Genomic DNA, 54,315 nt, shown 5'->3' on the forward strand with positions numbered 1-54,315 from the left:
TGAAGAAGACCGCCACCTGCGAGCGGTGGAGCACCCTCCCGGTGCGCGGGGCGACGACCACGAGGCGGGCACGGTCGTCCCACTTGTTGCTCGGGCGCAGGTAGACCACCTTGTCACCGACCTGGTGGACGCTCAGCGGGATGCCCGGCAGCAACTGAGACGCCGAGGCCTCGTGCGCCCACAGCTGTGTGCCGGTCCGCGGATCCAGGGCGGTGATCCGCAGTGACTGCCCGCGATGGGTGTAGAGGACAGCGACCCCGTCGACGTTCGTGACCCCGGAGACGGGGTCGAGCTTCGTGCTGTGCCACAGCGCCACAGGTGTGGGCCGGGCGGAAGGTGTGGTTGCCGTGGCCGAGCTCGCGCCCGGGGCCGACGTGCGGGCCGCCGAGGCCGACGAGGAATCGGCTCGCGCCGTGGGGCCGCTGCCGCCGGCGGCACAGCCGGTCGTCAGGAGGAGGGCCAGGAGGAGGGCTGGTAGAGCGGGCGTCAGCGTTCGTTTGCGCACGGTTGCGGACGCTAGCGCGTGAATGTGGCGCTTTCGGCGTTGTCCACAGGGCCGCTGCCGCACGCGTGGCCTCGCGCCGGGCCCTGCCGCGTCGCGCCGGGCCCTGCCGCGTCGCGCGGAACCCTGTCGGACCGGGCCGGAATCTGTCGGCGGGCCGCCGTTGCAACTCGGGCTCGGTACAGGAAGCCGGATCCGGGTTGCGATCTCTGCTGCCGGGCCCCCATTGCAACTCGGGCTCGGTGCAGGAAGCCGGATCCGGGTGGCGGTCTGTGCTGCCGGGCCCCCGTTGCAACCGGGGCCCGGTGCGGGAAGACGGGCGACGGCGGCCTCCCGTGCCCGGCGGCCTCCCGTGCCCGCCGGCCCAGCCGCAGACACAGCAGCGGGGACGACACCGCTCGCTGCTGAACGGTGTCGTCCCCGACTGATCCAGTGTGGCCGACCAGTGACCGGCCGGTAGTGCTCCGGCCGACCAGGGCGGCCGCGGGAGCCGGATCGGCGATCAGGCCTGGGCTGCGTCCTCGCCCGCGCCGGCGGTGGCCGGCACGGCCTGCACGAGCTGGATGTCGAGCGAGATCTTGATCTTCTCGCTGACGAGCATGCTGCCGCCGTCGACGGCGACGTTCCAGGTCAGGTTCCAGTCACGGCGGTTGATCTCCGTGGTCGCCTCGAAGGCCGCGCGGGTGCCGCCCCACGGGTCCGGGGTCACGCCACCGAAGTCGAGGTCGAAGACGACCGGCTTGGTGACGCCCTTGATGGTCAGGTCGCCCTCAAGGGCGTCCGCGGTGACCTTGGTGGAGACGAAGGTCATCTCCGGGTTGTTCTCGACGTCGAAGAAGTCGGCCGAGCGGAGGTGCGCGTCGCGGTCGGCGCTGCGGGTGTCCACGGATCCGAGCTGCACGGTGGCGCGCACGCTGGAGCTCTCGAACGGCTCGGCGATCTCGACCTCGGCGGAGAACTCCTGGAAGCTGCCCCGGACCTTGGTCACCATGAGGTGGCGGGCGACGAAGCCGACCTCACTGTGGGAGGGGTCGACGGTCCAGGTGCCGGGAGTCAGGTTCTGCAGCGTGGTCATGTGGTGCTCCTTGTGTCGTGTCGGGGGAGTGCCGGGGGCGGATCTGACCGGCATCACGTGGTCCAACGGTTGAACATTCAACCACATTCCCGACCCCGTAGACTTTTCTCATGGTCGTGCAGAACGTGAGGATGCTCACGCTCAGCCGAGGGGGGATGCGTTGACCGACCACCGCACCGAGCCGCGCTGGCTCGACGCCGAGGAGCAGCACGCCTGGCGCAACTACCTGCGCACCGAGCGGCTCCTCGAGACGGCGCTCGACCGGGACCTGCAGAAGCACGGCGTGCAGCTGTCGGAGTACGAGGTCCTGTCCATGCTCTCCGAGTCGCCCGAGCGGCACATGCGCATGTCCACCCTGGCCGACCTCGTGGTGCAGTCCCGCAGTCGGCTCACCCACACCGCCGCCCGGCTGGAGCGCCGGGGCTGGGTGGACCGCCGTCCCGCACCGGTCGACCGCCGCGGCGTCGAGCTCTACCTCACCGCCGACGGCCTCACGGCGCTGCAGGAGATGGCGAAGGTGCACGTCGAGAGCGTGCGGTGCAACCTCACCGATCACCTCACGCGCGAGGAGTTCCTCGCGCTCGGGCGCGCGATGCACGCGATCGGCGCCGGGATCCGCTCCGCGCCGGGAGGAGAGGACCGCGACAAGGGCGCCGACGCCTGCTGAGTCGCTGAGTTGCGGAGTTGAGACAATCGCCGGTATGACGTCCGCCCAGCCCTCCGCTCCGCAGTCGGCCCCCCTGCCCGCCTCCGACGCGCTCTTCGAGCGCGCCACCAAGGTCATCCCCGGAGGCGTGAACAGCCCCGTCCGCGCGTTCGGTTCGGTCGGCGGCACTCCGCCGTTCATGGCGAGCGCCGAGGGCGCCTGGCTGCGCGACGTCGACGGCAACGACTACGTCGACCTCATCTGCTCGTGGGGCCCGATGATCCTGGGTCACACCCACCCGGACGTCCTCGCCGCCGTGCACCAGACCGCCAGCAAGGGCTTCTCGTTCGGCACGCCCAGCGAGCACGAGGTGGCCCTCGTCGAGGAGATCGTCGCCCGGGTCGAACCGGTCGAGCAGGCGCGGCTGGTCAACAGCGGCACCGAGGCGACGATGAGCGCGATCCGTCTGGCGCGCGGCTACACCGGCCGCTCCAAGGTGCTGAAGTTCGCCGGCTGCTACCACGGCCACGTCGACGCTCTGCTCGCCTCGGCCGGCAGCGGCGTCGCGACCTTCGCGCTGCCCGACTCCGCCGGCGTGCCCGCCTCCAGCGCGGGCGAGACCATCGTCGTGCCCTACAACGACCTGGCCGCCGTCGAGGCGGCGTTCGCCGAGCACGGCGACGAGATCGCCGCGGTCATCACCGAGGCCAGCCCCGGCAACATGGGCGTCGTCCCGCCGCGACCGGGCTTCACCGCCGGCCTGCGCCGGATCACCACGGCGCAAGGAGCACTGCTCATCTCCGACGAGGTGATGACCGGGTTCCGGTGCAGCCCCGCCGGCTGGTACGGCCTCGAGGGTCCGTATGCCGAGGGCGCGCCCGACCTGTTCACCTTCGGCAAGGTCATGGGTGGCGGCTTTCCGACGGCCGCCTTCGGCGGCCGGGCCGAGGTCATGCAGCGCCTGGCGCCGAGCGGCCCGGTCTACCAGGCCGGCACGCTGTCGGGGAACCCGGTCGCCACCGCCGCCGGCCTCGCCACGCTGCGCGGCTGCACCCCGGCCGTCTACGAGCGGCTCGACGTCGCCAGCAAGGCCATCGCGCAGGCGACGACCGACGAACTGTCGCGGGCCGGCATACCGCACCGGATCCAGTGGGCGGGCAGCATGTTCAGCGTCTTCTTCCGCGAGGGCGAGGTGCGCAACTACGACGACGCCAAGGACCAGGACACGGCTGCGTTCACCGCGTTCTTCCACGGCATGCTGCGCGGTGGCGTGCACCTGCCGCCGAGCGCGTTCGAGACGTGGTTCGTCAGCGCGGCGCACGACGACGCCGCCGTCAACCGGGTGCTCGAGGCGCTCCCGGCGGCGGCCAAGGCGGTCACAGACTCGTTTGCGACAATCCGGCCATGACCGGGAACGAGGATGCTGCGACGCCCCCCGGACACGCCGGCCGGGCCGGATCCGGTGACGTTGCGGCAGACCAGCGCACCGTGGTGCACCTGTTGCGCCACGGTGAGGTGGACAACCCCTCGGGAGTGCTCTACGGGCGACTGCCGGGCTACCACCTGTCCCCGCTGGGCCGGGAGATGGCGCAGATGGTCGGCACCTACCTCGCGGACAACGACGTGGCCGTCGTCGTCTCCTCACCGCTCGAGCGGGCCCAGGAGACCGCAGCGCCGATCGCCGAGCCGCACGGGCTCGCCGTGCGCCTCGACGACCGGGTCATCGAGGGCGGCAACTACTTCGAGGGCCTGACCTTCGGCGTCGGCGACGGGTCGCTGCGCCAGCCGCGGCACTGGCCCCGGCTGACCAACCCGTTCCGGCCTTCCTGGGGAGAGCCCTACGTCGAGATCGCCGAGCGGATGCTGAGCGCGATCGCCGACGCGCGGACGGCCGCACGCGGTCACGAGGCGGTGATCGTCACCCACCAGCTGCCCGTGTGGGTCGCCCGTTGCCGGCTCGAGGGCCGCCGCCTGTGGCACGACCCGCGCCGCCGCCAGTGCTCGCTGGCCTCGCTGACCTCCCTGATCTACGTCGGCGACGAGCTCAGCTCGATCAGCTACACCGAGCCCGCCGCGCCCCTGTTGCCGCGCGCCCACGCGGGGGCAGGAGCATGACTCACCCCACGACGTCCTCCGCTCCACTTCGACGCGTCGCGCGCGTCCCGGGCACGAGAGTCGTCCGCGGTATGGCGGCCGCGGCCGTGGCGCTCTCCCTCACCCTGGGTGCCGCGGCCTGTTCGCAGGACTCCAACTCCATTGCTGCCCAAGCGAACTCAGGTGACCGCAAGGGCTACATCTCCGGAGACGGAACGATCGAGCGGGTTGCCGTGGCCGACCGCAAGCAGCCGCTGCAGCTGTCCGGGACCACGCTGCGCGGTCAGCACTGGAAGCTGTCCGACGAGCGCGGCAAGGTCGTCGTGGTCAACGTCTGGGGCTCCTGGTGCGGCCCGTGCGTCCGTGAGGCCCCCGACCTGCAGAAGGCGTGGACCCAGCTGCACAAGTCCGGCAAACCGGTGCAGTTCATGGGCATCGACTACCGCGAGAGCGCCGAGACCGGCTTGGCGTTCGTGCAGTCCAACCACATCACCTACCCCTCGCTCGCCGACGACGGCGGGCAGGCGCTGCTGGCCCTGCGCGGCAAGGCAGCGAGCACCCCGACCACCCTCGTGCTGGACAAGCAGGGCCGCATCGCCGCCCGGGTCTCCGGACCGGTCGACACCGCGACGCTCACCGGCCTCGTCCAGGACGTGCTCGGCGCCCGCGCCTAGCCCAGCAGCACCACAGCATGGCCCAGCTCGGACACCTCGCCCCGACCCTCGCGCCCGTCGCCGGTCAGCTCAGCACGGACGCCGGCAGCACCGTCACCTCCGGCGCCCTGCCGGTGGCGGTCATCGTGGCCCTCGCCGCCGGCGTGGTGTCCTTCGCGTCACCGTGCGTGCTGCCGCTGGTCCCGGGCTTCCTCGGCTACGTGACCGGCCTGTCCGGGGTGAGCCTCGACCAACGGCGCCGCGGCCGACTGGTGTTGGGGGCGCTGCTGTTCATCCTCGGCTTCAGCCTCGTCTTCATCGCGATCTTCCTCACCGCCTCGGCCGTGGGGACGCTGCTGCTGGCCCACCAGGGGCTGCTCATGCGGATCGGCGGCGCGGTCGTCATCCTCTTCGGCCTGGTCTTCCTGGGGCTCGGCGACCGGTTCGGCTGGCAGCCCCGCTGGCGGCCGACGGCCGGGCTCGCGGGCGCCCCGCTGCTCGGCGTCGTCTTCGGGCTGGGCATGTCGCCGTGCATCAGCCCGGTGCTCGGCTCGATCGTCACGATGTCCACCACGGTCTCCGGTGACGGCAACCTGGTCCGCCGAGGGCTGGTGCTCGCGATCGCCTACAGCATCGGGATGGGGCTGCCCTTCCTGCTGATCGCGGCGGGCTGGACCTGGGCCGGCACGGCAAGCCGTTGGCTGCGCGACCACCACCGAGTCATCCGGCTGATCGGGGGAGTGCTGCTCGTGGTGCTGGGCGTCCTCATGGTCACCGGGCTGTGGCAGACGGTGACGACGACCATCCAGTCCAATCTGGTCCAACGATTCACGACGGTGATCTGAGATGAGCCCCACGTCCACCGACCGGACCCGGGAGGACCTGCGCGACGGCATGGACACCCGCCCCGACGAGCGGGAGGTCACCCTCCCCAAGCTCGGGCCGGTGGGCATGCTGCGCTGGGCCTGGCGCCAGCTCACCAGCATGCGCACCGCGCTGTTCCTCCTGCTGCTGCTCGCCATCGGCGCCGTCCCCGGTTCCATCTGGCCGCAACGGGACATCAACGCCGCCCGGGTCACCAGCTACCTGGACCAGCACCAGACGATCGGCCCCTGGCTGGACCGGCTCGGCTTCTTCAACGTCTTCGCCTCGCCGTGGTTCGCCGCGATCTACCTGCTGCTGCTGATCTCGCTCGTCGGGTGCATCGTGCCGCGCTCGCGGCTGCACCTGCGCGCCATGCGGGCGCAGCCCCCGCGCGCGCCCCGGCACCTCGAGCGGCTGCCCGCGCACGGGCAGGTCACCGTCGACGGCTCGCCGGAGGAGGTCGCTGCGGCAGCGCGGGCGGTGCTGAAGGGCAAGCGGTTCCGCCTCCGGCGCCAGGAGGATCCCGAGCCCACACCACGGCGCGGCGGTGGCGGGCTCACCGTGTCGGCGGAGAGCGGCTTCCTGCGGGAGACCGGCAACCTCGTCTTCCACATCGCCCTCGTCGTGGTGATCGTCGCCGTGGCGTTCGGCCACCTGCTCGGTTGGCGCGGCGACGTGATCGTCCCCGAGGGGCAGACCTTCTCCAACACCGCCTCCTCCTACGACACGCTGGCCCCGGGACCGTGGGTCAACACCTCCGACCTCATTCCGTTCTCGGTGCGCATCGACAAGCTGGACGTGAGCTTCGAGGACCAGGCAGGCGGGGCGCAGTTCGGAGAGCCACGCAACTTCACGGCATACACCCAGACGAGTGAGCACCCCGGCGCACCGGTGCGCCGGCAGGTGCTCGACGTCAACGGCCCGCTGCGGCTGGGGGACGCCTCGGTGTTCCTGCTCGGCAACGGCTACGCGCCCGTGATCACCGTCAAGGACCAGCACGGCACGGTGCTCTACAGCCAGGCCACGCCGTTCCTGCCCGAGGACAACAACTACAAGTCGGTCGGCGCCGTCAAGGTGCCCGCGGCGCGTCCCCAGCAGCTCGGACTGTTCGGCTTCTTCCTGCCGACGGGGCGGATCGACAAGCAGCTCGGGCCGACCTCGGACTTCCCGGGACTGGAGCAGCCGCGGCTGGCGCTCGGTGCCTACAAGGGCACCCTCTTCCCCGGCGGGCAGCCCCAGTCGGTCTACACCCTCGACACCCGCAAGATGACCCAGATCAAGGGGGCCAAGGGCGACCCGCTGCGGCTGTGGCTCGCCCCCGGGCAGAGCACGAAGCTGCCGAACGGTCTCACCGTCACCTTCGACGGGGTCAAGCGCTGGGCCGGGCTGTCGATCCGGCACCAGCCCGGCAAGCAGCTGGCCCTCGTCGGGGCGCTGGCCGCGCTGGCCGGGCTCATCGCCTCGCTGCTCATCCGGCGCCGGCGCCTCTTCGTCCGCGTCAGCGAGGTCGAGGAGGACGCCGGGGGCGGGACCGGCGGGGAGAGCCGCCGACGTACGCTGGTCACCGTCGGCGGGCTCGCCAAGGGTGACGACCCACGACTCGAGGGCGCCGTGCAGGACGTCCTCACTGCCATCGAACGAAGGACAGACATGTCAGGCAAGACGGAGCCCACGGCATGACGAACGAGACCCTCGCCCTCTACTCCAACTACAGCATCTACTCGGCGATCGTCGTGCTGACGCTCGCGATGCTGGCCTTCGCGGTCGACCTCGCCGGCACCACCACACGGCGCAAGCAGGCGACAGCCCCCGTCGAGGAGAAGGTCCTCGTGGCCGCTGGCGCCGGTGGCCCCGGCGAGCCGACCGGCCCGGACACCGCCGAACGGTCGGCCGTTGGCGCGACGGGTGGCCCCGGGGCCGGCGCGTCCGGCGCCGCGGCTCCGGTGAAGCGCCAGTGGGCCGGCATGGGGATGTCGCTGACCTGGCTCGCGCTGCTGCTGATGATGGCGTGCGTCGCGCTGCGCGGGCTGTCGGTGGACCGGCCGCCGCTGGGCAACATGTACGAGTTCGCCAACGTGGGCGCCACCTTCGTACTGCTCGCGTTCTGCCTCTACAGCCTCCGGAGCGACGCGCGCTGGCTGGGCCTGTTCGTCACCGCGCCGGCGCTGCTCACCCTTGGCCTGTCGGTCGCGGTTTTCTACACGCAGGCGAGCCAGCTGCTGCCGTCGCTGCGCAGCTTCTGGCTGGTGATCCACGTGACCGTGGCCACCCTCTCGGTCGCGCTCTTCACGATCGCGTTCAGCGTCACGATCCTCTACCTGGTGCAGGCGTGGCTGGAGAAGCTCGCTACGGGCAGCGGCGACGTCGCAGGAGCCGTGAGAGGGAACACCCTGTCCGGCCTGAAGGCGAGCGTGCACGAGCTGCTGCCGTCCTCGCGCCAGCTGGACCGCACGGCATACGGCCTGCACATCGTGGCCTTCCCGCTGTGGACGTTCACCCTCATCGCCGGGGCCATCTGGGCCGAGCAGGCGTGGGGGACCTACTGGGGCTGGGACCCCAAGGAGGTCTGGACGTTCGTCATCTGGATCGTCTACGCCGCCTACCTGCACGCCCGCGCGACCAGCGGCTGGAACGAGCGCAAGGCCGCCTACATCGCGCTTGCCGGCTTCGCGTGCATCCTGATCAACTACATGGTGGTCAACGTGTACTTCGTCGGCATGCACTCGTACTCGGGGATGTGACCCGTGGTCCGCTACAGCCTGCTGCGGCTGCTGATCTTCTTCGCGTTCCTGCTGCTGCTGTGGTTCATCCCGTGGATGCGGCACAACCCGATCCCGCTCGTCATTGCCGCCGGCGCGCTGTCGATGGTCACGTCCTACTTCGCGCTCGCCCAGCAGCGCAACCAGATCGCGGGCCGGCTCGCCGAGCGGGTCGAGGCGCGGCAGTTTGCCCGTGAGGAGCGTGACCGGCTCGCCCGCACCGACGAGGATGACGAGGACGACGAGGACGAGGGCTGACTGAGCCCGTCCGTCGCTCGCGCTGCGGCCGCCCGCGGGCGTGAGGGGTGTGCGTCGTCCCCGGGATCGGGGTTGCTGTTCGCGCGCGGGCGTGAGGGGTGTGCGTCGTGCCCGGGATCGGGGTTGCTGTTCGCGGGCGGGCGTGAGCGGTGTGCATCATCCCCGAGATCGGGGCTGCGGTCCGCCCGCCGGCGCGAACGGTGTGCGTCATCCCCGAGATCGGGGCTGTGGTGCGGGCGCCGGCGTGAGGAATGTCGGCCGGCCCCCTCAGAACCGGCTGGCCAGGTAGAGCCCGAGGCCGAGCAGGAACCCGTACGCCAGCTGGAACCGGCCGGTCGAGGCGAGCACCGGCACGAGCCGCATCCCGGTGGCGCCGCCCTGCACCTCGCGCAGCGGGATCCACGCGAGCGGCAAGGCGAGCAGGCCGAGCACGGCCGTCCAGTGCACCGCTGCGCAGCCCCCCACGGCGAGCAGCGTGACCCCGAGCAGGGCGACGTAGAGCTGGCGGGTGCGGGCATCGCCGAGGCGCACGGCAAGGGTTCGCTTGCCGGCCGCGGCGTCGCCGTCGATGTCGCGCAGGTTGTTCGCCACGAGGATCGCGCAGGACCCCGCGCCGACGCCGATCGCGCCGGCGACGCTGGCGAGGTCCAGGGCGTGCGACTGGGTCCACGTCGTGGCCAGCGTGGCGACCAGGCCGAAGAAGACGAAGACGAAGACCTCACCCCAGCCGGAGTAGCCGTAGGGCTTGTTCCCGCCCGTGTAGTGCCACGCCGCCCAGATCGCGGCCGCACCCACCAGGAGCAGGAACCAGGACTCGCTGAGCCCGACCAGCGCCAGGCCGCACAGCGCCGCGAACCCGAAGCAGGCGAAGGCGGCGAGCTTGACGTTCGCCGCGGTGGCCAGCTTGCCGCCGACCAGGCGTGCCGGGCCCACCCGGTCCGCGTCCGTGCCGCGGATCCCGTCGGAGTAGTCGTTGGCGTAGTTCACGCCCACCTGCAGGCTCACCGCGACGAGCAGGGCGAGCACGCCGTAGCCGAGGTTGGCCGTGCCGATGGCGTAGGACGAGCCGGTGCCGACGATGACGGGCGCGATGGCGGCCGGGAGCGTGCGCGGGCGAGCGCCCTCGACCCACTGGTGGAAGGTGGCCATGAAGGGGAGTCTCAGTCTGCTTTCAGTGCGAAGGAGGGGGTCAGAGGCGGCGCAGGAAGTCGGGGTCGTCGTCCGGTCCCCTGGGCGCCTGGCCCCGGGTTCCGGGAGCCTGGCCGCCGCCGGTCCCGGGCGGCCCGGTCCGGTTGATCGGGGCGTTGGGCCGGCCGGCGATGAGCCAGGCGATCGGCCCCACCGGCGGGAAGAGCAGGATGACGAGCATCCACAGGATCTTGGGAAGGTGCTGCTGCTCGGCGTCGTCGGTCTGGATGCAGTCGACGAGCGTGTAGACGGTCAGTGCCAGGAGCACCAGCGGCACGAGGACGCGCACCATGGTCCACTCCCTTCCTGCCCGGACGGCCGACCGAACCGGGACGGTTCTCAGACCCCATCTTGCCAAACACTGCGCGCCCGGATGGCCTGCCGGTCCGGCTTGCCCGGCCCGCGTCGCGGAATCGCGGCCCACCTCGCCACCCGTCGGGGCAGGGCATGGTCGGGCAGTATGCCGCGCAGGGCCGCCCGCACGTCGCTCACCGTGACGTCCCGGCCGTCGGTGCAGACCACGGCGGCGCTCACCGCCTGGCCCCACTCCGGGTCCGGCGTGCCGACGACGACCGCCTCGAGGACCTGGGGAAGGTGCCGGGTGAGGGCGTCCTCCACGAGCCGGGGCGGCACCTTGAGTCCGCCGGTGTTGATGACGTCGTCGATCCGCCCCTCGACCCGCAGCTGTCCGGCCGCCTCGAGGTGGCCGAGGTCGTCGGTGCGGAACCACCTCGTCCCGCCGTCGGTGGCGAACGACGCGGCGGTCAGCGCGGGCTCGCCGAGGTAGCCGTGCGCGACCATCGGCCCTCCGAGGCTGACCCGCCCGGTCTCGTCGAACCGGACCCTGGCCCCGGACAGTGGCGTGCCGTCGTAGAAGCAGCCGCCCGCGGTCTCGCTCATCCCGTAGGTGGTCAGCACCCGAACGCCCGCGTCGGCTGCCCGCTCGAGGAGCACCGCCGGGGTGGCGGCACCGCCGGCCAGCACACCGTCATACCGCAGGAGCGCCCGGCGACCGACCTCGTCGGCGAGCAGGCGGGCCAACTGGGTGGGCACCACGGCGGTGTAGTGCCGGCCCGCGGGCACCAGCCGGTCGGTCGCGGCGGCGAAGCTCGCCGCGCTGAAGTGCGCCGTGCGGTCCAGGACGACCGGGTCCCGGCCGGCCAGGACGCTGCGGATGAGCACCTGCAGGCCGGCGATGTGGTGGGCGGGCATCGCGAGCAGCCACTGGCCGGATCCGCCGAGCCGTTCGTGCGTCGCGGCCGCCGAGACGCGCAGCGCGGCAGCGGTCAGGAGGGCGCGCTTGGGGCGGCCGGTGGAGCCGGAGGTGCCCACGGCGAGCGCCAGGCCCTCGGGCAGCTCGGCGTCGGCGGGCAGGTCCGGTGGCGGCTCGTCCGCCGCATGCGGTGCCAGGGCCGGTCCCGTCCCGTCCAGAGCGGCCCGGATCGCGGGGACCACTGCCGCGTCCAGCCCCGCGGGGACGGCGAGGGGGACGAGGCGGTCGGTCACGTGCGCACCGGGGTCATGGCGTCCAGGAGCTGCTTCTCCGCCACGTCGAAGTAGTGGCTCAGGGTCTCCTCGGCCGCGGCGACCCGTCCCTCGGCGAGGAGGTCGGAGAGCTCGCGGTTGCGCTGCAGGTAGGGCTCGTGGAAGGCCCACGGGTCGGCCATGACGTGGAACACCAGCCGCAGCTCGGCCAGCACCTGCCGCATGGTGTCCTCGAACCGGGGGCTCCGGCTGAGGCCGGCGAGCGCCTGGTGGAAGTGCATGTTGGCGGTCCCGACGGCATACCAGTCGCCGGCGGCCGCGGCGCGCTCTCCCTCCTCGACGGACTCCCGCACCGCCGCCAGCTCGGCGGGGGTGGCGTCGACGGCCGCGCGCACGGCGGCCGACTCCAGCAGGCGCCGGAAGCGGTAGAGGTCGCGCACGTCGTCCGCGCTCAGCGTCCGGACGAACACCCCGCGGTTGAACTCGTGCACCAGCAGGCGTTCGTGGGTGAGCAGGCGGAAGGCCTCGCGCAGGGTGTTGCGGGACACCCGCAGCGCGGCGCCGATGTCCTCCTCGGACAGGCGGGTGCCGGGCAGCAGCCGACCCTCGGTGATGTGCTCGCGCAGGATCTCGGCGACGCGTTCCGCGGTGCTCGAGCGGCCGACGTCAGCGCGCCGGGTGGCGAGACCGTCCAGCCAGTCCTCCATGGGTAACCCCCTGCTCCCGAGGTGTCGCGGCGACAGCACCGCTCGCTACAGAATATCCCACGAGGGTATTGCGGGATTGTTCAACAATCCTCTAGGTTGTGGCGATCGGACGGCACCTCACCGGTCAGGAGAACCCCATGAGCGAAAACGCCGTAGCCACCCGCACGACCCGCACCCGCAGCGGGCGCGGGGCCCTGCTCGGGGCCATGTTCCTCATGGCGACGAGCGCCATCGGGCCCGGCTTCATCACCCAGACCACCGTCTTCACCGCCCAGCTGGGGGCGGCCTTCGCGTTCGCCATCCTCATCTCGGTGCTGGTGGACATCGCGGTGCAGCTGAACGTGTGGCGCGTGATCGGCGTCTCCGGGCTGCGTGCCCAGGACCTGGCCAACCGGGTCGTGCCGGGCGGCGGCTACGTGCTCGCGGCGCTGGTGGTCTTCGGCGGCCTGGTCTTCAACATCGGCAACATCGGCGGCACCGCACTCGGCGCCAGTGCCATGGTGAGCGCCCCCGACAAGATCGGCGGGGCGGTGTCCGCGCTCATCGCCATCGGCATCTTCCTGAGCAAACGCGCGGGACTGGCGATGGACCGCATCGTCGTCGTCCTCGGGGCGGTGATGATCGCGATGGTCACCGTCGTGGCGATCAAGTCCGGCCCGCCGGTCGGGGACGCGTTGCACCAGACGGTCATGCCAAGCCAGATCAGTTTCCTGATCATCACGACCCTCATCGGCGGGACGGTCGGGGGCTACATCACGTATGCCGGCGCGCACCGGATGGTCGACTCCGGCCTGACGGGGCACCAGCACCTGCGCTCGATCACCCGCGGCTCGGTCACCGGCGTCATCGTCACCGGGGTCATGCGGGCGCTGCTCTTCCTCGCCGTCCTCGGCGTGGTCGCCGGCGGTGCCGCGCTCGCGAAGTCGAACCCGTCCGCGTCCGCCTTCCAGCACGCGCTCGGAGCAGTCGGACTGCACCTGTTCGGGGTGATCCTGTGGGCCGCGAGCATCACCTCGGTGATCGGCGCCTCCTACACCTCGGTGTCCTTCCTGGCCACCTTCTCCGACTGGCTGTCGCGGAACCGCAACTGGGTGGTCGTGGCGTTCATCGTCTTCTCGACGGCGGTCTTCCTCGTCGTCGGGCAGACCCCGGTCACGCTCCTCGTGCTCGCCGGCGCGCTGAACGGGCTGATCCTGCCGATCGGTCTCGGTGTGCTGATGTGGGTCGCCGCGCGGCGCGCATCGGACCTGCTGGGCGGATACCGCTACCCCGTCTGGCTGCTCGTGCTCGGCGTCGCGGCCTGGGCGCTGACCGTTTACCTTGCCTGGGAGTCGCTCGGGGGCATCGCGGCCCTCTGGAAGTGAGGTGTGGACATGCAGATCGACCTCAACGCCGACCTCGGCGAGAGCTTCGGGCACTGGACCCTCGGTGACGACGTGGCGCTGCTCGAGGTGGTGACCAGCGCCAACGTCGCCTGCGGCTTCCACGCCGGCGATCCCGGAGTGCTCCGCCGCGCCTGCGCCGACGCGGCCGAGCGCGGCGTCGCCATCGGCGCGCAGGTGGGCTACCGCGACTTGGTCGGCTTCGGCCGCCGGTTCATCGACGAGCCACCGGAGGACCTCATCGACGACGTGCTCTACCAGCTCGGCGCCCTCGAGGCCTTCGCCCGGGTGGCCGGCACGCGGGTGCAGTACGTCAAGCCGCACGGCGCGCTCTACAACGCGATCGTGCACCACGAGGAGCAGGCGGCCGCGGTGGTTGAGGCGGTCCGGCAGTATGACGTGCGCCTGCCGGTTCTCGGGTTGCCCGGCTCCGCGTTCCTGCGCCGGGCCCGCGAGGCGGGGCTCACCGCCGTGCCCGAGGCGTTCGCCGACCGGGCCTACCAGCCGGACGGCACGCTGGCCTCGCGCCGCGAGGCCGGGTCGGTGCTGCACGACGCCGCCGAGATCGCCCGGCGGTGCGTGCGGATGGTGACACAGCAGGCGGTCGAGGCGACTGACGGCAGCACCGTGCAGGTGGCCGCCCGGTCCCTGTGCCTGCACGGCGACACCCCGGGTGCCGTCGAGTCGGCCCGCTCGGTCCGCGCGGCCCTCGAGGCGGCCGGCGTGCAGGTGGCCGCCTTCAGCGGGGCCCCCGCCGAGGGCGTGGCGGGGACGTGAGGATCAACCGGTGCGGCTCGGCGGCGCTGCTGGTGGACCTCGACGACCTCGAGGAGGTCCTCGGCCTGTATGCCGCGCTGGACCAGCAGCGTCCGGAAGGGCTGGTCGACCTGGTTCCCGCCGCCCGCACCCTGCTGGTCCGGGTCGACCCGCGGTGCGCGGACCTGGCCGGTGTGGAGGCGCGCATCCGCGCAGTGCCGGTGCACGCCGGTGAGCGGCCCGACACCGGGCGCGTCGAGGTGGGGGTGCGCTACGACGGCGAGGACCTGGCCGAGGTCGGCGAGCTCACCGGGCTCGGCGAGAGGGGCGTGGTCGAGGCGCACACCGGCCAGGAGTGGACCGTGGCGTTCTGCGGGTTCTCACCCGGCTTCGGCTACCTCGTCGGCGAGGACGACCGGTTGCACGTGCCGCGGCGCAGCGACCCGCGCACCCGGGTGCCCGCCGGGGCCGTCGCCCTCGCCGGCGAGTTCACCGGGGTCTACCCCAGGGAGTCGCCCGGCGGCTGGCAGCTGATCGGCCACGCCGTGGAGCCGGTGTGGGACCTGGCCCGCACGCCGCCGGCGCTGCTGCGCGCCGGGGTGCGGGTGCGTTTCCGGGAGGCGTCGTGAGAGCGCTCGAGGTGCTCGAGGCCGGCCCGCTGTCGACCGTGCAGGACCTGGGCCGGCCCGGTCAGGCCGCGCTCGGCGTGGGCGACTCCGGCGCCATGGACCGCGGTGCGCTGCTGCTCGGCAACCGCCTGCTCGGCAACCCACCGGGGGCGGCTGCCGTCGAGGCCACCTTCGGCGGGCTCGCCGTCCGCGCTGCGGCCCCGCTCGTCGTCGTGCTCACCGGCGCGCCCTGCCCGGCGACGGTCGCCGGCACCCCGGTGGGGGCGAACGCGCCGGTGACGCTCCCAGCGGGTGCCGAGCTACGGCTGGGCACCCCAGCCGCCGGCGTCCGGACATACCTGTGTGTGCGGGGCGGCGTCGAGGTGGAGCCGGTGCTGGGATCCCGGTCCACGGACCTGCTCTCCGGGCTCGGCCCCGAGGTGCTGCGGCCGGGGACCACGCTCCCGGTCGGCGTGCCCACCGATCCTCAGCCGGGTCTGGACCAGGCGCCCGTGCCCGCACCGGAGTCCGGCGAGGTCACGCTGCGGATCATCCCCGGTCCGCGACAGGACTGGTTCGTGCCGGACGCCCTGGCGACGCTCACCGGCGCGCCCTACGCCGCGACGTCGGACAGCAACCGCGTGGGCATGCGCCTCGACGGGCCGGAGCTCAAGCGGTGCCGGGGCGAGGAGCTGCCGAGCGAGGGCATGGTGCGCGGGGCGATCCAGGTGCCGCCGTCGGGACAGCCCACCGTCTTCCTCGCCGACCACCCCGTCACCGGCGGCTACCCCGTCATCGCCGTGGTGGCGGCCACCGACCTCGACCGTGCCGCGCAGGTGCGGCCCGGCCAGACCGTTCACTTCCGGGAGGCACGATGATCGTCGACGCAGGTGTCACACGGCTCACGCCCAGCGAGGCGCGGGCCCGGTTCCGGGGAGGGCTGCGGACGCCGACCGCCGGCTGGTGCTCCGGCTGGACCCAAGCCAACCTCATCGCGGTGCCCCGCGAGCAGGCCTACGACGTCCTGCTCTTCGCCCAGCGCAACCCGGTGCCGTGCCCGGTCCTCGACGTCACGGAGCCGGGTGAGGTCAGCTGCGAGATCTTCGACGGCGACCTGCGCACGGACCTGCCCGCCTACCGCATCTACCGGGACGGTGAGCTGGTCGAGGAGACCACCGACGTCACGACTGCGTGGCGTGACGACCTCGTGGCGTTCCTCATCGGGTGCAGCTTCACCTTCGAGGCGGCCCTGCTCGACGCCGGTGTCCCGGTGCGTCACCTCGAGGCGGGCAGCAATGTGCCGATGTACCGCACCGACCGGTCCTGCCGCGACGCCGGCAGCATCGGCGGGCCGCTGGTCGTGTCGATGCGCCCGGTCCCCGCAGCGCTGGTGGCGACGGCCGTCCGGGTCACGTCGCGCTACCCCGCCGTGCACGGCGCGCCGGTGCACGTCGGCGACCCTTCGGCGCTCGGGATCGCGGACCTGTCCGCGCCGGACTTCGGCGACCCGGTGGAGATCCAGGCCGGCGAGGTGCCGGTCTTCTGGGGCTGCGGCGTGACGCCGCAGGCGGCGGTGATAGCCTCCCGGCCGCCGTTCGCGATCGCGCACGCGCCCGGCTGCATGGCGATCACCGACGCCCGCGACAGCCAGTTCGTGATCCCCTGAGCCACTCGCCTCAGAAGTACCAGGGGAACGGGCTCCAGTCCGGCTCGCGACGCTGGAGGAAGGAGTCCCGCCCCTCGACCGCCTCGTCGGTCATGTACGCGAGCCGGGTGGCCTCGCCGGCGAACACCTGCTGGCCCATGAGCCCGTCGTCGGTGAGGTTGAACGCGAACTTCAGCATCCGCTGCGCGGTGGGGCTCTTGCCGTTGACCTCGGCCGCCATCCGCAACGCCTCGGCCTCGAGCGAAGCGTGGTCGGCGACGAGGTTGACCGCACCCATCCGGTGCATCTCCTCGGCGTCGTAGGTCCGCCCGAGGAAGAAGATCTCCCGCGCCCGCTTCTGCCCGACCATCTTGGCCAGGTAGGCCGAGCCGTACCCCGCGTCGAAGGACCCCACGTCGGCGTCGGTCTGCTTGAACCGCGCGTGCTCCCGGCTGGCGATCGTCAGGTCGCACACCACGTGCAGCGAGTGCCCGCCGCCGGCGGCCCACCCGCCGACGACCGCGACGACCACCTTGGGCATGGTCCGGATCAGCCGCTGCACCTCCAGGATGTGCAGCCGTCCGCCCTCGGCCTTGACCCGCGCGGTGTCGACCGAGTCGGCGCCCTCCCCACTGGCGTACTGGTAGCCGCTCCGCCCCCGGATGCGCTGGTCCCCGCCGGAGCAGAACGCCCACCCGCCGTCCTTCGGGCTCGGCCCGTTACCGGTCAGCAGCACGCAGCCCACGTCGGGTGTCATCCGCGCGTGGTCGAGCGCCCGGTAGAGCTCGTCGACCGTGTGGGGCCGGAACGCGTTGCGCACCTCCGGCCGGTCGAACGCCACCCGTACCGTCCCGCGCTCACGCCCGGGCAGCACGCACCGGTGGTAGGTGATGTCGGTGAACTCGAACCCGGGCACCTCCTCCCAGGCGTCCGGGTCGAAGGTCTCCGAGACGTTTCTGACGGGACCGGCAGCGTCGGCGGGAGTGCTCACGTCCGCGAGGATAGGCGTATGCCGTCCGCCCCCCACCCCAGCCCGTGTCCCGCTGGCGAGCTGGCTCCGCTGGATGAGCTGCTGGCCGGTCTGCGGGTGGTCCAGATCCCGATGCGGGTGCGCTTCCGTGGGATCGACACCCGCGAGGTGGCGCTGGTCCGCGGCCCGGTCGGCTGGGGTGAGTTCGGCCCCTTCCTCGAGTACGGCCCCGCCGAGTCGTCCCGCTGGCTGGCCGCCGCGGTGGAGGCCGCCTGGCACGGCTGGCCCGAGCCCGTCCGTGGCTCGGTCCCGGTCAACGCCACCGTGCCCGCCGTCCCCGCGTCCGCCGTCCCCGACCTGCTCTCCCGGTATGCCGGGTGCACCAGTGTCAAGGTCAAGGTCGCCGAGCGTGGGCTCACGGGGGATGGCGGCGCCGACGTCCCGGGGCTGGCCGACGACCTGTCGCGGGTGGCGGCCGTGCGGGAGGTCCTCGGCCGCGGTGCGCGGATCCGGGTCGACGCCAATGGCGGCTGGTCGGTGGACCAGGCGGTCGAGGCCCTCGGCAAGCTGGCGGCCTACGAGCTGGAGTACGCCGAGCAGCCCTGCGCCAGTGTGGAGGAGCTGGCCGAGCTGCGGCAGGCCTTGGCACGGGCCGGCACCGACGTGCCCGTGGCCGCCGACGAGTCGATCCGCAAGGCCGCCGACCCGCTGCGCGTGGTGCAGCTCGAGGCCGCCGACCTCATCGTGGTGAAGGTGGCCCCGCTCGGCGGGGTGCGCGCCGCGCTGCGGGTGGTCGAGGAGTGCGGGCTGCCGGCGGTGGTGTCGAGCGCGATCGACACGTCGGTGGGGCTGCGCGCCGGCGTGGCGCTCGCCGCGGCCCTGCCCGACCTGCCGCACGCGTGCGGCCTGGGCACCCTGCACCTCATGGCCGGCGACGTCACCGCAGCCTCGCTGCTCCCCGAGCGGGGGGCCGTCCCGGTGCGGGACGTCATACCGGAGGAGGACCTGGTGCGGCGCTGGGAGGCGCCGCCGGACCGCCAGGAGTGGTGGCGCCAGCGGGTCCGGGCCGCGGCCGAGGCGCTGTCCGGCTGACCCATCCGCCGCGGCCTAGAGAATCGCCTACAGGATCTTGGCGGCCTGCATCGTGGCACCGGGGTGCTGCGCCGCGGTCACCAGCGGCTTGACGACCGCGCCGGGGTGCTTGGCGGCGGTGGCGCCGGCCTTCATGCCGGCCGTCATCCCCGCCTTCGCCGTGACGCCGGGGTGCTTGAGCGCCTGGGAGACCGCGGCCCCGGCGGCTCCCGTGCCGAGCAGGTTCAGCCGGTGGCCGAGGAGCCCGGCCACGGCGCGCTGCTGCTCGCCCTGCTGGGAGCCGAGGACGACGATCGCGCCGAGCAGCGCCGGGGTCAGCCACTGGTAGATCTTGAGGTGGCGCTGGGCACGCGCCAGCTCCGGCGAGGTGGTGGGTCCCGGCTCGGTGACGCCCGGCGCGCCCTCGTGGCTCATCCGCCCGATCTTCTTGGCGAGCTGCCCACGGTAGATGCTCAGCCCGGCGGCGACCGCGCTCAGGCTGGCCTTGGCGACGGTGTTCCAGCGTGCCTCCTGCTGCACCGCGAGCCGGCTCTTGTTGCCGAGGACCAGCCCGAGCCCGGAGGCGGCGTTGAGGGTGATCGCCGCGGCAGCCACGGGCGTCCAGCGACCCCAGCCCACCGAGGACAGCCGTAGCCGCTCCGTCGGATCCTTGGCCTGGGCCACCGCGCCGTTCAACCCCACCGCCCCCATGAGGTCGCCACCGAGCCAGGTGGCCAGGCTCAGGTCGTGGATGCTGCGCAGGATCGTGTTCCGCTCGGACATCTGCTCATCCCTTCGGGTCGACAGCGAAAGATCGACAGCAGGCACCTCGCTTACCCGGGCCGGCCGGGTCGAAAACGGCTCACAGCTCGGTGAAGGAGCGCCCCATCTGTCGCAGTGCCGTCGCGAAGGCGGCGGAGCTGCCGGCCGCGAGCAGCCCGTGCTGCCGGGTGCGCGGGTCGTAGTCCGAGCCGTCCGCTCGGCCCACCCGCCCCCCGCTCTCGGTGGCGATGAGCGAGCCGGGCGCGTGGTCCCACGGCTTCGCCCGGCGGTAGACGAGGAAGTCCACCAGCCCCGACGCGAGCCGGCCGTAGTCGATCCCGCAGCACAGGTGCGTCGGGCCCAGCGGCTCCAGCTGCCCGATCTGCGCGCCCCACAGCTTGCGGTATGACGTCGCGCCACGCAGCTGCCCGGGCTCACCTGCCGGCAGCGGCCGGCTGATCCGGACCCCGTTGCACTCGGCCCCGGCGCCGCGCTCGGCGACGTAGGCCTGCTCGTGCTGCGGCTGCCAGATCCAGCCGCGGACCACCTGTCCGCTGCGCAGCTCGGCAACCATCACGGCGTGGTCGGGGGAGCCGGCCACGAAGTTCTTCGTGCCGTCCACCGGGTCGACGGTCCACGCGTGGTCGGCGCCGTCGAGCGCGTCGAGGATGGAGGGGTCCTGGTCGACCGCCTCCTCACCCACCACCAGGGCGTCCGGGTCGTCGGCGAGCAGGGCCTTGGTGAGCAGCTCCTCGGACTCCCGGTCGGCGACGGTGACGAGGTCGCCCGGGTGCTTCTCCTCGACCTGGTCCTTGGACAGGGCCTGGAAGCGAGGGTTGATCACGGCCTCGGCGGTGTCCTTGAGCAGTTGCAGCACGGCGTCGGTGTCCACGGGGTCCAACCTGCCAGATCACGATCCGGTTGACGCGCGCGGACACCCGGCCTGCTGACGGCTACCGTGAAGATGTGCGGTTCACCATCGGCTTCGACCTCGACATGACGCTCGTCGACTCCCGCGAGGGCATCGTGGCGACCATGCGCGCAGCGCTGCGCGACCAGGGCGTCACGGTCGACGACCACCAGCTGTGGCCGCACATCGGCGAGCCCTTGGAGCAGACGCTGGGCCGCTACATCAGCGGGGAGGGCCTCGACCGGGCCTGCGCCGACTACCGCCGCGAGTACCTCCGCAGCGCGGTCCCGGTCACCACGCTGCTGCCCGGTGCCCGGGAGTCGCTGGAGGCCATCCACGACCTCGGCGGGCACGTCATCGTCGTCAGCGCGAAGGTCACCGAGGCGGTGCAGGCGGTGCTCGACCAGGTCGGGCTGGTGGCGGAGGACGTCCAGGGCGGCCTGTTCGCCGACGGCAAGGCCACCGTCCTGCGCAGGCACTGTGCCGCCGTCTACGTCGGCGACCACGTCGGGGACGTGCAGGCCGCACGGGCCGCGGACGCCACGGCCGTCGCCGTGCTCACCGGGCCCAACGACAAGGCGACGCTGGAGCGGGCGGGTGCGGACGTCATCCTCGACGGCCTGCGGGAGTTCCCCGGCTGGCTGCGGGAGTGGCACGCGACCGGGAGTTACGTGGCCGTGTGACCGGTTAGGCTGGGGGGACGGGCGCCATGCACCGCACGATGCGCTCTCCCCTGAACGACCGTTGAGACCGACTGGCGAGGAGCCCCGCAGCCCGCGGGGGTCCTCCACACGCATGGACGAGCAAGAGGTGGGCTGTGCCGACAGGCAAGGTCAGGTTCTACGACGCCGAGCGCAAGTTCGGCTTCATCACGGACGACGACGGCGGTGACGTGTACCTGCCGGCCAAGGCGCTGCCCGAGGGCGTGGAGTCCGTGCGCAGCGGCACGCGGGTCGAGTTCGGGATCATCGAGGGGCGGCGCGGTGCGCAGGCGCTCTCGGTGCACCTGCTGGACCCGGTGCCGTCCGTGGCCCGCGGGGTCGCCGCCAAGAACCGCAAGCCGGCCGACGAGATGGCGGTCGTCGTCGAGGACGTGATCAAGCTGCTCGACGACGCCTCCAACCAGCTGCGGCGGGGTCGCTACCCCGACCGCAAGCGCTCCGGTGCGCTCGCCAAGAGCCTGCGGGCCGTCGCGGACCAGTTCGAGGCAGGTGCCTGACGCCGATGCCGACCAGCAAGGACGACGCCACCCTGTTCGCCGCCGTCGAGCTCGCCCGCGAGGCCGCCGAGGGCATCGCCGAGCCGGGGACCGTCGGGGAGCACCTCGGCGCCGAGATGAACGCCGAACGGCTCGCCACGCACTACTTCGCCTGCACCGCCACCGCCTACCCGGGCTGGCGCTGGGCCATCACGCTCGCCCGCGCGCCGCGGGCGCGCAAGGCCACCGTCTGCGAGACCAACCTCGTGCCCGGCGAGGGTGCCCTCGTCGCCCCCGAGTGGGTGCCGTATGCCGAGCGCCTGGCTCCCGGTGACATCGGCGCCGGCGACGTCACCCCCTTCGTGGAGGACGACCCGCGCCTGGAGCCCGGGTTCGAGGCCACCGGCGACGAGGACGTCGACCAGATGGCGCAGTGGGAGCTCGGGCTGGGCCGGCCCCGCGTGCTGTCCGCCGAAGGGCGCGAGGACGCCGCCCAGCGCTGGTACGACGGTGACAACGGCCCCCAGGCCCCGGTCGCCCAGCAGGCGCCCGCCCCCTGCGCGACGTGCGGCTTCTTCGTCCCGATGGCAGGTGCACTGCGCTCTTTTTTCGGCGTGTGCGCCAACGCGTGGTCTCCCTCCGACGGTCGCGTCGTGAGCCTTGACCACGGCTGCGGCGCACACAGCGAGGTGGACATCGAGAAGCCCGAGCCCACACCGGCCGAGCAGCCGGTCCTCGATGAGTTGGCGGTCGACGTCCTGGTCTAGGTGAGCCGTCCGCGACGTCGTGGAGAGGAGTGAGGCACCCTGGCTCTGCTCGCCGCGTTCGGGGAGCCCCTGGGGGAGGGGTGGGTCCAGGTCGCCGAGTTGGCCCTGGCGCTGGTGCTGTCCGCAGCGATCGGCCTCGAGCGAGAGCTGCGTGGCAAGAGCGCCGGGCTGCGCACCCACGCGCTGATCGGGTTCGCCTCCGCCCTCTTCGTCCTCGTCTCGAAGTACGGCTTCACCGACGTGCTCGGGCCGCAGGTGCGCCTGGACCCCTCGCGCGTGGCCGCCGGCATCGTGTCCGGCATCGGGTTCATCGGCGGCGGCCTGATCTTCGTGCGGCGCGACGCGGTGCGTGGCCTGACCACGGCGGCGTCGGTGTGGCTGACCACGGCGGTGGGCATGGCCGCAGGTGCCGGGCTGCCGGTGCTCGCGGCCGTCACCACTGCCGGCTTCTTCGGGGTCGTCTTCGGGCTGCGGCCACTCGCGCGGCACCTGCCGGGCGCCGCACACCGGCAGCGCGAGCTGACCATCACCTACGAGGAGGGCCGCGGCCTGCTGCGCCGGATCCTCGAGATCTGCACCGAGCAGGGCTGGATCGTCGCCGAGCTGTCCACCCGCCGCCCCACCGACTCCGAACACGCCGACTCGCTGGTCAGCGTGCAGATTCGCCTCGACGGCGGCCACGAACCGGAGCGGCTGGTCGAGCAGCTCGGCGCCGTCGAGGGTGTGGTCGTGGTGCGGTCGGCCGACCCCGAGGACGAGTAGCGCCGAACGCCCTTGCGCCAGCAGGGATCAGCGCCGGACGCCGAGGAGCGTTGCGCCGTCAGGCGTCCCGTGCGTTGCCGCGTCCGCGACGGATGTAGACCCAGCCGAAGACCCCGATGCCCAGACCCGCCACACAGCACCACGGCCACCACGAGCGGGCACCGGCGTGCAGGGAGGGCAGCGCCAGGCTGACGACGAGCGCCACCAGCCACACCGCCATACCGGCCTCCACGATCCGGAGGCTGTTGACCTTCAACGGTGCCAGCTCGGTCCGGCCTTCTCCCCGATCCGCCCCACCCGGCTGCTCGTTCACGGGCCCAGCCTAGCGAGCCGGGGACGGCTGCCCACCGGACGGATTCCCGGAAACGGGCGATCTCGGCATACCCTAGAGGTCATGCCCTCCACCGCTCTTCGCGAGCGCACCCCTGTGTCCCAAGGGGGCCTCGACCGGTTCTTCAAGATCACGCAGCGCGGCTCCACCGTAGCCCGTGAGGTCCGAGGCGGGTTGGTGACGTTCGCCACCATGGCCTACATCGTCGTCCTCAACCCGATCCTCATCGGCAACAACCCGGACAGTACCGGCGCCTTCCTCGGCGGCAGCCAGGACGGCAACGCCGCCAAGATCGCCGCGGCGACCGCGCTGGTCGCCGGGATCATGACGATCCTCATGGGCGTCGTCGCGAACTACCCGCTGGCGCTCGCGACCGGGTTGGGACTCAACGTCTTCGTGGCCACCGGCATCGCCACCCTTCCGCACATGACGTGGGCCGACGCCATGGGGCTGATCGTGCTGGAGGGCCTGATCATCCTCGTGCTGGTCCTGACCGGCTTCCGCACCGCGGTCTTCCGGGCGATCCCGGCCCAGCTGAAGACCGCCATCAGCGTCGGGATCGGCTTGTTCATCACCCTCGTCGGGCTCGTCGACGCCGGGGTCATCACCAAGCCGGCGGTCGGTCCCGTGCCGGTCCAGCTCGGTCTGGACGGCTCGCTCGACGGGTGGCCGATCCTGCTGTTCGTCATCGTGTTCGTCGGCATCGTCGCGATGCACTCCCGCAAGATCAACGGCTCCCTGCTCTACGGGATCGTCGGCGGCACGGTCCTCGGCATCATCTTCCAGTCGCTGTTCCACATCGGCGCGCTGTCGAAGGACAACCCGCACGGCTGGCAGCTCAACGTGCCGACCGTCCCGCACCAGTGGCTGGCCACCCCCGACTTCTCGCTGCTGGGCCACTTCTCGTTGCTCGGCTCGTTCACGCGGATCGGCGTCATCGCCACCGTCCTGCTCGTCTTCACCCTGCTGCTCGCCGACTTCTTCGACACCATGGGCACGATGGTGGCGATCGGCGGTGAGGCCGGGCTGCTCGACAAGGACGGCAACCCGCCGAGCACGCAGCGCATCCTCGTCGTCGACTCGCTCGCCGCTGCCGCAGGCGGTGCCGCCGGGGTGAGCAGCAACACCTCCTACATCGAGTCCGCCTCGGGCGTCGGTGCCGGCGCCCGCACCGGACTGGCCTCGGTCGTGACCGGGGTGCTCTTCCTGCTCGCGACCTTCCTCGCGCCGCTGGTCAAGGTCGTGCCCCACGAGGCCGCCACCCCGGCGCTGGTGTTCGTCGGGTTCCTGATGATGCAGCAGGTCAAGGGCATCAGCTGGGACGACATCGAGATCGCCATCCCGGCGTTCCTCACGGTCGTCTTCATGCCGCTGACCTACTCGATCACGGCCGGCATCGGCGCCGGCTTCGTGGTCTACACCATCATCAAGCTGGTGCGCGGCAAGGCTGCTCAGGTGCACCCGCTGATGTGGGTCGTGTCGGCGCTGTTCGTGGTCTACTTCGCGATCGACCCGATCAAGTCGCTCTTCGGCGTGAGCTGACCCGCTGCCGCGGCGGTTCCCCGGCGGCGGCGCCCGCTGGCGCCCGGGTGGCCGCGCCCGGGCGGCCGCGCGCATGGGAGAGGCCCCGCTTTCGACCTTCCGGAATAGTTAGCACAACTAATGAGTTATGCTAATGACGTCCCGGAAGGAGCCACCACGCCCACCTCATCGTCGTCCACCACCGAGTCACGCCCCCGCACCCTGACCACTGCCCAGCTCGCCGCGGAGCTGCGCCTCTCGTGCATGCGGATCAGCCGCCGGGTCCGCTTCGAGAGCACCAACATCGTCGCGCCGAACCAGTTCAGCGTCCTGTCCCGGCTGGAGAAGATCCCCTGCACCCCGCGTGAGCTCGCCGAGATCGAGCGGGTGAGCGCGCCGAGCATGACCCGCACCGTTGCCGGTCTGGTGGACCTCGGCCTCGTCTCGCGGGCCGACGACCCGGACGACGGCCGCCAGGTGATCCTGTCGCTGACCGAGGACGGCAAGCGGACCCTCCGTGAGATCCGTCGCCACCGCGACCAGTGGATGGCGACCCGCATCAAGAACCTCACCTCTGAGGAACGCGAGGTGCTCTCCCGCGCCAGCGCGATCCTGGAGAGGGTGGCGAACGAGTGAGTCCGACCTTCCGCTCGCTCTCGATCTACAACTACCGCCTCTACTGGACCGGCGCCCTCGTCTCCAACATCGGCACCTGGATGGGCCGGGTGTCGCAGGACTGGCTGGTCCTCACCGACCTGACCCACCACTCCTCGACCGACCTCGGCACGGTGACGGCGCTGCAGTTCCTGCCGCTGGTGCTGCTCGCGCCCTGGGCCGGTGCGATCACCGACCGGTTCCCCAAGCGGCGCATCCTGTTCATCACGCAGAGCGCCCTCGCGGTCACCTCGCTGCTGACCGGTCTGCTGATCATCACCGGCGTCGTGCAGCTGTGGCACATCTTCGCGCTGGCCTTCCTGCAGGGCGTGGCGACCGCCGTCGACAACCCGGGCCGGCAGACCTTCGTCTCCGAGATGGTGCCGCGCGAGTCGCTGAGCAACGCCGTGAGCCTGAACAGCGCCTCCTTCAACGCCGCCCGGCTCATCGGTCCCGGCGTCGCGGGCCTGGTGATCGCCGCGGTCGGCACCGGCCCGTCGTTCTTCGTCAACACGCTGAGCTTCGTCGCGGTGCTCCTCGCCCTGTGGCGCATGCGCACCTCCGAGCTGCGGCCCGCGCCGCGGACGGCCGGTCGCGGTTCGATCCGGGAGGGTGCCCGCTACGTGAAGAACCGGCCGGACATCATCCTCATCATGGTGCTGGTCTTCATGCTCGGGACGTTCGGGATGAACTTCCAGCTCACGACGGCGCTGATGGCCACCCAGGTCTTCCACAAGGGCGCGGGGGAGTACGGCCTGCTCGGCTCGATCATGGCCATCGGCTCGCTCGCCGGTGCCCTGCTCGCCGCACGACGGGCCCACCCCCGGCTGCGGATCCTGCTGATCGCCCTGTCCGGGTTCGCGATCGCCACGCTGGTCGCCGCCACCGCGCCGTCGTACTGGATGTTCGCGATCTTCCTCGTCCCGACGGGTCTGTTCTCGATCACGGTGCTCACCAGCGCCAACTCGATGGTGCAGCTCGGAGTCGACCCGGCGATGCGCGGCCGCGTGATGGCGCTCTACATGGCGATCTTCATGGGCGGCACGCCGATCGGCGCCCCGGTGATCGGCTGGATCGGCGACGCCTTCGGCGCCCGCTGGACCATCCTCATCGGCACCTTCGCCGTGGCCGTGTCCGTGGTCGGTGCGGCGGCCTACCTCGTGCGCAGCGAGAATGTCCACGTGCGGTTGGTGCGCGACGGATTGGCGGGGCACGGACTCCCGCGGTTCGTGCTCACCAAGGGCCAGGTCACCGAGCCGGTTCCCCAGCGGGCGGCCTGATGACCCCTCGCTTCCGCCGCTGGATCGTGGTCGTCGCGCTGGTCGTGCTCGTCGGCGCGGCCGTCGTCGGCAGCCTCGTGCGCCACTGACCCGCACGCGACGCCGACCGGCTGCGCGGGTCCGGTCGAGGGGCCCTCAGCCGGTTGGCGGCAGCTCCGCGACGCAGGCGGTGCCGACCCGGCGGAAGCCGACGCGCTCGTAGACCCGGGCCACCGCGTCGTCCTGCGCGGACAGGAACACCTGCCGTATGCCGTGCGCTTGCGCGTCCGCGACCAGCGCCGCCGTGACGGCCCCGCCGATGCCGAGCCGCCGCGCCCGCGGAAGCACCGCGATCCCGGCGAGCTCGGTGGTGTCCCGGCGCGGGCCGTGGCTGCCGCCGCCGACCACCTGCCCGTCGAGGAACGCGCCGACGACCCGGAGCAGACCACGCCGGAGCTGCTCGGGCTGGTTGCCGGCGTCCGGTGCGGCCACCTCATCGGTGCCGCCGAACCCGGCGTGCACGGCGGCGGCGACGCGACCGAGGTCGGGGTCGTCGGCGTCGAGGACCCGCAGCTCGAGGCCGGGCGGCGTCATCGTCGTCACCGGCCGGGTGTCGACCCAGCCGGGAGGGGTTCCGGCGCCGGGCAGCACGAGCAGCGGGCACTCCTCGACGGACATCCCGGCGTCGCGGGCGGCAGCCAGGAGGGTGGGCGTCGTCTGCTGCACCCACTCCAGGGCGCGCGGCACCCCGAGCTCCCGTTCCCGGTCCAGGAGCCGGCGCACGTCGGCGGCGCCGACCGGCTCGGCGAGCCCGAGCCTGGGCCGGGCGTAGTAGGGCCACCCGGCCGGGTCGCGGCGCACGAAGAGCGTGAACGGCCCGACCTCCTCGGTCGTGGCCAGCGGTCGCGGAGCGGCGTCGTAGTAGCGCTCGAGGACCGTCAGGGTCGTCAGGACCTCCGGGTGCGGGGTGGTGGTCTGTGGCACGCCGCCGATCCTCGCAGGACGCGCCCGCCCGGACCAACGCTTTTCGGGATGGTCGGCAGGCGCGGCGACCTGCTCAGGAGAGTGCCACGGCCTGCGCGTGCAGCGCCCGGCGCACCTGGTCCTGCTGTTCGATCACGAGCCGGCGCAGGGCGGCCGGGGCGTCCGGGTGGTCGTCCAGCCACTGCTGGGCACGCCGCAGCATCGGGTGGGCGTCCGGGTCCTGGCCCTCCTGCAGGTCCTGCCAGGTCGGGAAGAGACCGACGACGAGACGGCTGGCGATCTCGATGGGCCGCGTGGCCCAGAGGCGCGCGATCACGTCGAAGTACTGCTCGGCATACCGCTGGGCGAGTTCGGCGTGCGTGGGCTGGCTGAACCCGGCGATGGTGGCGTCCACCTGCTCATTGGTGAGGTGGTCGTCGTCGACCAGGGAGCGCCAGGCCGCCGCCTGTACCTCGGCGTCCGGCCGGCTGGTGACCGCAGCGAGGTGCTCGATGGCCCCGGAGGCGGTGTTGTCCCGCTGCAGTTCGGTGTCCAGATCGGCCTCGGTCGCCTCGCCGGCGGCGGCGAGCGCGCGCCACATCGCCCACCGCAGGTCGGTGTCGAGGGCGAGGCCCTTGACCGTGTCGGTCCCGTCCAGCACCCCGCGGAGCCGGGAACCGCCCTCGGGCAGCACCGCCGTCAGCGAGGCCAGCGCACGCGCCCACGTGAGCTGTCGCCCGGAGCCGGGCTCGCGCAGCACCTCCGTCCACGCCATGCGGATGAGGTCGTTGAGCGCCCGGTGCCGCTGCGCGGCAGGCAGGTAGCGACGGATGCAGGTGCGGGCGTTGGCGAGGGTGTCCCGCAGCAGCGCCACGTGGCTCTCGCGCGGGGCCTGCGCGCCGACGATCCGCAGGTAGTCCTGGGCGCGCAGCACCCCGTCGCGACAGGCGTTCCACAGCGCGGACCAGACCACCGCGCGCGACAACGGCTCCTCCAGCGAGCCGAGGTGCCGCTCCACGGTCGCGAGCGAGCGCTCGTCCAGCCGCACGACGGCATACGTGAGGTCGTCGTCGTTGACGAGCACCAGGTCCGGGGCCGGCTTCCCCGCGGCCTCGGCGACGGCGGTGACGTCCTCGTGGAGGTCGAGCTCGATCCGCTCGGTGCGCACCAGTCGCGTGTCCTGCAGGGCGTAGAGCCCCACGGCCAGGCGGTGCGGGCGCGACACCGGGTCACCGGTGGTCGGGTCCGCCGCCGAGCGCTCGACCACGAGCCGGTCGATCGTCCCGTCGGGCGCCAGCGACAGCCGCGGCGTGAGGGTGCAGACCCCGGCCGTCTCGAGCCACACCCGCGACCAGGCCGCGAGGTCCCGTCCGGAGGCCCCGGACAGCTCCGCGAGCAGGTCGGCCAGCGTGGTGTTGCCGAACGCGTGCTGCTGGAAGTAGCTGCGCGACCCGGCGAAGAAGGCGTCCTGCCCGACGTAGGCCACCAGCTGCTTGAGCACGGACGCGCCCTTGGCGTAGGTGATCCCGTCGAAGTTCTGCCGGGCCGCCTCGAGGTCGTCGATGGTGGCGACGATCGGGTGGGTGGTGGGCAGCTGGTCCTGCAGGTAGGCCCACGCCTTGCGCTTGCTGGCGAAGCTGGTCCAGGCGTCGGTGTGCTCGGTGGCGGCGGCGTTGACGTGCGTGCCCATGTAGTCGGCGAAGGACTCCTTGAGCCACAGGTCGTTCCACCACCGCATGGTGACCAGGTCGCCGAACCACATGTGCGCCATCTCGTGCAGGATCGTGTTGGCGCGGCCCTCGTACTGCGCCGCGGTGGCCGCCGAGCGGAAGAGGTAGTGCTCGGTGAACGTCACGCACCCCGGGTTCTCCATGGCGCCGATGTTGTATTCCGGCACGAAGGCCTGGTCGTACGTCATCCACGGGTAGGGGTAGCCGAACTCCCGGTGGTAGAAGTCCATCCCCTGCTTGGTGACCGTGAAGATCCGGTCGCTGTCCAGGTGCTCGGCCAGCGACTGCCGGCACAGGGCCACCAGCGGCACCGTGAGGGCCCCGCCCGGTGCCCTCCACTCGTCCTCCGCGCGGTGGTAGGGGCCGGCCACGACCGCTGTCAGGTAGGTCGGCAGCGGCAACGTGGGCGCGAACACCGTTGTCGTGACTGCCCCTTCAGTAGCCGTCGAAGCGGCAGGCGAGTTGGAACGCACCTCCCACCCGCTCGGTGCGGTCACCACGAACGTGAACGGCGCCTTGAGGTCCGGCTGCTCGAAGTCGGCGAACACGCGCCGGGCGTCGGCCGGCTCGAAGTGCGTGTAGAGGTAGGTGTTGCCGTCCACCGGGTCGAGGAACCGGTGCAGTCCCTGCCCCGTCCTGCTGTATGCCGCCTCGCCCGCGACCGTGACGACGTTCTGTTGGCGCAGCCCCGCCAAGGCGACGCGGTGGCCGTCGAAACACGTTGCGGTGTCGAGGGGTTCGCCGTTGAGCACCACGGAGTGCACCGACGTGGCGAGGAAGTCGAGGAAGGTCTCGGCGCAGTCGGCGGTGAACTCGATGGTCGTCGTCGACGGGAAGGTCAGCGCCGCTGGGTCGGCAGCGGAGCTGAGGTCGAGCTCCACCCGGTAGGCCTGCACGTCGAGGCGAGCCGCCCGGGTGCGTGCTTCCTCGTGCGTCAGGTTGGCGGTGGTCTGTCCGGTGCCGGGAGAGTTCGTGTGGGTCACCCGAGCGAGTCAACCACGTGGTCGATGCAGCGGGTCAGGGCGCTGACGTCCTCCGGCTCGACCGCGGGGTAGAGGCCGACGCGCAGCTGGTTGCGGCCGAGCTTGCGGTAGGGCTCGGTGTCGACGATGCCGCTTGCCCGCAGGGCGCTCGCCACCGCCGCGGCGTCCACCTCCTCGGCGAAGTCCACGGTGCCGACGACCGGGGAACGGTGCTGCGGGTTGGCCACGAACGGCGAGGCGTAGTCGGTGCGCTCCGCCCAGTCGTAGAGGCGACCGGCGCTGTCCGCGGTGCGCGCCACCGCCCAGGCGAGTCCGCCCTGCTCGAGCAGCCACTGCACCTGGTCGGCGAGCATGGCCAGGGTCGCGATGGCCGGAGTGTTGAGGGTCTGGTCCTTGCGCGAGTTCTCGATGGCGGCGGTCAGGCTGAGGAAGTCGGGGATCCACCGGTCGCGCGCAATCCGCTCGGCGCGCTCGACGGCCGCGGGCGAGAGCACCGCCAACCACAGCCCGCCGTCGGAGGCGAAGCACTTCTGCGGCGCGAAGTAATAGACGTCGCAGGCCCGCAGGTCCACGTCCATCCCGCCCGCCGCCGAGGTCGCGTCCACGACGACCAGGGCGTCGTCGTCGGCGCCGGGGACGCGGTGCACCGGGGCACAGGCACCCGTGGAGGTCTCGTTCTGCGGCCACGCATAGACGTCGATCCCGTCGTGCGCCCGTGGCGTCGGCACCGACCCGGGGTCGGCCGTGACGATCATCGAGTCACCGAGGAACGGTGCCCGGTCCGTGACGGCGGCGAACTTGCGGGAGAACTCCCCGAAGGAAAGGTGCTGAGCCCGGTCGCGCACCAGGCCGAACGCGGCGACGTCCCAGAAGGCGGTCGAGCCGCCGACGCCGAGGACCACCTCATAGCCCTCCGGCAGCTGCAGCAGCTCGGCGAGCCCGCGCCGGACCTCAGCGACGAGGCCGCGGACGGGGGCCTGCCGGTGGGAGGTGCCCAGCACGGAGCGGGCGATGGCGGAGAGCCGCTCCACCTGGGCCGGGCGGACCCGGCTCGGTCCGCTGCCGAACCGTCCGTCCGCCGGCAACAACTCCGTGGGGATGGTGATCTCGGGCACCGCCATGCGGCGAGTGTGGCACGCGGGCGGAGGGGCGCAGCGGGCCGATCCGGGTCGTGGACGGCCGCCCGATCACGCGGGCTCCCACCCGGCCACCTGCTCGGGTGCGCGCGGCGGCTCCCCGACGTAGCGGGCCCGGGGGCGCACCATCTTGCCGACGCGCTGCTGCTCGAGGATGTGCGCCGACCACCCGGCGGTCCGCCCGCAGATGAACATCGGGGTGAAGATCGCCGCCGGTACCTCGGCGAAGTCGAGCAGCACGGCAGCCCAGAACTCCACGTTCGTGGAAATCACCTTGTCCGACCGGCGCTCGCGCAGGGCCGACAGCGCCGCCTGCTCGAGCGCCTTGGCGACCTCGTAGCGCGGCGCCCCGAGCCGTTCGCAGGTGGCTCGCAGCACGCGGGCACGGGGGTCCTCCGCGCGATAGACCGGGTGGCCGAAGCCCATCAGGCGGTCGCCGTCGTCGAGCGCCTCGCGCACGTAGGCCACGGCGTCGCCGGACTCCTCGACGGCCTCGATCATGTGCAGCACCCGGGAGGGGGCGCCGCCGTCGAGCGGGCCGCTCATCGCGCCGACCGCGCCGGACAGGCAGGCGGCCACGTCGGTGCCGGTGGAGGCGATGACCCGGGCAGTGAAGGTCGAGGGGCTGATCCCGTGCTCGGCCACCGCCGTCCAGTAGGCGTCCACGGCCTCCACGTGCCGCGGGTCCGGCTCGCCGCGCCACCGGATCATGAACCGCTCCACGATGGTGTCCGCCTGGTCCACGACCCGTTCGGGCACCATCGGCACCTCCTGGCCCCGCGCGGACTGGGCGATGAAGGACAGCGCCATCACCGAGGCCCGGGCGAGGTCGTCGCGCGCCTCGGCCCCGTCGATGTCGAGCAGCGGACGGAAGCCCCACACCGGGGCGAGCAGCGCCAGGGCGCTCTGCACGTCGACCCGCACGTCGCCGGTGTGCACCGGCAGCGGGAACGGCTCCGCCGGCGGCAGCCCCCGGCCCAGGTCGTTGTCGACGAGCAGCCCCCACACGCTGCCGAACGAGACCCGCCCGACCAGGTCGTCCAGGTCGACGCCCCGGTAGCGCAACGCGCCACCGGCCCGGTCCGGTTCGGCGACCTCGGTCTCGAAGGCGACCACGCCGTCGAGCCCCGGCACGAAGCGGGACCCGTCCGCGTCCAGGGCCTCGTTCACGGCGTCACCCGCTCCCGCCATTCGGTTCCCCTGCCAGGTTGTGGACTGCGTGTCGGTGGGCTCACCCTACGCTGACCGCCGTGCCCCTCCTCCTGGACGTGACCCCGCTACGGGTGAACCCGGCATACCGGCGTCTCTGGTCGGGATTCGCGCTCAGTGGCGTGGGAGCACAGCTGGCGACCGTGGCCATCGGCCTGCAGGTCTACGCGATCACCGGGTCCAGCTTCGCGGTCGGCCTGGTCGGCCTGTTCGCGCTCGTCCCGATCATCGTCATGGGGCTCTACGGCGGGGCGCTGGTGGACGCCCACGACCGGCGCCGGGTCGCGCTGCTGGCCGGGTGCGTGCTGTGGGCCGTCTCCGTGCTCAACACGGTGCAGGCGGCCCTGCACAACGCCAACCCGTGGGTGCTCTACGTCCTGGTCGCGGTCTACAACGCCGGGTTCGCGGTGGTCAGCCCGGCGCGCTCGGCCATCTACCCGCGGCTGCTCGACCACGGCCTGTTGCCGGCGGCGAACGCCCTGAACGTGGCCGCGATGAACATCGCGATGACGGCCGGGCCGCTGCTGGCCGGGCTGTTGGTGGAGTGGCACGGCTATGTGGTCGCCTACGCCGTGGACGCCGGCCTGTTCACCTTCGCGATCTGGGGGCTGCTCAAGCTGCCCCCCATCCCACCGGAGGTCGACCCCACCGCCGACGCCGGCGTGCCGCGGCGGCGGCCCGGGCTGTCCAGCGTGCTGGACGGGCTGCGCTTCCTGAGCACGCGCCCCAACGTGCGGATGACCTTCCTGTCCGACTTCTGCGCGATGATCCTCGCCCAGCCGCGGGCGCTGTTCCCGGCGGTGGCCGCGCTGGCCTTCGGCGGCGGAGCGGCGACCGTGGGCTACCTGTCGGCCGCCGTGGCGGTCGGCGCCATCGTCGCGATGGGGGTGTCCGGCCCGCTGGGCCACCTCCGCCGCCAGGGCAGCGCCGTCGTGGCGTCGGTGGCCCTCTGGGGTGTGTCGATCGCGGGCTTCGGGACCGCCATCGCCCTCGCCGGCCACGGACTCAGCCGCACCGCGGCGATGGGGCTCGGGCTGGTCTGCCTCGCGGGCGCGGGGGCGGCCGACTCGGTCAGCGCAGTCTTCCGGTCGACCATCCTGCAGGCGGCCACGCCCGACCACCTGCGCGGCCGGCTGCAGGGCGTGTTCATCGTCGTCGTCGCCGGCGGTCCGCGGCTGGGCGACCTGGTCGCGGGAACCGGCGCGACGGCATACAGCGAGGCAGTCGCCGCGACGGCCGGTGGGGTGCTCTGCGTGCTGGCCGTGGGTGCGTTGGCCGCGTGGCAGCGGGGCTTCCTGCGCTACGACGCACGGCACCCGACGCCGTGAGGCCGCGCGGAGCGGCTACTGCAGGTAGCCCTCGACCTCCTCGGTCGGGCGCGCGGTCAGTGACTCGGGGTCCTCGTGGGCGTCGCGGGCCGCTCGGCGGCGGCGCAGCAGGTCCCAGCACTGGTCGAGCGCGGCCTCCAGCCGCTGGAGATCAGCCTGCTCCTCCGCGGTGGGTCGCTGTCCCGCGGCCGCCTGCTGGCGCAGTCGGTGCTCCTGGTCCACGAGCTCCTCGACACGGCGCAGCACGTCCTCGTCCGCCATGGGTCCTCCTTCGTCCGGTGACTCCGGTCCTTGCCCGCCCGCGAGCGGGTGCCCGGGGCGGCCCTCACGCGTGGCGCTCGCCCCGATTGTCGCGCGGCTCAGGGCTGGACGCGCGGTCGCAGCCGGGCGTTCGGCAGGGGCGGGGCGGGCAGCCGACCGGTGTGCCCGACGTATCCCGGCACCTCGCCGAAGCGCTCGGAGTGGTCCTCCCACTCCCGGCGGGCCGTCACGATGTCCTCGTGGCTGCGGCCGACGAGGTTCCACCACATGATGATCTGCTCGGGGAAGGGCTCGCCGCCGAGCAGCAGCACCCGGGCGGGATCCGCACCGGCGTTGCGCAGCTGCAGCCGGCTCGTGCCCGGCGGGTGGTAGCCGATCTGGGTGCGGGTGAGGGAGACGCCCTCGAGCGTCACCGCACCCGTGTCGACGAGCACCCCGTGCTCGAAACCGGGGTCCACCTCGACCCGCAGCTCGGCGCCCGGGTCGACCGTCAGCTCGGCACCGAGCAGCGGCGTGAACGTCGGCACCGGCGAGGAGTGCCCGGCGAGGTCCCCGAGGAAGACACGGGCGACCCCGCCGTCGAGCGGCACCGCCGGGGGCTCGTAGTGCGCGAAGTCGCGCGCCGTGTCGCGGTCCGACTCCGGCAACGCCACCCACAGCTGGGCACCGTGCAGGACCGTGGTGTCCGAGGTGGAGACCTCCGAGTGGCAGATGCCGTGCCCGGCGGTCATCAGGTTGAGCTCGCCGGGCCGGACGCGGGCCACCGTGCCGAGGCTGTCGCGGTGCTCGATCTCCCCGCTGAACAGCCAGCTCACCGTCTGCAGCCCGGTGTGCGGGTGCGGCGGCACGTCCATGCCCCCGGTCACGGACACGTCGTCGGGTCCGTAGTGGTCGGCGAAGCACCACGCCCCGATCAGCGAGCGCTGCCGCTGCGGCAGCGTGCGGTGCACGCGCATGGCGCGCGGGCCGCCGAGGGGCACCTCGCGAGAGGTCAGCACCTGCACCGCGGGCCGCTCGGGCGCTGCGACGGCAGCGGGGGTCGGGCCGCCCTCGCCGGCTTCCAGCTCACCGCCGCGCTGGCACCGCACCTCGGCGGGACGGGTCTCCAGGTTGCTCATCGCGACTCCAGGTGGCGGTGCCGGGACCTGAGCCGCTTCAGCCTCCGGCGCTGCTGCTCGCCCGGGCGGATCCGCTGGGTCAGGTCGGCGTGCGCGAGCAGCTGCTCCATCGGCACGTCGACGTGCGGGTGGGTGCCGATCGGGGTGTTGCCGCTGAACACCACCCAGATCTGGGCGTCCCCGCGGAAGACCCGCATCGTGGACCCGTCGACGACGCTGGCGGCGTGCAACAGACCCTGCCGCCGGGCGTTGGCCTTGGCGAACGTGCGGCCGGCGATCGCCCGCGCGGGGTCCTTGCCGTGCTTGACCGCCTCGTAGGCGACCGGGCCGTAGCGCATGCCCAGCCGGACCATGGTCGCCAGCGCCTTGCCAGTGCCGGGCATCAGACCTCCTGCTCGATCGGGGCGCGTCCCACCCTACGCTCGGGCCCATGAGGGCGACCCGGCGCGAGTACGAGAGTGAGGGGCTGGACGAGGGCGAGCTCGCCCCGACGCCCTGGCAGCAGGCGCAACGCTGGGTGGAGGACGCGCTGGCCCGGGCCGCCGAGCGCGGCGACGTGCCCGAGCCCACCGCGATCTCGGTCGCGACCGTGGACGCGAAGGGTCGGCCCGACGTGCGGACGGTCCTGATGCGCTTCTTCGACCCCTCCGGGCCGGGCTTCGTCACCAACCTGGAGTCCAACAAGGCCCGTCAGCTCGCCGTCAACCCGGCCGTCGCCGCCTCGCTCACCTGGCCGTCGATGTTCCGTGCGATCCGCTTCCGCGGCACCGCCGCACCGCTCGAGCGCGCGGAGGTGACCACCTACTTCGGGCACCGGCCGTGGGGCTCGCGGATCAGCGCCTGGGCCTCGCGCCAGTCCCAGCCCGTCGACGGCCGGGCAGCCCTCGAGTCCGCCTACGTGGAGTATGCCGCGCGCTTCCCGGACACCGGCAACGTGGCCGACGTGCCGGTCCCCGACTTCTGGGGTGGCTACCGGATCGACTGCGACGAGGTGGAGTTCTGGGCCGGCCGGCGCAACCGGCTGCATGACCGGCTCGTCTTCCGTCGGGTCGCCGGCGGTGACCTGGACACGCCTGCGGCGTGGACGGTCAGCCGTCGGCAGCCCTGACTCGTGCTCACTCCCTCGATCTCGGGACTTCCCCGCCGATCTCGGGACTTTCCCGCCGATCTCGGGACCTTCCCGCCGATCTCGGGACTTCCCGAGGATCAGCCGCCCTCGGTCGGGTTCTGCACCAGCTTGAACCGGGCCCCGGTGGGATCGACGCAGGTGACCAGCCGGCCGAACGGCGTCTCGTCCACTCCCTGGATCACCTGCCCACCGAGCTCGGTCACCTTCGCGGCGGCCGCGTCGGCGTCAGCCACGACGAAGTAGATGCTCCACATCGTCGCGAACGGGTCCTCGGGGAAGCGGCTGACGTCCATGATCCCGGCACCCTGCGAGCCGCCGCGGCTCTCCTCGGTGCCGAGGGTGGTGTAGCGGAACTCCGGCGTGTCACTCATCGTCGCCGGATCCCAACCGAACACGTCCCGGTAGAAGGCAACAACCTTCTCGTAGTCGCGGGTGTGCAGCTCGAACCAGCCGGGTGACCCCGGCTCGTCGCGGACGGCGAAACCGGGGAAGGTGTCGGCCTGCCAGGCACCGACCCACGAGCCGCCGGCGTCGGTGAGCATCCCCATCGAGCCGAGGTCGGCGACCGCCATCTGGTCGACGTGCACCACCCCACCGTGCTCGGTGGTGGCGGCCAACGTCCGACCGATGTCCGGGGTCGCGAGATAGATCTGCCAGAGGTCGCCCTGCCCGCTCCTGCCGTCGTTGCGCATCCCGCCGGCGACCGGTCGGTCCTGGTGGAAGAACATGAAATAGCCGCCGAACTCCTCGCTGGGGCTCCCGGCTGTCCAGCCGAAGAGCTGGCCGTAGAACTCCGTGCTCTTGTCCGGGTCGGAGGTGAACAGGTCGATCCAGCAGGGGGTGCCGGGAAGGACGCGGATCGGGCTGCCGGTCGGCTGTGCAGCGGCCTGTGCGCCCGTGGTGTCAGTGCTCATCGGTGCTCCTTGGTGTGTGGGTGAGGCTCGTGCTGCCGGGGTTGACCCGGCCGTGGGCGGAAACTCATCGGGTCCCCGGCACCGGCGATTCGAGGCCGCGTCCCGTGCTCGAGGCGGCCGGCTCAGGCGCCGGTTCGGCCGTCGAGCCGTTCACGGAGCAGGTCGGCGTGGCCGTTGTGCCGGGCGTACTCCTCCAGGTGGTGGCACAGCAGCCAGCGCAGCGAGAAGGCCGCACCGTCGCGGCGCCTCGTGCCGGTCTGGTCGAGGGAGGTGGCGGCGGCGACGATGCCGCGGGAGACGGTGCACTCCTCGCGCCAGAGCTGCAGCGCGAGCTCGGGGTCGCCGTCGAGGTCCTCGAAGTCGCTGTCCGGGTTGTCGTCGGTGTAGTGCAGCAGCGGCAGCTCCTCGCCGGCGAACTGGATGCGGAACCACCACCGCTCCACCCCGGCGAGATGGCGCACGAGCCCGTGCAGGCTCAGCGCCGACGGAGGGACCGCCTTCGTCGAGAGCTGTTCGGCGGTCAGGCCGAGGCACTTCAGCTCGAACGTGCGCCGCGCGTGGTCGAGGCAGGCGACCAGTGTCTCCCGCTCGCCACCCGCCAGCGGCGGCGCCACCCGGTCGTCGCCGGCCCACGTGGGGGAGTAGCTGATCGGCGCTGTGTTGCTCATCTGCCGAGCGTGGCACCGACCACCGACACTGCGCTGGGAGATGCGGCAGGATGCGGTCCGTGCCCGACACCAGCCCGGAAACGAGTCCCGAACCAGGCCCAGACGAGAGCCCCGACACGAGCCCAGCCACGAGCCCGGAAACCAGCTCAGCCGCCTCGACCCCCGCGTTGGCGCAGCGCCGGAAGGCGGCGCTGCCGCACGTCCGGCGCGTGCTCGCCGGCCGCTTCCCCGTGTCCCCGGTGGACGAGTTCCGTTCGGTGACCGACGAGCTCGAGGCCTCCGGCTGCCGGGAGTGGGACCGCTACGGCGAGGACGGGCCGGTGGCGGTGCTCGAGGGGCGGGTCGCCGCGCTCCTCGGCAAGCCGGCCGCCGTGATGTTCCCGAGCGGCACCATGGCGCAGCAGGCGACGCTGCGCGTGTGGTGCGAGGGGCGCGGGAGCCGGCGGGTCGGCATACCGGCGTTGTCGCACCTGCTGCTGCACGAGGAGGACGGCCCGCGGTTGCTGGGCGGCTTCGAGTGGGCGCTGCTGACCTCCGGACCGGTCGTGCCGACGGCCGAGCACCTGGCCGCGGTCCCCGGGCGCCTCGGGACGGTGCTGACCGAGCTGCCGCTGCGCGACGCGGGCTACCTGTTGCCCACCTGGGAGCAGCTGGTCGAGCTCGGCATCGCCTGCCGGGAACGCGACGTGCCGCTGCACCTCGACGGGGCCCGGATCTGGGAGTCCGCGGCCGGTTACGGCCGCGACGTGCGCGAGGTGGCTGCGGTCGGTGACAGCGTCTATGTCTCCTTCTACAAGGGACTGCTCGGACTCGGTGGTTCCGTGGTGGCCGGCCCGGTCGAGCTGGTCGAGGAGCTGCGGCTGTGGCGCCGGCGCTACGGCGGGACGTTGTGGACGATGCTGCCGTATGCCGTGACGGCGTTGCGTGGGCTGCGCGAGGAGCTCCCGCGGATGGGGGAGTACCACCAACGCGCGCTCGAGATCGCAGCGGCCTTGCACGACAAGGGGTTCCGCACGTTCCCGGAGGTGCCGCACACCGACGCGTTCCGGCTGTTCGTGCAACGGCCGGCCGAGGAGGTCACCGAACGCGTCGTGTCGCTGATGGAGACGGAACAGGTCGCGCTGACCGGCGTGTGGCGTGACTCCGAGGACGTCCCGGGCTGGTCGTGGACCGAGTTCGGCGTCGGTCGCCCGGCGATGGACTGGGCGGTCGAGGAGGCGGTCGACCTGCTGGCCCGGACGCTGTCGAGCTGAGGCGCGAGCCGGGCGCACGGCTGAGTTGTCGCGTGGGCGCGGCCCTGCAGCGGGTGGTGGCTGTTCCGGGCATGGAAACAGCCCGTGGGTTCCGGCCGGCGAACCGGTCCGAGTGCGCACTGGACGAGGTGCGCCCCCACGGGCTGCGGTGACTGCGGTGGATTGGCGTCACCCGTTCCGTCCAAGGCCGGCATCCGAGGAGGAGGCCAGCGGTACGACGGCTGGGCTAGCGCGCAGCCACCTCACGCGTCCGTAGATCAATCACTCTTCGGACCACCTCCCTTCTCGTGTGCCCCGACGGTATGTCGCGCACGCGCCCGCGCGCAACGCCTTTGCACGGGCGTCTTGCTGGCCGACCGCCGGCGTGGGCTGGCGCAATCGTTGTGCGGTTCTGGCCGCTGGGACGGTCAGGACCGCACAACGATCGACGACAACGATGCCGAGGGGTCAGGCGGTGGTGACGACGTCGTCGTAGGCGAGCCGCGGCAGCCGGTCCATCCAGGCGTTCTCGCCCGGGTGGCCGATGTTGACCACGGCGAGGGCACGGTGCTCGCCGTCGGGGAAGAACTCCGCGGTCACCGCGTCGACGTCGAAGCCGGTCATCGGACCGGCGGCCAGGCCGGCGGCGCGCACGCCGATGATGAAGTACGCGATCTGCAGGGTGGCGTTGAGCCGGGCGGTGAACCCCCGGAAGTCGTCGTCGGCGAAGATGTCCCGAGCCGCGGGGCGGATGGGGAAGGTGCGCTCCATCTCGTCGTGGAAGGAGTTGTCCGCCGCGAGGACCGCGACCAGCGGGGCCGAGGACGTCTTCGGCTGGTTGCCGGGGGCCATGTGGGCGACCAGGCGCTCGCGGGCCTCGGGGGAGCGGACCAGCACGATCCGCAGCGGCTGGATGTTCATGGACGTGGGAGCCCACTTGACCAGGTCGTAGACCGCACGCAGCTGCTCGTCGGTGACGGGCTCGTCGGTGAACGTGTTGGCGGTCCGGGCCTCGCGGAACAGCAGGTCCTGGGCCTCGGGAGCCAGCTCGAGCTGGTCGGCGAACTGGGCCTCGAAGTCCTGCAGGTCCGTGTTCTGGGTCGATGTGTCAGCGCTCATGTGTCGTTGAAACATCAACCATCTATGCGGCATTCCGGGTTGCTCGCCCGTCGGGTGTGGCCTTCCTCACCCGAGCGCCCTCGACGCGCCCAGTGTGCCGGTGCGCCAAGTCTGCACAGTGTGCCGGTATGCCCGGTGTGCCGGTATGCCCGGTGCCCAGTGCGCCCGGGGGCGGGGCCGGGGCGACGCGGCCTCGCCTCCCGGGGGTTGTGCGGCGGCGCCGCGAGGCGATCGTCAAGTGAGAGGGTAGGGGCGTGAGTGACCTGATCGACACGACGGAGATGTACCTCCGCACCATCTACGAGCTGCGCGAGGAGGGCATCCCGCCGCTGCGTGCCCGCATCGCCGAGCGGCTCGGCCACTCCGGACCGACCGTGTCCCAGACCGTGGCCCGGATGGAGCGCGACGGGTTGCTCACCCTGGGCGGTGACCGCCACCTGGAGCTCACCGAGCGCGGCAACCTGCTCGCGACGCGGGTCATGCGCAAGCACCGGCTCGCCGAGCTACTGCTGGTCGAGGTGATCGGGCTGGAGTGGGAGTACGTCCACGACGAGGCGTGCCGCTGGGAGCACGTCATGAGCGAGCGGGTCGAGCGCAAGCTGCTGCACCTGCTCGGCGACCATCGCGAGTCGCCCTACGGCAACCCCATCCCGGGGTTGGAGGAGCTCGGCGAGAAGCCCGGCGAGGAGTTCCGCAGCGGGGTGCGTAACCTGCTCGAGCTCGCCGAGGCGGGCGAGAGCACCGTGGTGGTGCGCCGGATCGGGGAGCCTGCCCAGGTCGACCGGGAGGCGCTCGAGCTGCTCACGGCCGCCGGGTTGCTGCCCGGTCAGCGGGTGAAGCTGCGCACCGAGGACGGGCGCACGATCATCGTCCCGGACGGCGGGGAACGGGTGGCCGGGGTCTCACTGCCCCCGGAGGTGGCCATGCACGTCTTCGCCGCGGAGGTCTGACACCGCCGGCCGTCTTCGCCGCGGAGGTCTGACACCGCCGGCCGGCTCCGCCGCGGAGATCTGACCCCCGCCGGTCAGTGCATCCCGCTCTCGTGCTGCGCATGGCTCGCCGGCTCCAGCTGGAAGGTCGAGTGCTCGACGTCGAAGTGACCGACGAGGCACTCCTGCAGCGAGTCGAGCAGCTGCGGCGCGTGGCCGTCCGTGAAGCAGGAGTCGTCGACCACCACGTGCACCGACAGCGTCGGCAACCCGGAGGTCACGGTCCACACGTGCAGGTCGTGGACGTTGTGGACGTGCTCGGTCGACAACAGGTGGGCCCGGATCTCCTCGAGGGCGATGTCCTGCGGCGCCGCCTCGAGCAGCACCCGACCGGAGTCGCGCAGCAGTCCCCACGCGGCCCGCAGCATCAGGGCGACGACGACCAGCGACGCCACCGGGTCCGCGCGGACCCAGCCGGTGACCAGGATGACGACCCCGGCGAGCAGTGTCCCGATGAAGCCGAACAGGTCGGTGACGATGTGCTGGTAGGCCCCCTCGACGTTGAGGCTGGTGCGGTTCGCCCGCGCGAGCAGCCAGGTCGCGGCGAGGTTGATGGCGACGCCGACTCCGGCCACCACGATGACGGGCACGCCCTGCACCGGCGTCGGTGAGACCAGCCGGCGAATGGCCTCGACGGCGAGCACACCGGCCACGACCGCCAAGGTCAGGCCGTTGCCGGCCGCCGACAGGATCTCGGCCCGCTTCCAGCCGAAGGTCCAGGATCCCGCGGGCGGCCGGGCGGCCAGGCTCATGGCCCACAGGGAGGCCCCGATCGCGCCGACGTCGGACAGCATGTGACCGGCGTCGGACAGTAGTGCCAGCGAGCCGGACCAGAAGGCGACCGCGACCTCGCCCAGCATGAAGGCGAGCAGGAGGAGCAGGGCAGCCCACAACGGCCCGCGGCGTGCGTCCGCGGCGGCGGCGTGACCGTGCTCGTGCCCCACGCCCTGATCCTGTCAGTCCGGCATCCCGTCAGCTCGGTCCCGCCCCGCCGGGACGGTCGATCAGCGATCGGCGAGGTGGTAGTCCCCGGCCTCCTCGAGGGCGCCGGTGACCTGCGCCTCACTGAGCGCTGCGTCGCTGGTCACCTCGACCGAGGAGGTGCCGCCGGCCACGAGGTCGACGCGGACATCGGTCACGCCCGGGAGCTCCTTGAGCTCGTCGCTGACGGCGTGGGCGCAGTGGTCGCACGTCATCCCGTCGACGCGGTAGGTGGTGGTGCTCATCCTCGGCTCCTTCGGCTGGGTCTCGTCTGTCATGGCGTCCGGGTTGCAGTGTCCCGGGTCCTACCCCGCGGGGGTATGCGCGTCCACGATAGTCGGGCGGCCACGGGCGCGTCGCGGAGGGGGAGCCCTGGCAGCGAGCCGCTGCCGGGTCCCCGCACGACGTAGCCGGTCGCGGCCTGCCAGCCGACGCGGTCCGCGGCCGTCCGTTTGACCATTTGTTGGCTCTTTCGTGACCGTTGCGTGACATGGGGGCTGGTGGTGTGTACCTTTGTGCCCGCTGCTCCACCCCGGGGGCGGCTCTCCGCGTGGTTCGCCGAGTCCTGTCACCACGCACGAGATCAGCGCGAACACCGCAGACAGGAGCGGGGGACCCACTTGTGGGACGTCATCCGACGTTCCTCGGGGTGAAGCCGCACCGGCGCCACCAGGCGTCGGCGAGGCCGGGTGAACCTCTCATCCGAACCCGACAGCTGACCTCGTAGGCGCCTGAGAGGTATCCCACCGTGTCGAAGTCGCGTCCCGGACGCCACCGCGCCGCCGCCCAGCCGAGCACCGCCGCTGCGCTGTCGTCTGCCCTCAGCCGATCCACCCGGCCCGCCGTCAAGGCCTCCGCCCTCGTCGCCGTCACCGGCGGCATGGTGGCCTCCGTCGCCGTGCCGGCCGTCGCCGACCCGGCCACCGGCCCGCAGGAGGCGCAGAGCGCCCAGCAGGCGTCGGTCCAGGCCGCCGGGTTCAACGCCCCCACGGTCGCCCAACCCGCGACCGCCTCCGCCACGGTCGTGGCCCCCGACTTCGGCCAGGTGGGCTTCACCCGGCACAAGCCGGACCTCGCCACGGTCGTCCCGGCCGCCGCCTACCACGCCCCGGCCCCCGAGCCGGTGGTCACGGTGCAGCACACCGAGCAGGCCGCCAGCCGCGACACCGTCCGTCAGGCGCCGGCACAGCCCGCCGCCCAGCCGGCTCCGGCCCCCCAGCCCGCCCCCCAGCCGGCTCCGGCTCCCCAGCCCGCCCCCCAGCCGGCCCCGGCACCCCAGCCGGCGCCCGCCCCCGCTCCGAGCAGCGGTGTGCTCGGCATCGCCGCGCAGTACGTCGGCACTCCTTACGTCTACGGCGGCACGTCCCCTGCGGGCTTCGACTGCTCGGGCTACACGCAGTACGTCTTCGCGAAGGTGGGCGTGAGCCTGCCCCGCACCGCCGCGCAGCAGCAGGCCGCGGTGACTCCGGTGTCCTCGCCGCAGCCGGGCGACCTGGTGTTCTTCGGCTCGCCCGCCTACCACGTCGGCATCTACGCCGGCGGCGGCATGATGTACGACGCGCCGCACCCCGGCACCACGGTCCAGAAGCGCCCGATGTGGGGTGGCGCGACCTTCGGTCGCCCCTGACGACAGCGCACCTCCGACGGGCCCGTCACCGAGCTGGTGGTGGGCCCGTCTGTGTCCGTGCCTGTCGCATGCCCCGCCCAGGCAACCGTCGCACGCCCCGTCCCAGCCCCCGGACCGCCCGGTTGGGCAGGCCCCGAGTCTTTGCCACACTCGGGGGCATGACCTCGACCGGCGGCGGGCCCGCACCCTCCGGGGCACGCCCGCGTCTGGCTGTCCAGATGTGGATCGACCTGACGTGCGCCGAGTGCTACGTCGCCAAGCGCCGCTTCGAGGAGGCCGTCTCCGCCTTCGAGCACCCGGCCGAGGTGGAGGTCCGCTACCGCTCGATGGAGCAGCCGGCCGCGTCGGTCTCCTCGGCAGCCGTGGCGGCGGCGCGGGAGGAGGGGCTGCCGCTCGATGTCGGGTCGCTCCGGCCGACGTCGACGTTCGACGCCCACCGCGCCGTCCAACTGGCCCGCGGCATGGGCGGGCCGGCCCTGCAGTCGGCGGTGCTCGAGCGGCTGTTCCGGGCCCACTTCGCCGAGGGTCGATCGCTCGCCGACCACGAGGCGCTCCAGCGGCTCGGCGCCGAGGCCGGGCTCGACGAACGCCGGCTCGCCGCGGTGCTGGCCGGTGAACAGTATGTCCGCGACGTGCGTGAGGACGAGGAGGTGGCCGCCGCCTCGGGGATCACCGACCTGCCACACGTACAGGTCAACGAGGGCGAGCCCCTGAGTGGCCTGCGCAGCACCGAGGACTACCGGACGCTGCTCCAGCGGGCCTGGCACGATCTCGGCCGCTGAGCGCGTCTCCGCGCCAGGGAATGGTCAGGAACCCAGCAGGCGCCCGATCGGGTAGCCGGCGAAGGCCGCGAGCACTCCGGTGACGACCGTGACGGCGACGTTCGCTGCGGCATACAGTCGTGCGCCGTCCTCCAGCAGGCGCAGGGTCTCGTAGGAGAACGTCGAGTATGTCGTGAAGGCGCCGCACAGCCCTGTCCCCAGGAACAGCCCCACGCCGGGCGACAGGCCCCCCGCGGCGGCCGCCCCCACCAGGACGCCGAGGGCGAGGCAGCCGACGACGTTGACGACCAAGGTGCCCCAGGGGAACGCGCCGCCGTGGCGCGCCTGCACGGCTCGGTCGGTGAGGTAGCGCAGCGGGGCGCCCACGGCGGCGCCCAGCGCCACGAGGAGCAGGGTCATCGCCCGGCCCCGCTCGGGCTGCCGGAACCGTCCCGGTGGTCGCGGCCCACGTAGCGCACGACCTCGCACTCCTCGAGGTAGACCAGGCCCTCGGTGACCAGCTCCTCCAGCTCGGGCAGGAACGCGGCGATCCGCTCGTGGGTGTCGACGATGACGACGGCCACGGGCAGGTCCTCGCTGAGCGACAGGATCCGGGAGGTGTGGATGTGGTGGGAGGCGCCGAACCCCTCGATCCCGCGCACGACCGTGGCGCCGGCCATGCCGTGCTGGTGCGCGCGGTGGACGATCTCGGTGAACAGCGGTCGGTGGTGCCAGGTGTCGGACTCGCCGAGCAGGACGGTGAGCCGTTGCGCGGGTCCGTGCAGGGTCATCGGGGCCTCCGGGTGAGCAGGCGACGGGTCGCGGCAGCGGTGAGCCAGACCGCGAGCAGCGCGACGACGGGAGTGGCCACCAGGTAGCCGAGGCCGACCAGGTAGTGCCCGCCGGTCAGCAGCCCCCGGATGCTGACGGCATACGTCGAGAAGGTGGTGAAGCCGCCCAGGAACCCGCTGCCGAGGAACGGGCGGACCAGCGGGTGGGGGGAGTAGACGTCGCTGACGAGGACCATGAGGACGCCGATGAGGGCCGACCCGCCGACATCGATGGCGAACGTCGCCGTGGGGAACCCGGCTGCCGGGGCGGCCCAGGTCTCACCGATGAGGTAGCGGGCGAGGGCACCGAGGGCGCCGCCGAGGGCCACGACGGTGACCACGCGCTGGGTGGCGTGGGACGGCATACGAGCTCCCTGTCCTCCGGGTGTCGTGGGTCGCCACGGCACGTCGATCACGGACAGGGACCGTTGGCCGGTGCCCGACCCCGCGGACAGCGCGGCGGGCGGGCGGTGGCGGTTGGGTCCGGCGGGCCCCACCGCCGGTCGTGCGGTGCACACCCTAGCGTCCGGTGGGCCGCTGCCCGCGACGCACCGCCGTCCACAGGTGGGGCCAGGCGCGGACCGGCACGAACCGGGCGGCCTTGGCGAGCAGCGCCATCCGCAGGGGGAAGGCGATCTCGGTACGCCCGCGCTCCAGTCCGTCGCAGATCGCCCGGCCGGCCGCGTCGGCGTCGATGAGGAAGGGCATGGGAACGCGGTGGTGGTGCGTCAGGGGGATGCGCACGAAGCCGGGGGAGACGGTCGCGACGTGGATGCCGCGTGGTGCCAGCTGGACTCGCAGGTCCTCGAGCAGGGTGAGCTGTGCCGCCTTCGTGGCGGAGTAGGCGCCGCCGCCGGGCAGCCCCCGGTAGCCGGCCAGGGAGGCGATGCCGGCGAAGGTGCCCGACCCGCGCGCGAGCAGGTGCGGCAGCGCCGCCCCGACCGTGTTGCTCATGCCGATGAGGTTGACCTCGACCTGGCGGCGGAACAGCTCGGTGTCCCAGTGCTCGACCGGCATCGGCTGCGACTGGCCCGCTGCAGCGACGACCACGTCGGGCACGCCGAGCTCGGCGACCACCCGGCCCGCCGCCTGCACCATGCCGGGGGCGTCCGTGACGTCGGCGGGTACGGTGAGCATCGCTCCCTCGGCGACCGCCGTGAGCCGGTCCGCGCGGCGCGCCGAGACGGCCACCCGGGCTCCTCTGGCCCGCATCTCCCGCGCCACGGCGGCCCCGATGCCGCTGGAGGCGCCGACCACCCAGCAGATGGTGCCCTCGAGATCCCTCACCCCTGCTCCAGCAGGTCGGCGAGCACGCGGGCCTGGCTGAGCTCGAGGTCCTTGGTCGCGGTCATCAGCGTCAGCGGCCCCTCGCGGTGGAGCTGCTGCAGGTGCTCGAAGGCCTCCGCCCGCTCGGCATCGGTGAGCTCGTCGCGGTAGCGGCGGATGAACTCCTCGTGCTTGTCGGGGTCGTGGGCGTACCACTTGCGCAGCTCGGTGGAGGGGGCGACCGCCTTGAGCCACTCGTCCCAGGGGGCACCGTCCTTGCGCTGACCCCGCGGCCACACCCGGTCCACCAGGACGACCGTCCCGCGGTCGGGTCGGCCATCCTTGACGTGGGCGACCGTCAGCGACGGGTGCTTGCTGTGACCTCGCTCGTTGCCCTTGGCAGCCATACCCGTCATCGTCCCGCACGTGTCCAGCCGAGCGTTGCCGGAGCGTTCAGGTCACCTCCAGACAGTGCCCAGCCTTGGACCAGCGTGGGTTGGGACGCTGGCCTCGGACCAGCCAAGGCTTGCCTCGGATGTGCTCATGGTGGTTTCCTCGAAGTGTCGGGGCCCGAAGCAACTCTGGCGGAGGAATTCCGACGCGAGGAGGTGTCACGGTGACAGCTTCTGCCCATCTCGCCGGTGGACGTCACGAGCTCGGAGCCGGCTCGCACGAGCCGGGGTCGATCGAGGAACGGCTGGCCGAGGCCGCGGCGGCGCCGACCGAGGCCGAGCGCGAGGAGATCCTCGCGGAGGTCATCGTCGACCAGCTCCCCATGGCGCGCAGCATCGCGCTGCGCTACCGCGACCGGGGGCAACCGCTGGAGGACCTCGTCCAGGTGGCCTCGCTCGCCCTCGTCCTCGCGGTCAAGCGGTTCCGCCCCGAGGAGTCGGCGTCCTTCGCCGCCTTCGCCACCCCCACCATCACCGGCGAGCTGCGCCGGTACTTCCGCGACCACGGCTGGACCGTCCGGCCCCCGCGGCGGTTGCAGGAGCTGCGCCCGCGGATCGTCGCGGCCACCGGGGAGCTCGAGCAGGAGCTGCGGCGTGCCCCGACGGTCGCCGAGCTCGCCGACTACCTCGACGTGCCGGCCGAGGAGGTGCTCGAGGCGCAGGTGGCGTCCTCCTCCTACCGCCACCTGTCGCTGGACCGGACCAGTGCCCCGGGGCAGGACGACTCCCTCGGCGAGGAGGTCGGAGAGGCCGACGAGCGGCTCGAGCTCGTGCTCAAGCGGGTGGCGCTGCCCCAGATGGTGGCCACTCTCTCCGACCGGGACCGCAAGGTCCTCGACCTGCGCTTCGTGCACGAGTACACCCAGCAGCAGGTCGCCGACGAGATCGGGGTGACCCAGATGCAGGTCTCCCGGATCCTCAGCCGAATCCGGCGCGAGATGCGCCAGCTCGCGGCCAACGGCTGAGCCGGCCCACCGCCGCTGTTCCGTCTCGCGGCTCCTGCGACGTCGCCGCTGGCCCCCGGGCCATAGGGTGCGGTCATGCAAGCGCGCGACATGGTGGAGGAGTTCCCGGTTACGAGCCTGGATGCCGACGCGCTCGAGGCGGCCAAGGTGATGGCCGCCGAGCGGCTGCCCGGACTGGTGGTGGTCGACGCGCGCGGTCGTCCGCACTCGATCCTCGGCGCCTCACAAGTCGTCCGCTTCCTCGTCCCCCGCTACGTGCAGGACGACCCCTCCCTCGCCGGCGTGGTGGGGGAGTCGCTCGCCGACCAGGTCGCGGACAAGCTGTCCGGGGTGTCGGTGCGCCGGTTGCTCCCCGAGGAGCCGCAGGAGCTCGCGGTCGTCCACGCCGACGACACGGTGCTCGAGCTGGCCGCCGTCATGGCCCGGTTGCGCAGCCCGTTGGTGGCGGTGGTGGAGGACGACCAGGTGGTGGGTGTGGTGACCGCGTCGCGGTTGCTGCAGCTCGTCACCCCCCAGTGACCGTATGACGGTCGTTGCGGTGGCGATCTTCGTGATCGCCTATGTCCTGATCGCCTCGGAGTGGGTCCACCGGCTGGTGGCGGTCCTGGCCGGGGCGGGCCTGTTGCTCGCGCTGGGGATCGTCGGCCCGGCCGACGCGTTCTACTCCGAGCGCACGGGGATCGACTGGAACGTCATCTTCCTGCTGCTCGGGATGATGATCATCGTCGGGATCCTCAAGCAGACAGGGGTGTTCGAGTTCGTCGCCATCTGGGCGGCCAAGCGGGCGCGGGGCCGGCCGCTGCGCGTGATGGTGCTCCTGGTGCTGATCACGGCGGTGGCCTCGGCGTTCCTGGACAACGTGACCACGGTGCTGCTGGTCGCGCCGGTGACGTTGCTGGTGTGCGAGCGGCTCGGGGTGGGGCCCGTGCCGTTCCTCATGGCGGAGGTGTTCGCCTCCAACATTGGCGGGACGGCGACCTTGATCGGCGACCCGCCCAACATCATCATCGGGAGCCGGGCCGGGTTGAGCTTCAACGAGTTCGCGGTGAACATGGGCCCGGTCATCCTCATCGAGATCGTCGCCTTCTGCGTGGCGCTGAAGTGGCTGTTCGCAGGGTCGTTCGTCGCCGACGAGGAGCGCGTGGCCTCCGTGCTGACGTTGAACGAGCGCGAGGCGATCCGCGACCGGCCCCTGCTGGTCAAGTGCGGCGTGGTGCTGGCGCTGGTGTTCGCCGGCTTCGTGGGGCACGCCGTGTTCGGGCTGGAGCCCTCCGTGGTGGCGCTGCTCGGGGCCGGGTTGCTGGTGCTGCTCTCCGGGGCGAAGCCGGCGCAGTTCCTGGCCAGTGTGGAGTGGGAGACGCTGGTCTTCTTCGCCGGCCTGTTCATCATGGTGGGAGCACTGGTGAAAACCGGGGTGATCCACCACCTGGCGTCCTGGGTGACCGCGGCCACCGGCGGCGACGCGCTCGTGGCGGCGTTGATGATCCTGGTCGTGTCGGCGGTGCTGTCCGGCGTGGTGGACAACATCCCCTACGTGGCCACGATGTCGCCGCTGGTACTGCAGCTGTCGCACGACCTGCCCGCCCAGCACGGCGGCGCGCTGTGGTGGGCGCTGGCCCTCGGAGCCGACCTCGGCGGCAACATGACCGCCATCGGTGCCAGCGCCAACGTCGTGGTCCTGGGCATCGCGGCCCGCAACGAGACGCCGATCTCGTTCTGGCGGTTCACCCGGACCGGGGTGCTCGTCGTCGCGCTGACCATCGCGATCGCTGTGCCCTATGTCTGGTTGCGCTACTTCACCTTCGCCTGACCGAAGTGAGCAGGTCGACCGGGGCGATCTCGTCGGCGGGCGTGAAGCCGAACACCTCACCGTAGAACCACAGCTCGGCTTCCCGAGCGCGCACGACGTTCTCGGCGCGGCGGAACCCGTGGCCCTCACCCTCGAACAGCAGGAACGCGACCGGCAGCCCCTTGGCGGCCACCGCCTCGGCCATCAGCTGCGCCTGGTTCGGCGGCACGACGAGGTCGTCGGCGCCCTGCAACAGGATGAGCGGGCAGCTGAGCCGGTCGACGTGACGGACGGGCGAGCGCTCGGCATACACCTCCCGGGCCGCTGGCCACGGGCCGACGAGCCCGTCGGTGTAGTGCGACTCGAACTTGTGCGTCTCCTGCGCGATGGCACTGAGGTCGGAGATGCCGTAGAAGCTCGCGCCGGCGCTGAAGGTGTCAGTGAAGGTGAGGGCCGCCAGCGTCGTGTAGCCGCCCGCGCTTCCGCCGGTGATCGCCAGTCGCGAGGCATCGGCCCGGCCGAGCTCGGCCATGGCGAGCGCGCCGGTGCTGCAGTCCTCGACGTCGACGATTCCCCAGTTGCCCTGCAGCTGTTCGCGATAGGCCCGGCCATAGCCCGAGCTGCCGCGGTAGTTCACGTCGAGCACCGCAACGCCGCGGCTGGTGAACCAGGCGACGTCGAGGCGGAACGCGCCCGGGTGGAACGACGTCGGACCGCCGTGGCACATGACGACCAGTGGCGGCCGCTCGCCCTCCGGCGCGATGAAGTGCGGGTTGGTCGGTGCATAGAAGAAGCCGTATGCCGTGTGCGCGCCTCCGGTGGTCCACTCCACCGGTTCCGGGCGGGGCACGTAGCGGGCATCGACCGGCTCCGACGAACGCGCGAGTTCGGTGAGGGCGACGTCAGCAGCGCAGGCGCACAGGGAGATTCGCACGATGGCGCCGGGGTTGTCGGCGAAGGAGGCGTGGCAGACGACCTCGTCGTCGCCGGCCTGCACGGTCGTCACGTCGGTGGCCGGCGTGGTCAGTTCAGTGAGGTGGCCGACCGGCGACAGCACGCCGAGGTGCGCCAGCCCATCGGTGAGCCACGTACACACGAGTCGGTCACCGGCGAAGCCGTAGCTCGACATCCCCAACGTCCACTGGGGCGTGCCGAACTCGCGCTCCATCGGCAACAGCGCTGTCGCGACTGGTGCAGGGTCAGCCGGGTCTCCTTCTTCCACCGGAAGATCCACGGCGTAGAGGTTCGCCCACCCGGTGCGGTCCGACAGGAACACCAGCCGGCCGTCGGGCGCCCACACCGGCTCGGTGATGGCTTCACCCGGTCCGCCGGCGACCCGTCGCGGGGCGCGCAAGCTCCCCGACTCGTCGAGCTCGGCGACCCACAGGGTGGTGCTGTCCCACGGCATGTTCGGATGGTTCCACTGCACCCAGGCAATGCGGCTGCCGTCGGCCGACAGGGCCGGGCGGGAGACGAAGTCCGGTCCCTCGACGAGGACCGTCCCGGCCGGATTCCCGGCCGCGTCGAGGTCGACGCGCACCAGCGTGTTGGCTGGCTCCTCGCCGGAGCCGTCGCCGGAGTGGTCCTCCCGCACGCAGAACACCGCCCCACGACGCTCGTCGAGCACCAACCCGCCGTAGCGCATCGCCCCCTCGGGCGTGACCGGCACGGGCGGGGCGCCGTCGTCCGCGCGTACCTGCCACAGCCGCTGGGCAGCGAAGTCGACGAAGACCACGCGACCCGAGCGCACGGCATACGCACCACCGCCGTACTCGTGGACGCGGGAGCGCACGTTCCAGCCCTCGGGGAGCACGTCCGTGCGGGTGCCGTCGCGCGACTAGCGCACGAGCGCGACCCGGCCGCCCTCCTCGGCCCGGCCCTCCAGCCAGTAGACATCCTCGCCGTCGAGGCGCGGCTCGTCCAGTCGCAGCGCGCCCGCGGCGAAGAGCGCGGCGGTGATCGGGGAGGGCCAGCTGCCGTAGGGGGCGACGGCGCGGTCGGATGGGGTCAACGCGGGCTCCTTCGTCGGGATGCCCAGCATGCCCGATGATGGGCGGACCCCGGGACCACCCGGGTGCGTGCCGAGCGGGTCCTCACGTCCAGCGGGCCCGGGACGTCTGCAGGGTGATGAAGCGACCGTTTGAGCAGATCGTGACACAGCACGGGGCGACCGTGCTGCGGGTGTGCCGCGCCGTGCTGGGGCCCGCCGACGCCGACGACGCGTGGTCGGAGACCTTCCTCGCGGCGCTGCGGGCCTGGCCCGACCTTCCCGAGGACGCCAACGTCGAGGCCTGGCTGGTGACCATCGCGCGCCGCAAGGCGATCGACGTCGCCCGCGCCGCCGCGCGGCGGGCGGTGCCGGTCGAGGCGGTTCCCGACGGCCCCACCACCCGAGGACGCCCGGGGGAGTGGGACGCCGACCTGTATGCCGCGCTGGCGCGGCTGTCGACGCGACAACGGGAGGCCGTCGCCTACCACTACCTCGGCGGGCTGCCCTACGCCGAGGTCGCAGCGATGACCGGTGGCAGCACGGACGCTGCCCGCCGGGCGGCCGCCGACGGCATCCGCGCCCTGCGCACCACCTACGCACCCACGGTCCTGGGAGAAGGAGAACAGGCATGAACGGGCACACCTCAGGAGCAGACCGGACCCGAGCGGGAGAGGACGCGATGCGGGCGACCGGCCGCGACGCGGCCGAGCTGCGGGCACGGCTGGTCCCCGCCGACGACCCGGCGCTGGCCCGGCTGCACGAGCGGCTGGCAGCGGCCGCAGCCGCGGACGGCATTCTGGACGTCGCCTACCGGACCATCGACACGCCGGTCGGGCGGCTGCTGCTGGCCGCCACCGAGGAGGGCCTGGTCCGGGTGGCCTTCGAGCGCGAGGGCGAGGACCTCGTCCTCACCGACCTGGCCGAGCGGGTGAGCCCGCGTGTCCTGGCCGCCCCGGCCCGGCTCGACGTCGTGAGCCGCGAGCTGGAGGAGTACTTCGCCGGCCGCCGGCGCCGCTTCGACGTGCCCGTCGACCTGCGGCTGGCCTCCGGCTTCCGACGCCAGGTGCTCGCCCACCTCCCCGAGATCGGCTACGGCCGGACCGAGACGTATGCCGAGGTCGCCGCGGCCGCAGGCAGCCCCCGGGCGGTGCGGGCAGTGGGGACCGCCTGCGCCGGCAACCCGGTCCCCGTGGTGGTGCCCTGCCACCGAGTGGTCCGATCCGACGGGAGCACGGGCGGCTACCGCGGCGGTCCCGAGGCCAAGCGGGTGCTCCTGGCTCTCGAAGCGGCCTGACGGACCGGGCCGCCTCGCCGGCGAAGAGGCAGAGGGTGCCGCCGGGTACCGTCCCTGTGCGGAGTGCCTGCCGGAGGCCCATCGCGAGCGGAAGGGAGCACAGGTGAGGGAGTCGGGCAAGCAGGTGGTGGCACCGGAGGGCCTCGTGCGTGGTGGCGACGGGTTGCTGCGGCCGGCGTGGGCGGCGACCGACCCGCTGCTGCGGGAGTACTACGACCAGGAGTGGGGGATGCCGGTCCGCGACGAGCGCGGGGTGTTCGAGCGGCTGAGTCTGGAGGCGTTCCAGTCCGGTCTGTCCTGGGCGACGATCCTGCGCAAGCGGCCGGCGTTCCGGAAGGCGTTCGCCGACTTCGACCCGGACACTGTCGCGGCGTTCGGCCCGAGCGACGTCGAGCGGCTCCTCGGCGACGCCGGGATCGTGCGCAACCGCCGCAAGATCGAGGCCACCATCGGCAACGCCGCGGCCACGGTGGCCCTGCGCGCGGAGGGCGGGCTCGCCGAGCTGGTCTGGTCCTTCCAGCCGGGGGCGACGCCGCAGCCCCGACTGCTGGCCGACATCCCCACCACGTCACCGGAGTCGGTGGCCCTCTCGAAGGCCCTGCGGCGTAAGGGATTCGTGTTCGTCGGGCCCACGACGATGTTCGCCCTCATGGAGGCGATCGGCATCGTGGACACCCACCTCGTCGACAGCCACCGGCGCGGGTCCTCCGGGGTGTGGCCGCGGACGTGACCGTCGCAGAGGTCGAGCTCCCCG

The 54,315-nt window shown here is 72.5% G+C and carries 63 protein-coding genes and 1 riboswitch (1 of these 64 only partly in view); of the genes, 34 read left to right on the forward strand and 29 right to left on the reverse strand.

The features are described 5' to 3' along the window. Together VFL99_RS12115 and VFL99_RS12120 are read right to left on the reverse strand one after the other, a co-directional pair. Positions 1–316, reverse strand: a 316-nt coding sequence (locus VFL99_RS12115) for an outer membrane protein assembly factor BamB family protein (protein WP_325106617.1), incomplete at its 3' end; no start/stop codon positions are given. Positions 317–1,004: 688 nt separating this feature from the next. Then, on the reverse strand, positions 1,005–1,577 hold the full coding sequence (locus VFL99_RS12120; protein ID WP_325106618.1) for a YceI family protein: 573 nt from the start codon (positions 1,575–1,577) through the stop codon (positions 1,005–1,007). A gap of 160 nt (positions 1,578–1,737) precedes the next feature. Here VFL99_RS12120 and VFL99_RS12125 point away from each other — a divergent pair, with 160 nt between their 5' ends. From VFL99_RS12125 to VFL99_RS12160, 8 genes are all read left to right on the forward strand, one after another. Continuing rightward, the gene (locus VFL99_RS12125) at positions 1,738–2,244 is read left to right on the forward strand and encodes a MarR family winged helix-turn-helix transcriptional regulator (RefSeq protein WP_325106619.1); all 507 of its coding nucleotides are present in this window, start codon (positions 1,738–1,740) and stop codon (positions 2,242–2,244) included. A gap of 34 nt (positions 2,245–2,278) precedes the next feature. Next, on the forward strand, positions 2,279–3,631 hold the full coding sequence (hemL, locus tag VFL99_RS12130) for a glutamate-1-semialdehyde 2,1-aminomutase (RefSeq protein ID WP_325106620.1): 1,353 nt from the start codon (positions 2,279–2,281) through the stop codon (positions 3,629–3,631). Then, positions 3,628–4,338: a histidine phosphatase family protein gene (locus VFL99_RS12135; RefSeq protein WP_325106621.1), complete on the forward strand. Its 711-nt coding sequence runs from the start codon at positions 3,628–3,630 to the stop codon at positions 4,336–4,338. Before hemL ends, VFL99_RS12135 begins: the two co-directional genes overlap by 4 nt. A 71-nt stretch (positions 4,339–4,409) precedes the next feature. Then, positions 4,410–4,991, forward strand: coding sequence for a TlpA family protein disulfide reductase (locus tag VFL99_RS12140; protein ID WP_325106622.1), 582 nt, complete (start codon positions 4,410–4,412; stop codon positions 4,989–4,991). Between the two features lie 17 nt (positions 4,992–5,008). Next, positions 5,009–5,815, forward strand: coding sequence for a cytochrome c biogenesis CcdA family protein (locus VFL99_RS12145; protein ID WP_325106623.1), 807 nt, complete (start codon positions 5,009–5,011; stop codon positions 5,813–5,815). Position 5,816: 1 nt separating this feature from the next. Then, positions 5,817–7,514 (forward strand): cytochrome c biogenesis protein ResB, encoded by a 1,698-nt coding sequence (resB, locus tag VFL99_RS12150; protein WP_325106624.1) that lies wholly within the window; start codon positions 5,817–5,819, stop codon positions 7,512–7,514. Then, positions 7,511–8,575, forward strand: coding sequence for a c-type cytochrome biogenesis protein CcsB (gene ccsB, locus VFL99_RS12155; RefSeq protein ID WP_325106625.1), 1,065 nt, complete (start codon positions 7,511–7,513; stop codon positions 8,573–8,575). Before resB ends, ccsB begins: the two co-directional genes overlap by 4 nt. A gap of 3 nt (positions 8,576–8,578) precedes the next feature. After that, positions 8,579–8,851 (forward strand): DUF4229 domain-containing protein, encoded by a 273-nt coding sequence (locus VFL99_RS12160; protein ID WP_325106626.1) that lies wholly within the window; start codon positions 8,579–8,581, stop codon positions 8,849–8,851. 267 nt (positions 8,852–9,118) lie between these two features. On the opposite strand, the gene VFL99_RS12165 is transcribed toward VFL99_RS12160, so the two are convergent. From VFL99_RS12165 to VFL99_RS12180, 4 genes are read right to left on the reverse strand one after another with little or no spacing between them, the layout of a single operon-like run. After that, on the reverse strand, positions 9,119–10,000 hold the full coding sequence (locus tag VFL99_RS12165; RefSeq protein WP_325106627.1) for a 1,4-dihydroxy-2-naphthoate polyprenyltransferase: 882 nt from the start codon (positions 9,998–10,000) through the stop codon (positions 9,119–9,121). Positions 10,001–10,040: 40 nt separating this feature from the next. Continuing rightward, on the reverse strand, positions 10,041–10,331 hold the full coding sequence (locus tag VFL99_RS12170; RefSeq protein WP_325106628.1) for a PLD nuclease N-terminal domain-containing protein: 291 nt from the start codon (positions 10,329–10,331) through the stop codon (positions 10,041–10,043). A gap of 47 nt (positions 10,332–10,378) precedes the next feature. Then, complete coding sequence (gene menE, locus VFL99_RS12175; RefSeq protein ID WP_325106629.1) at positions 10,379–11,545, reverse strand: o-succinylbenzoate--CoA ligase; 1,167 nt, start codon at positions 11,543–11,545, stop codon at positions 10,379–10,381. Beyond that, entirely contained in the window at positions 11,542–12,231 is a 690-nt protein-coding gene (locus VFL99_RS12180) for a GntR family transcriptional regulator (protein WP_325106630.1), read from the reverse strand. Before VFL99_RS12180 ends, menE begins: the two co-directional genes overlap by 4 nt. A gap of 137 nt (positions 12,232–12,368) precedes the next feature. Between VFL99_RS12180 and VFL99_RS12185 the strand changes: the two genes are divergently transcribed. From VFL99_RS12185 to VFL99_RS12205, 5 genes are read left to right on the forward strand one after another with little or no spacing between them, the layout of a single operon-like run. Next, positions 12,369–13,595, forward strand: a complete 1,227-nt coding sequence (locus VFL99_RS12185) for an NRAMP family divalent metal transporter (protein WP_325106631.1) — start codon at positions 12,369–12,371, stop codon at positions 13,593–13,595. Between the two features lie 9 nt (positions 13,596–13,604). Next, a complete protein-coding gene (locus VFL99_RS12190) occupies positions 13,605–14,390 on the forward strand; it encodes a LamB/YcsF family protein (RefSeq protein WP_325106632.1) in 786 nt (261 codons plus the stop codon). Then, positions 14,387–14,998 carry a 5-oxoprolinase subunit B family protein gene (locus VFL99_RS12195; protein WP_325106633.1) on the forward strand — a complete coding sequence of 204 codons (612 nt, stop codon included), beginning with the start codon at positions 14,387–14,389 and terminating at the stop codon, positions 14,996–14,998. Before VFL99_RS12190 ends, VFL99_RS12195 begins: the two co-directional genes overlap by 4 nt. After that, complete coding sequence (locus tag VFL99_RS12200; protein ID WP_325106634.1) at positions 14,995–15,855, forward strand: 5-oxoprolinase subunit C family protein; 861 nt, start codon at positions 14,995–14,997, stop codon at positions 15,853–15,855. Before VFL99_RS12195 ends, VFL99_RS12200 begins: the two co-directional genes overlap by 4 nt. Beyond that, positions 15,852–16,643, forward strand: coding sequence for a putative hydro-lyase (locus tag VFL99_RS12205; RefSeq protein WP_325106635.1), 792 nt, complete (start codon positions 15,852–15,854; stop codon positions 16,641–16,643). The genes VFL99_RS12200 and VFL99_RS12205 overlap by 4 nt, the downstream gene beginning before the upstream one ends. A gap of 10 nt (positions 16,644–16,653) precedes the next feature. Here the strand turns inward: VFL99_RS12205 and VFL99_RS12210 are convergent, their stop codons facing one another. Continuing rightward, positions 16,654–17,613: a 1,4-dihydroxy-2-naphthoyl-CoA synthase gene (locus tag VFL99_RS12210; protein ID WP_325106636.1), complete on the reverse strand. Its 960-nt coding sequence runs from the start codon at positions 17,611–17,613 to the stop codon at positions 16,654–16,656. 18 nt (positions 17,614–17,631) lie between these two features. On the opposite strand from VFL99_RS12210, the gene VFL99_RS12215 reads away from it, so the two are divergent. Then, entirely contained in the window at positions 17,632–18,684 is a 1,053-nt protein-coding gene (locus tag VFL99_RS12215; protein WP_325106637.1) for an o-succinylbenzoate synthase, read from the forward strand. A gap of 27 nt (positions 18,685–18,711) precedes the next feature. Here the strand turns inward: VFL99_RS12215 and VFL99_RS12220 are convergent, their stop codons facing one another. After that, complete coding sequence (locus VFL99_RS12220) at positions 18,712–19,446, reverse strand: hypothetical protein (protein WP_325106638.1); 735 nt, start codon at positions 19,444–19,446, stop codon at positions 18,712–18,714. 79 nt (positions 19,447–19,525) lie between these two features. Then, on the reverse strand, positions 19,526–20,317 hold the full coding sequence (locus tag VFL99_RS12225) for an inositol monophosphatase family protein (RefSeq protein ID WP_325106639.1): 792 nt from the start codon (positions 20,315–20,317) through the stop codon (positions 19,526–19,528). 74 nt (positions 20,318–20,391) lie between these two features. Between VFL99_RS12225 and VFL99_RS12230 the strand changes: the two genes are divergently transcribed. The 4 genes from VFL99_RS12230 (at position 20,392) to VFL99_RS12245 (ending at position 23,062) form a co-directional block, all read left to right on the forward strand. Then, positions 20,392–21,018, forward strand: a complete 627-nt coding sequence (locus VFL99_RS12230; RefSeq protein WP_325106640.1) for an HAD family hydrolase — start codon at positions 20,392–20,394, stop codon at positions 21,016–21,018. A gap of 134 nt (positions 21,019–21,152) precedes the next feature. Next, complete coding sequence (locus tag VFL99_RS12235; protein ID WP_325106641.1) at positions 21,153–21,554, forward strand: cold-shock protein; 402 nt, start codon at positions 21,153–21,155, stop codon at positions 21,552–21,554. A 5-nt stretch (positions 21,555–21,559) separates the two neighbouring features. Further along, on the forward strand, positions 21,560–22,300 hold the full coding sequence (locus VFL99_RS12240; RefSeq protein WP_325106642.1) for a DUF3027 domain-containing protein: 741 nt from the start codon (positions 21,560–21,562) through the stop codon (positions 22,298–22,300). 99 nt (positions 22,301–22,399) lie between these two features. Beyond that, positions 22,400–23,062 (forward strand): MgtC/SapB family protein, encoded by a 663-nt coding sequence (locus tag VFL99_RS12245; protein WP_325106643.1) that lies wholly within the window; start codon positions 22,400–22,402, stop codon positions 23,060–23,062. A gap of 58 nt (positions 23,063–23,120) precedes the next feature. Here VFL99_RS12245 and VFL99_RS12250 read toward each other — a convergent pair whose 3' ends face one another. Continuing rightward, a complete protein-coding gene (locus tag VFL99_RS12250) occupies positions 23,121–23,375 on the reverse strand; it encodes a DUF2530 domain-containing protein (protein ID WP_325106644.1) in 255 nt (84 codons plus the stop codon). Positions 23,376–23,456: 81 nt separating this feature from the next. On the opposite strand from VFL99_RS12250, the gene VFL99_RS12255 reads away from it, so the two are divergent. From VFL99_RS12255 to VFL99_RS12265, 3 genes are all read left to right on the forward strand, one after another. Next, complete coding sequence (locus VFL99_RS12255; RefSeq protein ID WP_325106645.1) at positions 23,457–24,935, forward strand: NCS2 family permease; 1,479 nt, start codon at positions 23,457–23,459, stop codon at positions 24,933–24,935. A gap of 120 nt (positions 24,936–25,055) precedes the next feature. Then, complete coding sequence (locus tag VFL99_RS12260) at positions 25,056–25,550, forward strand: MarR family winged helix-turn-helix transcriptional regulator (RefSeq protein WP_325106646.1); 495 nt, start codon at positions 25,056–25,058, stop codon at positions 25,548–25,550. After that, positions 25,547–26,848 (forward strand): MFS transporter, encoded by a 1,302-nt coding sequence (locus tag VFL99_RS12265; RefSeq protein ID WP_325106647.1) that lies wholly within the window; start codon positions 25,547–25,549, stop codon positions 26,846–26,848. Before VFL99_RS12260 ends, VFL99_RS12265 begins: the two co-directional genes overlap by 4 nt. 135 nt (positions 26,849–26,983) lie before the next feature. On the opposite strand, the gene VFL99_RS12270 is transcribed toward VFL99_RS12265, so the two are convergent. From VFL99_RS12270 to VFL99_RS12285, 4 genes are all read right to left on the reverse strand, one after another. Next, entirely contained in the window at positions 26,984–27,811 is an 828-nt protein-coding gene (locus VFL99_RS12270) for a GNAT family N-acetyltransferase (RefSeq protein ID WP_325106648.1), read from the reverse strand. A 73-nt stretch (positions 27,812–27,884) separates the two neighbouring features. Then, a complete protein-coding gene (gene pepN / locus VFL99_RS12275) occupies positions 27,885–30,503 on the reverse strand; it encodes an aminopeptidase N (RefSeq protein ID WP_325106649.1) in 2,619 nt (872 codons plus the stop codon). Beyond that, positions 30,500–31,624 (reverse strand): phosphoserine transaminase, encoded by a 1,125-nt coding sequence (gene serC, locus VFL99_RS12280; RefSeq protein WP_325106650.1) that lies wholly within the window; start codon positions 31,622–31,624, stop codon positions 30,500–30,502. Before serC ends, pepN begins: the two co-directional genes overlap by 4 nt. Before the next feature lie 66 nt (positions 31,625–31,690). Then, on the reverse strand, positions 31,691–32,809 hold the full coding sequence (locus VFL99_RS12285) for a citrate synthase 2 (protein ID WP_325106651.1): 1,119 nt from the start codon (positions 32,807–32,809) through the stop codon (positions 31,691–31,693). Positions 32,810–32,889: 80 nt separating this feature from the next. Between VFL99_RS12285 and VFL99_RS12290 the strand changes: the two genes are divergently transcribed. Continuing rightward, positions 32,890–34,176 carry an MFS transporter gene (locus VFL99_RS12290; RefSeq protein WP_325106652.1) on the forward strand — a complete coding sequence of 429 codons (1,287 nt, stop codon included), beginning with the start codon at positions 32,890–32,892 and terminating at the stop codon, positions 34,174–34,176. Between the two features lie 15 nt (positions 34,177–34,191). Here the strand turns inward: VFL99_RS12290 and VFL99_RS12295 are convergent, their stop codons facing one another. The 3 genes from VFL99_RS12295 to VFL99_RS12305 all read right to left on the reverse strand — a co-directional run bounded on the left by VFL99_RS12295 (position 34,192) and on the right by VFL99_RS12305 (position 35,938). Next, entirely contained in the window at positions 34,192–34,437 is a 246-nt protein-coding gene (locus VFL99_RS12295; protein ID WP_325106653.1) for a DUF2630 family protein, read from the reverse strand. A 98-nt stretch (positions 34,438–34,535) separates the two neighbouring features. Beyond that, positions 34,536–35,555 carry a pirin family protein gene (locus tag VFL99_RS12300; RefSeq protein WP_325106654.1) on the reverse strand — a complete coding sequence of 340 codons (1,020 nt, stop codon included), beginning with the start codon at positions 35,553–35,555 and terminating at the stop codon, positions 34,536–34,538. Then, positions 35,552–35,938: a hypothetical protein gene (locus VFL99_RS12305; RefSeq protein WP_325106655.1), complete on the reverse strand. Its 387-nt coding sequence runs from the start codon at positions 35,936–35,938 to the stop codon at positions 35,552–35,554. Before VFL99_RS12305 ends, VFL99_RS12300 begins: the two co-directional genes overlap by 4 nt. 47 nt (positions 35,939–35,985) lie before the next feature. Here VFL99_RS12305 and pdxH point away from each other — a divergent pair, with 47 nt between their 5' ends. Further along, a complete protein-coding gene (pdxH, locus tag VFL99_RS12310; protein ID WP_325106656.1) occupies positions 35,986–36,663 on the forward strand; it encodes a pyridoxamine 5'-phosphate oxidase in 678 nt (225 codons plus the stop codon). Between the two features lie 98 nt (positions 36,664–36,761). On the opposite strand, the gene VFL99_RS12315 is transcribed toward pdxH, so the two are convergent. Together VFL99_RS12315 and VFL99_RS12320 are read right to left on the reverse strand one after the other, a co-directional pair. Next, complete coding sequence (locus tag VFL99_RS12315; RefSeq protein ID WP_325106657.1) at positions 36,762–37,598, reverse strand: VOC family protein; 837 nt, start codon at positions 37,596–37,598, stop codon at positions 36,762–36,764. Positions 37,599–37,720: 122 nt separating this feature from the next. After that, entirely contained in the window at positions 37,721–38,266 is a 546-nt protein-coding gene (locus VFL99_RS12320; RefSeq protein WP_325106658.1) for a DinB family protein, read from the reverse strand. Positions 38,267–38,433: 167 nt separating this feature from the next. On the opposite strand from VFL99_RS12320, the gene VFL99_RS12325 reads away from it, so the two are divergent. Continuing rightward, complete coding sequence (locus tag VFL99_RS12325; RefSeq protein WP_325106659.1) at positions 38,434–39,519, forward strand: threonine aldolase family protein; 1,086 nt, start codon at positions 38,434–38,436, stop codon at positions 39,517–39,519. A 447-nt stretch (positions 39,520–39,966) separates the two neighbouring features. Here the strand turns inward: VFL99_RS12325 and VFL99_RS12330 are convergent, their stop codons facing one another. Then, positions 39,967–40,617, reverse strand: coding sequence for a malonic semialdehyde reductase (locus VFL99_RS12330; protein ID WP_325106660.1), 651 nt, complete (start codon positions 40,615–40,617; stop codon positions 39,967–39,969). Positions 40,618–40,871: 254 nt separating this feature from the next. Between VFL99_RS12330 and VFL99_RS12335 the strand changes: the two genes are divergently transcribed. Continuing rightward, positions 40,872–41,567 carry a metal-dependent transcriptional regulator gene (locus VFL99_RS12335; RefSeq protein ID WP_325106661.1) on the forward strand — a complete coding sequence of 232 codons (696 nt, stop codon included), beginning with the start codon at positions 40,872–40,874 and terminating at the stop codon, positions 41,565–41,567. A 74-nt stretch (positions 41,568–41,641) separates the two neighbouring features. Here VFL99_RS12335 and VFL99_RS12340 read toward each other — a convergent pair whose 3' ends face one another. Together VFL99_RS12340 and VFL99_RS12345 are read right to left on the reverse strand one after the other, a co-directional pair. After that, entirely contained in the window at positions 41,642–42,550 is a 909-nt protein-coding gene (locus VFL99_RS12340; protein ID WP_325106662.1) for a cation diffusion facilitator family transporter, read from the reverse strand. Between the two features lie 60 nt (positions 42,551–42,610). Further along, on the reverse strand, positions 42,611–42,832 hold the full coding sequence (locus VFL99_RS12345; protein WP_325106663.1) for a heavy-metal-associated domain-containing protein: 222 nt from the start codon (positions 42,830–42,832) through the stop codon (positions 42,611–42,613). A gap of 332 nt (positions 42,833–43,164) precedes the next feature. Next, a riboswitch (cyclic di-AMP (ydaO/yuaA leader) is annotated at positions 43,165–43,330 on the forward strand. Between the two features lie 5 nt (positions 43,331–43,335). Between VFL99_RS12345 and VFL99_RS12350 the strand changes: the two genes are divergently transcribed. Both VFL99_RS12350 and VFL99_RS12355 read left to right on the forward strand, forming a co-directional pair. After that, positions 43,336–44,214, forward strand: a complete 879-nt coding sequence (locus VFL99_RS12350) for a C40 family peptidase (protein WP_325106664.1) — start codon at positions 43,336–43,338, stop codon at positions 44,212–44,214. Between the two features lie 158 nt (positions 44,215–44,372). Beyond that, positions 44,373–44,996: a DsbA family oxidoreductase gene (locus tag VFL99_RS12355; RefSeq protein WP_325106665.1), complete on the forward strand. Its 624-nt coding sequence runs from the start codon at positions 44,373–44,375 to the stop codon at positions 44,994–44,996. Positions 44,997–45,020: 24 nt separating this feature from the next. On the opposite strand, the gene crcB is transcribed toward VFL99_RS12355, so the two are convergent. The 5 genes from crcB to VFL99_RS12380 form a co-directional block, all read right to left on the reverse strand. Beyond that, positions 45,021–45,395, reverse strand: a complete 375-nt coding sequence (gene crcB, locus VFL99_RS12360) for a fluoride efflux transporter CrcB (RefSeq protein WP_325106666.1) — start codon at positions 45,393–45,395, stop codon at positions 45,021–45,023. Further along, complete coding sequence (locus tag VFL99_RS12365) at positions 45,392–45,766, reverse strand: DUF190 domain-containing protein (protein WP_325106667.1); 375 nt, start codon at positions 45,764–45,766, stop codon at positions 45,392–45,394. Before VFL99_RS12365 ends, crcB begins: the two co-directional genes overlap by 4 nt. After that, the gene (locus VFL99_RS12370; RefSeq protein ID WP_325106668.1) at positions 45,763–46,170 is read right to left on the reverse strand and encodes a fluoride efflux transporter FluC; all 408 of its coding nucleotides are present in this window, start codon (positions 46,168–46,170) and stop codon (positions 45,763–45,765) included. Before VFL99_RS12370 ends, VFL99_RS12365 begins: the two co-directional genes overlap by 4 nt. Before the next feature lie 154 nt (positions 46,171–46,324). After that, positions 46,325–47,092 (reverse strand): SDR family NAD(P)-dependent oxidoreductase, encoded by a 768-nt coding sequence (locus VFL99_RS12375; RefSeq protein ID WP_325106669.1) that lies wholly within the window; start codon positions 47,090–47,092, stop codon positions 46,325–46,327. Continuing rightward, positions 47,089–47,478: a DUF488 domain-containing protein gene (locus tag VFL99_RS12380; RefSeq protein WP_325106670.1), complete on the reverse strand. Its 390-nt coding sequence runs from the start codon at positions 47,476–47,478 to the stop codon at positions 47,089–47,091. Before VFL99_RS12380 ends, VFL99_RS12375 begins: the two co-directional genes overlap by 4 nt. 209 nt (positions 47,479–47,687) lie before the next feature. Between VFL99_RS12380 and VFL99_RS12385 the strand changes: the two genes are divergently transcribed. From VFL99_RS12385 to VFL99_RS12395, 3 genes are all read left to right on the forward strand, one after another. Then, entirely contained in the window at positions 47,688–48,488 is an 801-nt protein-coding gene (locus tag VFL99_RS12385) for a SigB/SigF/SigG family RNA polymerase sigma factor (protein ID WP_325106671.1), read from the forward strand. Positions 48,489–48,563: 75 nt separating this feature from the next. Next, a complete protein-coding gene (locus VFL99_RS12390; RefSeq protein WP_325106672.1) occupies positions 48,564–49,007 on the forward strand; it encodes a CBS domain-containing protein in 444 nt (147 codons plus the stop codon). Between the two features lie 4 nt (positions 49,008–49,011). Further along, positions 49,012–50,298 carry an ArsB/NhaD family transporter gene (locus VFL99_RS12395; protein ID WP_325106673.1) on the forward strand — a complete coding sequence of 429 codons (1,287 nt, stop codon included), beginning with the start codon at positions 49,012–49,014 and terminating at the stop codon, positions 50,296–50,298. Here VFL99_RS12395 and VFL99_RS12400 read toward each other — a convergent pair. Continuing rightward, on the reverse strand, positions 50,285–52,090 hold the full coding sequence (locus VFL99_RS12400; RefSeq protein ID WP_325106674.1) for a S9 family peptidase: 1,806 nt from the start codon (positions 52,088–52,090) through the stop codon (positions 50,285–50,287). The genes VFL99_RS12395 and VFL99_RS12400 overlap by 14 nt on opposite strands. Before the next feature lie 24 nt (positions 52,091–52,114). Continuing rightward, the gene (locus VFL99_RS12405; RefSeq protein ID WP_325106675.1) at positions 52,115–52,288 is read right to left on the reverse strand and encodes a hypothetical protein; all 174 of its coding nucleotides are present in this window, start codon (positions 52,286–52,288) and stop codon (positions 52,115–52,117) included. A gap of 116 nt (positions 52,289–52,404) precedes the next feature. On the opposite strand from VFL99_RS12405, the gene VFL99_RS12410 reads away from it, so the two are divergent. The 4 genes from VFL99_RS12410 to VFL99_RS12425 all read left to right on the forward strand — a co-directional run. Beyond that, positions 52,405–52,899: an RNA polymerase sigma factor gene (locus tag VFL99_RS12410; RefSeq protein WP_325106676.1), complete on the forward strand. Its 495-nt coding sequence runs from the start codon at positions 52,405–52,407 to the stop codon at positions 52,897–52,899. Between the two features lie 47 nt (positions 52,900–52,946). Next, positions 52,947–53,561 carry a methylated-DNA--[protein]-cysteine S-methyltransferase gene (locus VFL99_RS12415; protein WP_325106684.1) on the forward strand — a complete coding sequence of 205 codons (615 nt, stop codon included), beginning with the start codon at positions 52,947–52,949 and terminating at the stop codon, positions 53,559–53,561. Between the two features lie 103 nt (positions 53,562–53,664). Next, positions 53,665–54,291 carry a DNA-3-methyladenine glycosylase I gene (locus VFL99_RS12420; protein ID WP_414713752.1) on the forward strand — a complete coding sequence of 209 codons (627 nt, stop codon included), beginning with the start codon at positions 53,665–53,667 and terminating at the stop codon, positions 54,289–54,291. Then, a protein-coding gene (locus tag VFL99_RS12425; protein ID WP_325106677.1) for a DNA-3-methyladenine glycosylase family protein crosses the window boundary here: on the forward strand, positions 54,288–54,315 show its 5' portion. Its footprint extends 887 nt past the window's final position; the window shows 28 of its 915 coding nt (coding positions 1–28); its start codon is at positions 54,288–54,290; its stop codon lies beyond the right edge, outside the window. The genes VFL99_RS12420 and VFL99_RS12425 overlap by 4 nt, the downstream gene beginning before the upstream one ends.

The sequence above is a fragment of the Segeticoccus sp. genome (assembly GCF_035708005.1).

Excerpts from the sequence above, each read along its gene's own strand:
- VFL99_RS12120 (WP_325106618.1), bottom strand. The coding sequence starts at position 1,577 with ATGACCACGCTGCAGAACCTGACTCCCGGCACCTGGACCGTCGACCCC.
- hemL (WP_325106620.1), top strand. The coding sequence starts at position 2,279 with ATGACGTCCGCCCAGCCCTCCGCTCCGCAGTCGGCCCCCCTGCCCGCC.
- VFL99_RS12135 (WP_325106621.1), top strand. The coding sequence starts at position 3,628 with ATGACCGGGAACGAGGATGCTGCGACGCCCCCCGGACACGCCGGCCGG.
- VFL99_RS12140 (WP_325106622.1), top strand. The coding sequence starts at position 4,410 with ATGGCGGCCGCGGCCGTGGCGCTCTCCCTCACCCTGGGTGCCGCGGCC.
- VFL99_RS12145 (WP_325106623.1), top strand. The coding sequence starts at position 5,009 with ATGGCCCAGCTCGGACACCTCGCCCCGACCCTCGCGCCCGTCGCCGGT.
- resB (WP_325106624.1), top strand. The coding sequence starts at position 5,817 with ATGAGCCCCACGTCCACCGACCGGACCCGGGAGGACCTGCGCGACGGC.
- ccsB (WP_325106625.1), top strand. The coding sequence starts at position 7,511 with ATGACGAACGAGACCCTCGCCCTCTACTCCAACTACAGCATCTACTCG.
- VFL99_RS12165 (WP_325106627.1), bottom strand. The coding sequence starts at position 10,000 with ATGGCCACCTTCCACCAGTGGGTCGAGGGCGCTCGCCCGCGCACGCTC.
- VFL99_RS12170 (WP_325106628.1), bottom strand. The coding sequence starts at position 10,331 with ATGGTGCGCGTCCTCGTGCCGCTGGTGCTCCTGGCACTGACCGTCTAC.
- VFL99_RS12180 (WP_325106630.1), bottom strand. The coding sequence starts at position 12,231 with ATGGAGGACTGGCTGGACGGTCTCGCCACCCGGCGCGCTGACGTCGGC.
- VFL99_RS12185 (WP_325106631.1), top strand. The coding sequence starts at position 12,369 with ATGAGCGAAAACGCCGTAGCCACCCGCACGACCCGCACCCGCAGCGGG.
- VFL99_RS12190 (WP_325106632.1), top strand. The coding sequence starts at position 13,605 with ATGCAGATCGACCTCAACGCCGACCTCGGCGAGAGCTTCGGGCACTGG.
- VFL99_RS12205 (WP_325106635.1), top strand. The coding sequence starts at position 15,852 with ATGATCGTCGACGCAGGTGTCACACGGCTCACGCCCAGCGAGGCGCGG.
- VFL99_RS12215 (WP_325106637.1), top strand. The coding sequence starts at position 17,632 with ATGCCGTCCGCCCCCCACCCCAGCCCGTGTCCCGCTGGCGAGCTGGCT.
- VFL99_RS12220 (WP_325106638.1), bottom strand. The coding sequence starts at position 19,446 with ATGTCCGAGCGGAACACGATCCTGCGCAGCATCCACGACCTGAGCCTG.
- VFL99_RS12240 (WP_325106642.1), top strand. The coding sequence starts at position 21,560 with ATGCCGACCAGCAAGGACGACGCCACCCTGTTCGCCGCCGTCGAGCTC.
- VFL99_RS12255 (WP_325106645.1), top strand. The coding sequence starts at position 23,457 with ATGCCCTCCACCGCTCTTCGCGAGCGCACCCCTGTGTCCCAAGGGGGC.
- VFL99_RS12260 (WP_325106646.1), top strand. The coding sequence starts at position 25,056 with ATGAGTTATGCTAATGACGTCCCGGAAGGAGCCACCACGCCCACCTCA.
- serC (WP_325106650.1), bottom strand. The coding sequence starts at position 31,624 with ATGGCGGTGCCCGAGATCACCATCCCCACGGAGTTGTTGCCGGCGGAC.
- VFL99_RS12295 (WP_325106653.1), bottom strand. The coding sequence starts at position 34,437 with ATGGCGGACGAGGACGTGCTGCGCCGTGTCGAGGAGCTCGTGGACCAG.
- VFL99_RS12300 (WP_325106654.1), bottom strand. The coding sequence starts at position 35,555 with ATGAGCAACCTGGAGACCCGTCCCGCCGAGGTGCGGTGCCAGCGCGGC.
- VFL99_RS12305 (WP_325106655.1), bottom strand. The coding sequence starts at position 35,938 with ATGCCCGGCACTGGCAAGGCGCTGGCGACCATGGTCCGGCTGGGCATG.
- pdxH (WP_325106656.1), top strand. The coding sequence starts at position 35,986 with ATGAGGGCGACCCGGCGCGAGTACGAGAGTGAGGGGCTGGACGAGGGC.
- VFL99_RS12315 (WP_325106657.1), bottom strand. The coding sequence starts at position 37,598 with ATGAGCACTGACACCACGGGCGCACAGGCCGCTGCACAGCCGACCGGC.
- VFL99_RS12320 (WP_325106658.1), bottom strand. The coding sequence starts at position 38,266 with ATGAGCAACACAGCGCCGATCAGCTACTCCCCCACGTGGGCCGGCGAC.
- VFL99_RS12330 (WP_325106660.1), bottom strand. The coding sequence starts at position 40,617 with ATGAGCGCTGACACATCGACCCAGAACACGGACCTGCAGGACTTCGAG.
- VFL99_RS12345 (WP_325106663.1), bottom strand. The coding sequence starts at position 42,832 with ATGAGCACCACCACCTACCGCGTCGACGGGATGACGTGCGACCACTGC.
- VFL99_RS12355 (WP_325106665.1), top strand. The coding sequence starts at position 44,373 with ATGACCTCGACCGGCGGCGGGCCCGCACCCTCCGGGGCACGCCCGCGT.
- crcB (WP_325106666.1), bottom strand. The coding sequence starts at position 45,395 with ATGACCCTGCTCCTCGTGGCGCTGGGCGCCGCCGTGGGCGCCCCGCTG.
- VFL99_RS12365 (WP_325106667.1), bottom strand. The coding sequence starts at position 45,766 with ATGACCCTGCACGGACCCGCGCAACGGCTCACCGTCCTGCTCGGCGAG.
- VFL99_RS12370 (WP_325106668.1), bottom strand. The coding sequence starts at position 46,170 with ATGCCGTCCCACGCCACCCAGCGCGTGGTCACCGTCGTGGCCCTCGGC.
- VFL99_RS12380 (WP_325106670.1), bottom strand. The coding sequence starts at position 47,478 with ATGGCTGCCAAGGGCAACGAGCGAGGTCACAGCAAGCACCCGTCGCTG.
- VFL99_RS12390 (WP_325106672.1), top strand. The coding sequence starts at position 48,564 with ATGCAAGCGCGCGACATGGTGGAGGAGTTCCCGGTTACGAGCCTGGAT.
- VFL99_RS12395 (WP_325106673.1), top strand. The coding sequence starts at position 49,012 with ATGACGGTCGTTGCGGTGGCGATCTTCGTGATCGCCTATGTCCTGATC.
- VFL99_RS12410 (WP_325106676.1), top strand. The coding sequence starts at position 52,405 with ATGAAGCGACCGTTTGAGCAGATCGTGACACAGCACGGGGCGACCGTG.
- VFL99_RS12415 (WP_325106684.1), top strand. The coding sequence starts at position 52,947 with ATGCGGGCGACCGGCCGCGACGCGGCCGAGCTGCGGGCACGGCTGGTC.